Below are 54,652 nucleotides of genomic sequence, written 5' to 3'. Positions count from 1 at the left end.
ACGCCGGGTGTGCGCCCACCTGTACACCGTGCTTGAGGGCCAGGCTGACGGTCTTGCGCATGATGCTCGGATCGCCGGCATGAAAGCCGCAGGCCACGTTGGCGCAATCGATGAACGGCATCACCTCGGCGTCCAGACCCATGGTCCAGTTGCCAAAGCTCTCGCCGATGTCGCAATTCAATAGCAGACGGCTCACGGTGGTTGCTCCTGTAGGCTTTGTTTTTTGTAGTGTGGGATTTTTTACGCAGAACTCGCAACTTGTCCTGATACCCCAACGGCGCTTATCGTGGAATAGCCTGATTTTTGGCGTTTGCCCGGTGCGGCGTCCAACTAATAAAAACCGATCCATGCATAAGAAAAAGTTGATCCCATGAATTTGAAGTTCCTCGAAACCTTCGTCTGGGTGGCCAAGCTCAAGAGCTTCCGCCTGACTGCGGAGAAGCTGTTCACCACCCAGGCCTCGATTTCCAGCCGCATCGCCGTGCTGGAAAGCGAGCTGGGGGTAAAGCTGTTCCTGCGCGACTCCCGGGGCGTCAGCCTGACCCCGGAAGGCTTGAAGGTGCTCGATTACGCCGAGCAGATGATGGTGACCATGCAGGGCCTGAAACAGTCCCTGGAAACCACCAGCAGCAAGGTCGGGCGCATTCGCATCGGTGCGATGGACACGGTGATCCATACCTGGCTCAGCCCGTTGGTGGCGGAACTGATGGATCATTTCCCCCTGGTGGAAATCGAATTGATCGCCGACACCGCGCTTAACCTCAGCGATCAGCTGCAAAAAGGCTTTCTCGACCTGATCCTGCAAACCGACCTGCTGCGCCTGGAAACCGTGCGCAGCCTGGAGCTGGCCAGCCACCCCATGGCCTGGATCGTCGCCAGCCAGTCGATCTACAACCGCGACTACGCCTCCCTCGCCGAACTGGCCCAGGAGCGCATCATCACCTACTCGAAAAACTCCCACCCGCACCAGGACGTCATCAGCCTGATGCAGGCCAACGGCGTGGCCGCGCCACGGATGAACTGCGTGAACTCGGTGTCGGCGATTACCCGGTTGTTGCGCGATGGCTTCGGGATTGGTGCGTTGCCGCCGGTGCTGGTCAGGGAAGAACTGGCGCGGGGCGAATTGGTGATGTTGCCGATGGCGCAGAAACTGCCGAACCTGCAGGTGGTGGTGTCGTGGCGCGTGGGGGTGGAATTGGTGGAGGAGATCGTGGGGTTGTGCCAACAGGTCGTTGCCCGCTATGCCGAGGAAGTCGGCGAAGAGCGGATGGTGCTGAGCAACTGAATAAACCGGTACAAATGTGGGAGGAGGCAAGCCCCTCCCACATTAGACTGAGGTGTGGGTTAGAGACCTTTCAGGTCCCGCTCTTCGATTGGCCGGCTCTGGCGCAAGCGCTTGCCACCCAGCACCACCCAGTCGATCAGGCGGAACAGACACTCCAGGCCAAACGACAGCAGCATCGCCCCGCCCAGGCCCCAGCCCATGGCTTCGGGGGTCAGCAGGATCTGGTAGCTGTAGCCGTTCCAGGTCTCCAGGCGGATATCCGGGTCGGCGGCCACCGCCACTTGCAGGGCACGGATGTACCACGGGCCTTGCATGGCCTGGAATTGCTTGTCCAACGCCACCTGGCGGTCAAGCATGGCACCCAGGCTGTTGGCGTCGCTCTGGAACACCGGGTCGTCGCTGGCGCGGTAATGCGCCACCAAGGCCTTCAAGTCACCGTTGAAGAACTGTCGTGCGGTGGTTTCAAACCCGCTCAGGCCGGTCTGCGCCTCGATCAGGTGGGCTTCGACGCGCTTGGCGTAGTCGTTGATAAACCCCGGCACTTGCACGCCGACCAACAGGCCAATGGCAAACAGCACCAACCGCAGATAGCTGAGCAACATGGTCGATATCCTTACTCGGTAACGCCCTGGCTGACGCATTCACCGCGTCGCCACAGGCTCCATTGGCCCGGTTCGTAGCGGGTCCAGTTTTCGTTGTCGGTCAACGGCTCGGTGGCGATCACCGTCACCACATCGTTGGGGGTGGTTTCGGCCTGAAAATCGACGATCACGTCGACATCCTTCAGGCGCGCCGGACCAAACGGCGCACGCCGGGTGATCTGCGCCAGTTTGGTCGAGCAATAGCAAAACAGCCAGTCACCGTCGCTGAGCAGGCAGTTGAACACACCTTTGCTGCGGTATTCGGCGCAGGCGGCGATCAGGTCCGGCAGCATCTGTTCGATGTCCACCGGCTCGGGGAAGGCCTCGCGCACGCGGTTGAGCAGGTCGCAGAAGGCCGCTTCGCTGTCGGTATCGCCGACTGGCCGATAGAACGTGGCGCGGGGGTGGAAGTCTGCCAACTGGCCGTTGTGGGCGAAACACCAGTTGCGGCCCCACAGTTCGCGCACGAACGGGTGGGTGTTGGCCAGGCTCACCTTGCCGACGTTGGCCTGGCGGATATGGCCGATCACCACTTCACTCTTGATGGGGTAACGCTGCACCAGCAGGGCGACTTCCGACTCACTGCTGGCGGCCGGGTCCTGGAACAGGCGCAGGCCACGACCTTCGTAGAAAGCGATGCCCCAACCGTCGCGGTGGGGGCCCGTACGTCCACCGCGCTGCATCAGCCCGGTAAAGCTGAACACGATATCGGTGGGGACGTTGGCACTCATGCCCAATAATTCACACATGCCAGGGCTCTCGCTGCAGGGCGGACAACGTTAAAGGCGCGGTTCGACCCGCATACCGCTCACCGGTGCAGGACGACGGAACGGCTCATCGTCTTCATCCACAGGCTCGGCGGCCAAGGCGGCGTCGGTGGCGGCCTTGCGCTCACGGCGGGCGTTGGCGGCGCGCTCGATGGGCCAGCGGATCAGCACAAACACGAGGTACACACCAAAGGCGATCAGGGTGTACATGAACAAATCGGAAATCGCCCGCCAGGCGTTATTGCCGACCTTGAGCACCAGGTCCAGGGCCGTGATGGCCACGGCCGGCGCGAACTGAGTCTTGACCGGGTCGACGATGGTCGGGCTCAACAACAGCACGGCCATCAGCAATTGCAGCGGTTCGCGCAGCCAGCGCCAGATCCAGCGGGTCATGCGCCACCACACCAACAGGCAGCCCAAGGCAGCGAAGGCGTAAAGGCCCCAAGCGGTCAGATAGTCGTTCTCGGTCATGGTGTCCATGGCAAGGTAGGCAAACAGGCGGCTATGATAACGGCTTTTGCGTGTCGCGGCTGCAATGCCTGCCACGTTCCGCCAGACAGAGAGTGCTCCATGCCTTCATCGACCGCCCCGATTGCCCGTAAAGCCCCAGGCCAGGACCCGTACGCCTGGCTGCAAGAGCGCGACAGCGTTGAAGTCCTTGATTACCTGAAGGCCGAAAATGCCTTCCAGGAAGCCCAGCTCGCCGACCAGCAGGCCCTGCGCGAAACCCTGTTCGAGGAGATCAAGGGCCGCATCCTCGAAACCGACCTGTCCCTGCCCTCTCCCTGGGGCCCGTATCTGTATTACACGCGCACCACCGCCGGTGACGAATACGCCCGCCACTACCGCTGCCGCCGCCCGGCCGACGACGGCAACCAGGTGGACGACAGCAGCGAAGAGCTGTTGCTGGACCCGAACGTGCTGGCCAACGGCGGCTTCTTTTCCCTCGGCGCATTCAGCATCAGCCCCGATCACCAGCGCCTGGCCTACAGCCTCGATACCAGTGGCGAAGAGATCTATACCCTGTTCGTGAAGGAATTGGCCACCGACAAAGTCAGCGAACTGGCGTTCGAGAACTGCGACGGCAGCATGACCTGGGCCAATGACAGCCTGACCCTGTTCTTCGGCGAGCTGGACGACACCCACCGCCCGCACAAGCTGTATCGCTACCGCCTGGATGGCACGGCGGCGCAGGAAGTGTTCCACGAGCCCGACGGGCGTTTCTTCCTGCACTGCTACCGCTCCAGCTCCGAGCGCCAGTTGCTGCTCTCGCTCGGCAGCAAGACCACCAGCGAGGTCTGGGCGCTGGATGCCGACCAGCCGCACCTGGACTTCACCTGCCTGGCGCCACGGGTCGAGGACCATGAATACGATGTCGACCACGGCCAACTGAATGGCGCGTGGACCTGGTTTATCCGTAGCAACCGTGATGGCATCAACTACGCCCTGTTTGTGGCGACCGACATTGGCGACGTGCCAACCGAGGATGAGTGGCAGAACCTGATCCCCCACAGCGATGACGTGATGCTCGACGGCGTCAGCCTGAACACCGGTGCCATGACCCTGAGCCTGCGCATCGGCGGCCTGCCGGTGATCGAAGTACACCCCCAGGGCTTGCCGCCGTATCGCGTGGAGCTGCCCGATGCCGCCTACAGCCTCTACGTGCAAAACAGCCTGGAATTCGTCAGCGACAAGATCCGCCTGCGCTATGAAGCCCTGAACCGCCCGGCCCAGGTGCGCCAGCTGGAACTGGCCAGCGGCGCGCAACAGGTGCTCAAAGAAACCCCGGTACTCGGCGTGTTCAATGCCGATGACTACGTCAGCCAGCGCCTGTGGGCCACCTCCGCCGATGGCACCCAGGTGCCGATCAGCCTGGTGGTCAAGCGCGACCAGCTCGGCAAGCCAACACCGTTGTACCTGTATGGCTACGGCGCCTATGGCTCAAGCCTCGACCCGTGGTTCTCCCATGCACGCCTGAGCCTGCTGGACCGTGGCGTGGCCTTCGCCATTGCGCATGTGCGCGGCGGTGGCGAACTGGGTGAAGCCTGGTATCGCAATGGCAAGCAGGAACACAAGCAGAACACCTTCAGCGACTTTATCGCGTGTGCCGAACACCTGATCGCCGAGGGCCTGACCACCTCCAGGCAACTGGTCATCAGCGGCGGCAGTGCCGGCGGCCTGTTGATCGGCGCGGTGCTCAACCAGCGTCCGGAGTTGTTCCAGGCGGCGATTGCCGAAGTGCCGTTTGTCGACGTGCTCAACACCATGCTCGACCCGGAATTGCCGCTGACCATCACCGAGTACGACGAGTGGGGCAACCCCGAAGAGCCCGCGGTGTATGAACGCATCAAGGCCTACGCACCGTACGAAAACGTCAGCGCCCAGGCCTACCCGGCCACCCTGGTGATCGCCGGCTACAACGACAGCCGCGTGCAGTACTGGGAAGCGGCCAAGTGGGTGGCCAAGTTGCGCGCAACCAAGACGGACGACAACCTGCTGTTGCTCAAGACCGAACTGGGTGCCGGCCACGGCGGGATGAGCGGTCGCTACCAGGGATTACGTGACGTAGCACTCGAATATGCATTTGTGTTCAAGGCGCTGGGGCTGGTTTAAGGAACTTAGCGGGGCGGTCCTGTCTGAACATTCAGACCGCCTCCTGATTGATGGACCAAGATTGCAGCCATGGCACTCCCGACTTTAATGAATACCGAAATCCGCGACATGCTCATGGACTGCGGCCTGTTCGACCCGTTGTTGCCGGAAGACTTTTACGTCGCCGCCGGCTACTTCAATATCAGCAGCATTGCCGAGGGTGAGGTGATTTTCCTCGAGGGCGATGCCGGCACCTTCATGTGCATCATCCACAGCGGCCAGGTGGCGGTGCAGAAAACCAACCACACCGGCCAGCGCCTGACCATCGCCACCCTGCGCAGCGGCCGGGCGTTTGGGGAGATGGCCGTGCTTGACGGCGAGCGACGCTCCGCCAGTTGCGTGGCCGCCAGCGACTGTGTGTTGTTGAACCTGGGCAAGGACGCCCTGGAAAAGATGCTCAATGAAACGCCGCGTGTGGCGGCGAAGATCATCCGCGCAATCGCCATCGCGTTGTCCAAGCGCCTGCGCATGGCCGATGGGCAATTACTCTCCCAACAGTTTTAACCGCCGGGCGTCTTCGGCTTGCTGTCGTTCTGCTGCAGGCCAGGCACCGTCTGGTCCTTCGGCGGCGTCGGCAATACGATGGGCACCAACGGCGGTGAACCGTTCGTCTTCGGCACGGCCGGCGGGGTGATCTGCGGGTACAGCGTCGGCGTTGGCGTGCCCGGTGCGCCGGGGCTAGGTGCCGGCGCCACCGGTACGGTTTGCAACTCCTGAGCCTGCGCCGCACCCAATGCGAGCGCGCTCAACACAATGACCGTTAGAATGCTGCACTTCATCGATGGCTCCATGGCCTGACCGGAATGTCGTAAGGCTACTCCCAACCGCGCAAGAATGCCCTTCCCAATGAGATTTCCATGAAACGTTTCGTTCTGCTGGACACCACCCCGATCCCCGACAACGGCGGTGCCTTGTGCCTGTTCGAATACGGTGAAGACTTTGTCATCAAGATCCAGGGCGGTGACGGCGGCCAGTTGATGAACACGCGCATGCACGGCTCCGAAGACGCGCTGGCGCAAATCCCTTGCCGCAAGGTCGCGGGGCGCCCGGGCTCACGGGTATTGATCGGTGGGTTGGGCATGGGCTTTACCCTGGCGTCGGCGCTCAAGCACCTGGGCAAGAGCGCCGAAGTGGTGGTGGCGGAACTGGTGCCCGGTGTCGTGGAATGGAACCGGGGGCCACTGGGGGAAAAGTCCGGCCGCCCACTGCTGGACCCGCGCACGGTGATCCGCATGGAAGACGTGGCCAAGGTGCTGCAGGCCGAGCCCCAGGGCTTTGACGCGATCATGCTCGACGTCGACAACGGCCCCGAAGGCCTGACGCAGAAGGCCAACAGCTGGCTCTATTCCGCCGGTGGCCTGGCTGCCTGCGCCAAGGCCTTGCGGCCCAAGGGCGTGCTGGCGGTGTGGTCCGCCAGCGCCGACAAACTGTTCAGCGACAAACTGCGCAAGGCCGGTTTCAAGGCCGAGGAAGTGCAGGTGTTTGCCCATGGCAACAAGGGCACCCGGCATACCATCTGGATAGCGGAGAAGCTCAAGGGCTGAGCACGCTTCCCAAGACGCCCCTCCCACATGTTGATCCCTGTCAGTTGTGGGATTTGCGGTAGTCGATCACGTACGGCACTTTTTTGTCGAAGGTCTTCTCCAGCTCATCGCGGTCCAGCCGGGTCATGCCGCCCAGTTGATGGGCGGTAAAACCGCTGTCCCCCACCTGCGAGCCCGGCGTCAGGCTGACCAAGCGCTTGGCGACCGCTTCGATAGCATCCTTGTAGCCGCCTTTCTTGTTCAGGTTGTACTGGCCCAGATCAATCTGCGTGCGCAGCCAGTTACCCCAATAGAACTCCAGGAACTCCGGGGCGATCTGCCCGTCATTCGGCTTGCCATAGGCGGCCTTGCGGGTGAAGTACACCAGGCTGCGGAAGGTGTCGTCCTGCAGGTTCTTGAAGCCCAGGTGTGCCGGCAGTTGTTCCGGCGGCAGGGCCTGGCCCTGGTTGTCCTTGAGCCAGACCTTGCGGGCCGCTTCCATGCGCTGCCAGAAGCTCGCCATGTTCGGGCTGTTGCTGAAGTCGTCGGTGACCTTGACCCACATCTTCAAGCGCGGGCCGCCGCCGGGCACTTCCCACAAGGTGGTGAAACTGTGGTGACCGTCGGTCAGGTACAGCTGGCCGGCAGGGCCGACCACCACGGTTTTCATGTCCTCGGGATGGGTGCCCACCGGGTCCTTGCAGGTGAAGCTGTCGGGCTGGTGCAGGTCAGCCTTGTCGGGCACCTTGCCGGCCTCACCCTGGCCGTTGGTTTCGCAGTATTCATCGAAGACCTTGGCGGGTTTGTCGGCGAACAGGCCCAGGCTGTAGTAGATCTGGTCGAAGCCCACCACCGCCTGGGTCGGATGCAACTGTTCAAGGGCAACCTCGATCACCTGCCCGGGCTTGGGCGTCGAGAACGCCTGGGCCTGAAGGGTAACGACACACAGCAGCAGTGCAACAGTCCATGAAAGCAGACGCATGTTTTTCAGATCCTTATGAGTAAAGTAAATCGATCCCAGCGGTCATTTGCGGCGCAAGCGGCTAGAATCAACGCTATCCGTGACCACCAAACAGCCAGGAGCCATGATGAGCTCGACCAACCCGCCCTCCCACACCGCCAAGCTGGACCGCATCCTTGCCGATGCCCAGCGCGACCGGGAAATGGGCTACCGCGACAAAGCCCTGAAGATGTACCCCCACGTGTGCGGCCGCTGCGCCCGTGAGTTCGCCGGCAAGCGCTTGAGCGAACTCACCGTACACCACCGTAACCACAATCATGATGACAATCCCCAGGACGGCTCGAACTGGGAGTTGCTGTGCCTGTACTGCCACGACAACGAACACTCGCGCTACACCGACCAGCAGTACTTCGGCGAAGGCTCCACCAGCAGCCCGACGATCGCCAAGGCCACGCATAACCCGTTTGCGGCGTTGGCGGGGTTGATGAAGAAAGACGACTGAAGAGTGTCGTCGCCTGTCCTGGCCTCATCGGGAGCAAGCCCCCTCCCACATTTTGAGTTGTGAACACTTTCAAATGTGGGAGGGGGCTTGCTCCCGATAGCGTTAGCCCAAGCAATACACCGCCTTGAGGCCGTATAATCGCCGCTTTTCTCCAAGGCACCCTTCCCCGTGGCCAATAAACGCTACAGCTGCATCGGTCTGTATAACCCCAAATCCCCCGAAAACGTTGGCTCGGTCATGCGTGCCGCCGGCTGCTACGGCGTGGCCTCGGTGTTCTACACCGGCGTGCGCTACGAGCGCGCCCGGGACTTCATCACCGACACCAAGAAGGTCCACCACGATATTCCGCTGATCGGCATCGATGACCTGAAGAAGATCCTGCCCCTGGGCTGCATCCCGGTCGCCGTGGAGCTGGTGGACGGTGCCCGCCCGCTGCCCGAATACACTCACCCCGACCGCGCGCTGTATATCTTCGGCCCTGAAGACGGGTCGCTGGATAAAGACATCCGCGACTGGTGCGAAGACGTCGTGTACATCCCCACCACCGGCTGCATGAACCTGGCCGCCACCGTCAACGTGGTGCTCTACGACCGCATGGCCAAGGGCAATAACACCCGTTCGGGCCCCAAGTACTGATCTTTTGGGAACATCCGGCGCCTGCGCGCAGTCAGCTGCATACACTTGACCTTGTTGGAGACAGATCATGAGCGACAGCACAACCTTGCGACCTATCATCGAACACACCCCCTTCCAGAATCAGCCCACCCAGAACGTGCACGGCTGGGAACGTATCGGCTCAGTGGCCGGTGGCGTGATGATGGTGGGCAAAGGCCTGCGCCGTGGCGGGATTTTCGGCCTGATTCAGGTGGCGATCGGCGGCGTGGCACTGGCGCGCGGGTTTACCGGGCACAGTGCGCTTAAAGACAAGCTGGAACAGGGCCGCCAGGAAATGAACAGCGTACGCACGAAGATCGAGCGTGCCGGTGCAGAGCTGAAAAACCTGAAGACCAAGGCGGAAGTGGCGGCTGAGAAGGCCGTTAAGACCACTGGTTAGATTCAAATGTGGGAGGGGGCAAGTCCTAATGCCATCATGTAGGAGCGAGCTTGCTCGCGAAAAACTCACAGGCGCCGCGTTCATTCAGGAAGCACGCGTTATCGTTGACGTTTTTCGCGAGCAAGCTCGCTCCTACATGGCATTAGAGCTTGCCCCCTCCCACCTTTTGTTTTGTGTATGGCGAGGGCTCAGCGCAGCAGCTTGCTGTCCAGTACCACCGACGATTCCCCAATGATGCTCTCGGCCAACTGCACAAACTCGGCGGTGGTGATGCTGTTGGCGCGCATCACCGCCTGCGCGAGATCATCCAGGGAGCGCTTGTTGTGAGTCTTTACGCGGATCTCGCGATCCAGCTCCTGCAACACCACCACCGCCCGTGACACCGTCGCACCGCTGACGTGGTCGCCGCGCAGGCTGGTCACGTCCTTGCCGTCCCTGGCCAAGCGCGCCTGTATCGCCTGATAGCGCTCATCGGTCACCCCGCCGGCACGGCGCACCAGTTCAATGGCGTAGTACTCCGCCAGCCCCTCGCTGATCCAGTCGCTGGTGTCGTGGTCGTTGAAGCGGCCAATCGCCTGCACCACTTCACGGATCAACGGGCTGCTGCCGTTCTCGCTGACCAGCGGCGTGCGGCTGTTGAGGTAGATCGAGTCGCGCGACGAGACCGCACCACGGCGCATCGGATCGCTGGCGCCCACCACCAGCAGCTTGGCCGGATGACGTGGGAACGCCGCTTCCACCTGCGGCCAGACAAAGGTCAGCAGTGTCAGCACATCCATCCGCCGCATGGCTTGGCCCTTGGGCGAGGCGATGGTCACTTCGGTCTCGCCCAGGCGCACGCGGCGGCTGCCCAGGGTGCCGGCGAGCATCCAGCCGGTGGGCCGGTCAAACAGGCGCGAGACGTTGTCGATGCGGAACTTGTTCTTGCCGATGCGCGGCCAGGCGGTTTCGATGCTTTTCCAGCCGGCCGGCAGTTCGAACACCAGGCGCGAGACCAGTTCGACGCCGTCCTGCTGGTCGAGGCGTGCGGGCGGCACCAGGTCTTCGCCGCGAAACAGCGCCCAGCTCGGAGTCATCCGAGCTTCGTAAATACCCGGTTTGCGCGCGTGGCTCAGGCGCACCCGATAGGTCAGGCTGGCCTTGTTGGCGCTGGGTTGCCACAGGCCACGGTGGTCATTGACACTCCACTGGCCATCGGCCTTGAAGTCGCTGTAGTCGCCGGCGCGGCCCAGGTCGAAGTTCAGGCTGCGCACCGCCGAACCCTGGGACAGGCTCACCCGCACCTCGGCCTGATCGTCCTGGGGCAGCAGCTTGACGTGATAATCCAGGTCGACTTTCTTCGCGCACCACGCAGGCATGCTCAACGCCAGCAACACCAGGCTTGCCGCCAGCTTGGTTCCCGCCCTCATACACACTCCTTGTTCAGCCCGCGCGGAAGATCAGGTAATCCTCCCAGTCGTCCTCGGGCACGCTGCCTTCGCTGAGCATGCGCCCGGACTGGGAAATGCGTTCGTGGTGCACGGCATCGCGGTCGCCGCAGACCAGGTGGTGCCACAACGGCAGGTCCTTGCGCTCGCTGACCAGGCGGTAGCCGCAGGTGGGCGGCAGCCATTTGAACTGGTCGGCCTGGCCCGGGGTGAGCTGGATGCAGTCGGGTACCGAGGCACGGCGGTTGGGGTAGTCGGTGCACTGGCAGGTTTTCAGGTCCAGCAGCTTGCAGGCGATGCGCGTGTAATAGACGCTGTTATCGTCTTCATCCTCAAGCTTTTGCAGGCAGCACAGGCCACAGCCGTCGCACAACGACTCCCACTCCTCCTGGTCGAGGTGTTCAAGGGTTTTGCGTATCCAGAAAGGTTCGACTTTGGCGGCCATGGCTCTACATCGGTATCGGTAGGTGAAAAGGCCGCCAGTCTAGTGCCCAAGGCCCCTGGGGCCAAGCGCTTACGACTGTCGGTATGACAAGACTTGTCAGTCTAGCGGGGGCGCAGTAGCTTTGAGCGCCGAATTGACGATCAGGAGCTGCCCATGACACGCGTTGCCGATTACCCGATCCATACCCAGTTCACCGAACGCTGGTCGCCCCGTGCCTTTACCGGCGAGAGCATCCCGCAGGAAACCCTGCTGAGCTTCTTCGAAGCCGCACGCTGGGCACCGTCGGCCTACAACTCGCAGCCTTGGCGTTTTCTCTACGCACGCCGTGACACGCCGGACTGGGAGCGCTTCCTGGGCCTGCTGAATGAATTCAACCGTGGTTGGGCACAGCATGCGTCGGCCCTGGTGATCATTGCCTCGAAAACCGACTTCATCGCCCCCGGCGCCACGGAAGAAACCCCGGCACTGTGGCACACCTTCGACACCGGCTCGGCCTGGGGCCACCTGGCGCTGCAAGCCAGCCTCAGCGGCTGGCACACCCACGGCATGGCCGGCTTCGATCAGGAACTGACGCGCAAGGAGCTGAAGATTCCACAGGGTTATGCGCTGCATGCCGCCGTTGCGGTGGGCAAGCTGGGCGACAAATCGACCTTGCCGGAGTACCTGCAAGGCCGTGAAGCGCCAAGCCCGCGCAAGCCGCTGAGCGAGCTGGTGTCAGAAGGTGATTTCAGCCTCTGAAACTGACGCAATCTCAAAATGTGGGAGGGGGCTTGCCCCCGATAGCGGTGGTTCAGTCAATAGATACAGTGACTGACACTCTGCTATCGGGAGCAAGCCCCCTCCCACACTTTCTCCCCGCGCCGCCTCAGTAACCGCGCTCGAAATCCACTTCCCCGCGCAAGGCTTGCTTGGCCTTGTACGCGCGCAGGTTTTCCAGGAACAGCTCCACCATCATCGGCGGCGAGGTCGGCGCGGAGCTGTGCCCGGTCAACAGCAGGCCCCAGGCGGTCCAGAACGGGTGGCGCTGCGGCAACGGTTCCTGGCGGCACACGTCGATCACCGCGCCGGCCAGGTGCCCTTCTTTCAGGGCCTCGACCAGATCGGCATCCACCACCGCCACACCGCGCCCGACGTTGATGAACAAACCGGTCGGCTTGAACTGCTTGAACAGCGCTGCGTCGTACAGGTCATGGGTGTTCGGTGTGTTGGGCAGCAGGTTGATCACGTAGTCCACCTCCCCCACCAACCGGCCCAGTTGGTCGAGCCCGGCCACTTCGATAAACGGCGCTTGTTCCCGCGCAGTGCTGGCGATGCCGTACAGCTTGACGCCGAACGGCACGAGAAACTCGGCGACACGCTGGCCGATGTCACCGGTACCCACGATCAACGCCTTGCGCCCCGCCAGGCTCTGGCCGGTGCGGCTGTCCCACTTGCGCTCGACCTGGCTGACCAGTCGCGCCAGTACTTCGCGCTCGTGGCCCAGCATGTAGGTGAGGACAAATTCGGCCATGACCTGGCCAAAAATACCGACGGCGCGGGTCAGGCGATAGTCGCGGGGCAAGCCTTCGGCCAGCAGCGGCGTAATGCCGGCCCAGGTCGATTGCAGCCACTGCGGCTGGTGTCCCTGGCGCAACAGCGTCGCCAACAGGTCCGGCTGGCCCAGCCATACCGGGCAATCGGCGGCCAGGCGCGACAGCTCGGCCGAGTCGCCGCTGGTGAGCACCTCCAGGTCCGGCGCCGCGTCATTGAGCAATTGGGCGTAGAGCGGGTGATCCTGTTCAGCAATCAGAACACGCATGGTTCAAACCTTTCAAAAACAGTGCAGACGGCCGCCCGCTTCCCTACGGCCACCGCCCACTAATACGATTCCATTGAAACCTGTGCCCCGGGCGAGGCACTGCCCGATCACATCGGGTCGTTGCGACGCAGCAGCTCTTCGGGCAGGTGCTCGATGTACTCGTCCTCGGCCGGCGGCATTTGCAGGTGATAGCCCTGCTTGTCGAGGTTTTCCAGCACCACGATGATGTCTTCGCGGGACAACTTGCGCTCCGGCGTCAGCACCATGTCGAAGGCGTGGTGCGGTTTGCCGAACGCCGCCATCAAGGGCTCCGGCACGCGCTCCAGGGCGTCGCTTTTGAGCACGTAGAGGTACATGCCGTCTTTTTTCAGGCTGCGATAGATCGAGCAAATACGTTTCAAGGCTGTTCTCCGGCAGGGGCCAGGCTGTCGAGCAGCGCCTGGCCCATCAACTCGCGGCGCCAGCCACGCAGCGAGTCTGGCAATTGGTAAGGCCCATCGGGGTAGCCACTTTTAACCAGGGCTTCGAGGGTTTTCTTGCGCAGCATCAGTTCCGGCGCCATCTCCAGGCGCTCGGCGAATGTCTGGCCGAGGGCGCGCAGTTGCTTGATCAACGTGGCGGCGTCCACCGGCAGCGGTTCGGCCACGGCCGGCGGCCACTGGTCCATGGACACGCTGCCGGCACGCTTGATCAGGTCCAACAGGAACTGGCCATCCTGGCGCACGGTACGCGGGTGCATGTCTTCGATCTTGCCCAGGGCGGCGAGGTTGTCCGGCTGGGACTTGGCCAGGGGCCACAGCGAGTGTTCGCGAATGATGCGGTTGCGCGGCAGGTCGCGGGCGCGGGCCTGCTGCTCGCGCCAGGCGCAGAGTTCACGCAATACGGCAAGCTGGGCACGGGAGAGTTTCCACGCCAGCTTGGCGTCACGGTAGACCTCGTACGGGTCGACTTCGCGGCGCAGGTTGGCAACCAGTTCGGCACCGTCTTCCAGGACCCAGGCGTATTTATCATCCGACAAGCGCGGGCGCAGGCGAATGTAGACCTCGGCCAGGTGCACGGCGTCTTCGGCGGCGTAGCTCACCTGGGTCTCGGACAATGGCCGCTGCAGCCAGTCCGAACGGGTCTCGCCCTTGGGCAACTCGATATCGAGCACGGCTTGCACCAGGCGCGAGTAGCCCATGGAGAAGCCGAGGTTCAGGTAGGCGGCGGCCAATTGGGTATCGAACAACGGCACCGGCAGGCTGCCGGTCAGGCGCAGCAACACCTCAAGGTCTTCGCTGCAGGCGTGCACCACCTTGATCACCGCCGGGTTCTCCAGCAACGCGGCCAGGGGTTGCCAGTTGTCGATGGTCAGGGGATCGATCAGGTAAGCGCGTACGCCATCACCGATCTGGATCAGCCCGGCAATGGGATAAAAGGTGTCGACCCGCATGAATTCGGTGTCGAGGGCGACGAATGGCAACTGCTGCCATTCGGCGCAATGCTGGCCGAGGCTATCGTTGTCGCAGATCCAGTGAATATCGATGGCCACACGGCTCTCCCTTGAAGAATGGCGCGCAGTATATATCGCGAACGGGGCTAGCGAGCATCCGCAGTGCACAGGCAACCATGAAAACTCAGACAGGAGATGAAGAATAGTCCGACAAGTGGGAGTTATCCTTTCTTACGAAGAACGTAGACCCGCCACAGGCTGGAGCCCGGCATGAATTCCTGCTGACTCAAGACCTTGAACCCGGCCTGGCGAAATTCCTCTTCCACGGCGGTACGCGAGGGTACCGACACAATCACCGTGTCGCGGCTGACCCGGTGAAACTCGCGCAGCAACGCCATGCGCCCCTCGCTGCTGGGCACATGACGAAACAACTCCAGGCAGAAAATGCAATCCACCGCATTCGCCGACAAACCGATGGAAAATGCCGAGCCCTGAAAGGTCTTGACGCGCTTGAGCAATGACGGCGGATGGTGGCTACGGGCGTGGTCGAGCATGTCCTGGGAATTGTCCGAGGCCAGGATCACGCGGTTGACGTGCTCGGCCAACACCGGCCAGAAGCGCCCCGAGCCGCAGGCCAGGTCCAGGATAAGCCCCGGCTCGCCAGCGACCTTGAGCGCCTGGCGCACCAACCACTCGTCGCGCCATGACGCCAGGCGCTGGCGCAGACCGGGCGGGCGCGTGTCACCGCAGACCCTGGCGTGCTCAAGGCCACAGCGTTCGGCGTATTCGATCTCGATGGAAGAAGGAGGTTGTGGCGACATCGCAGGCTCATGTGACTGAAACGGTAGTGAACGACCTTGATTCGCAGCTTAACCCTTGCAACGTGAAAAAAAGGTCGAAGCCCTCACCAGCGTAAAAACCATCACGCCTGATGCAGATACCAACGCCAGTCCTGCTCGCCCACCTCGCCCATGAACTGGCGGTATTCAGCATGTTTCACCGCCAGGTACACGCCCAGGAACTCGCTGCCGAACGCCTCCCGCGCCCAGCTTGAAGCCTCCAGTGCGCGCAGGGTGGTGAGCCAATCGGTGGGCAGCAATTCCTTGGCCTGGGCGTAGCCGTTGCCTTCCACCGGGGCACCGGGGTCGAGTTGTTCGCGAAGGCCACGGTGGATGCCCGCCAGGATCGCGGCCGCCGCCAGGTAAGGGTTGGCATCGGCGCCGCAAATGCGGTGTTCGATATGCCGGGAATGGGCCGGACCACCCGGCACCCGCAGGCTGACGGTGCGGTTGTCCACGCCCCAGGTGGCGGCCAGCGGCGCATAGCTGTTGGTTTGGAAACGGCGATAGGAGTTGGCGCTGGGGCAGAACATCAGCAGTGAATCGAGCAGGGTGCTGAGCATGCCCCCCACTGCGTGGCGCAGCAGTGGCGTGCCGTCGGCGGCTTCACTGGCGAACAGGTTGTTGCCCTCGGCGTCGGCCAGGCTGACGTGCATGTGCATGCCGGTGCCCGCCAGGTCATCGAACGGCTTGGCCATGAAGCACGCAGCCATGCCGTGTTTGTGCGCCACGCCCTTGACCAGGCGCTTGTAGCGCACCGCTTCGTCCATGGCTTGCAGGGCGTCGGCGCGGTGTTCCAGGGTGATTTCCACCTGGCCCGGGGCGTATTCGGAGATCGCCGTGCGCGCCGGAATGCCTTGCAGTTTGCAGGCGCTGTAAAGGTCGGCGAGGAACGGTTCGATCTGCTCCAGCTCACGCAGGCCGTAGACCTGGGTTGCGCGTGGGCGCCCGCCGTCCACGTCCCGTGCGGGTTGCGGGCGGCCATTGCCGTCGGGCTTCTGGTCGAGCAGGTAGAACTCCAGCTCCGCCGCCATTACCGGGTAATAACCGTCGGCGTTCAGGCCCTCGATCACCTTGGCCAGCAAATGCCGGGGGTCGGCCACGGTGGCGGGCAGGCCTTCGGTGGGGTGCATGCTGACCTGCACCGCAGCGGTCGGGATCAGCCGCCACGGCATGCGCTGCAAACTGCCGCTGATCGGGTAGGCGCGGCAGTCGATATCGCCCACTTCCCACACCAGCCCGGAATTTTCCACATCGTCGCCATTGATGGTCAGGCCGAGGATGGTGCTGGGCAGCGGCCGCCCGCTTTCATACACCGCCAGCAATTCGTCGCGGTGCAGCAACTTGCCGCGCGGCACGCCGTTGTTGTCGAGGATAAACAGCTCGAACATCTCGATGTCCGGATGCTGTTCAAGGAAGGCGTGGGCTTCGTGCAGGCTGGCAAAAACACTCATGGGGGGTTCTCGTACGTTTGTTTCAGGCAGGCGCGCACAAGGGTGCGTCATCCGTGGGGTAAATCAGCGTAGGAGAAGGGGGTCTGGCGGGCGCGCGTGGCGGCAGTGGAACAGGGCCCAGAAGGCGAGCTCGGAGGGCAGTGTCGCAGGGTGAGTGTCGGAAGAGCCGCCCATGGGTGGATCACAATGATAGAGATGCGCCCAGCGTCACACGCCCGCATAGGTGTTTAAATTCAGGGTTGATGGAGTTTGGTTGCGACTTGGCTAAACATTCAACGCCCCTTGCTACCTGGCCTTGCTGCTGGAAATAATGACCGCCCCCGAGCATGCCCCAAGGACTCGATCGCATGAAAACAACGATAACCCTGTGCGTACTGGTAAGCCTGGCCACCTCCGCCCTGGCCGACACCGCCCCCTCGCGCCTTGACCAGGTGCTTGAGCGCGGCACCCTCAGCGTCTGCACCACCGGCGACTACAAGCCCTACACCTCGTTGCGCGCCGATGGCGGCTATGAAGGCATCGACATTGCCATGGCCGAGTCCCTGGCCAAGAGCCTTAATGCCAGGATCCAGTGGGTGCCCACCACCTGGAAAACCCTGATGCCGGACTTCCTCGCCCAGCGCTGCGACATTGCCGTGGGCGGGATTTCGGTGTCCCTGGAACGCCAGAAAAAAGCCTTCTTCAGCCAGTCCCTCGGGGTCGACGGCAAGATTCCGCTGGTGCGTTGCGCCGACGTCAAGCGTTACCAGACCGTGGAGCAGATCAACCAGCCCCAGGTGCGCGTGATCGAACCGGCGGGCGGCACCAACGAAGTCTTCGCTCGCGCCCATCTGGGCCAGGCGCAAATCCGCCTGCACGACAACGTGACCATCTTCGACGAACTGCTGGCCGGCAAGGCCGACGTGATGATCACCGACGCCAGCGAGGCGCGTTACCAGCAGAAGCAAAAGCCCGGGTTGTGCGCGGTCAACCCGGAGCGGCAGATGCAGTACAGCGAAAAAGCCTTCCTGCTGCCCCGCGATGATGTGGCGTGGAAGAGCTATGTCGACCAGTGGTTGCACCTGAGCGTGGCCACCGGCGTCTACGACGGCATCGTCAGCCAATGGTTGGCGGCGCCCTGAGCCATGGCCGTCTACGCTGTGGTCACATCAATAAGAACGAGGGACGGAACATGAAGGGATTGCTCCGCGCCACCTGGCTGCTGCTGTTGTGTTTCAGCCAGGTGCACGCCGACACGCCGGGTGAGGACGCCCAGGCCGCCAAGGCCTTGCTGGGAAAAGCCCTGGCCTACTACCAGACCAACGGTGACAAGGCCTTTGCGGCGTTCAGCCGCCAGGGCGAGTTCATCGACCACGACCGCTATGTGTTCGTGGTCGATACCCAGGGCGTGCTGCTGGCCAGTGGCGGGCCCTCCTCCGCCCTGATCGGCCGCGATGTGTCCGAGGTACTCGGGCCGGAGTTGCGCCAGTCATTCAAGGACGCGCTCAAGGTGCCGGAAGGCCAGGGTATCCAACAGGCCGACTACCGCTGGCAGAACTGGAACGACGGCAAGGTCGAGCACAAGCATGTGTTTTACCAGCGCGTCGGCCAGCGCATCCTCGCTGTGGGTTATTACCTGCCGCGCGCCACCCCGGAACAGGCCCGGGCCCTGCGCAACAAGGCGGTGAACGCGTTGGTGAAGGATGAAGCCGGCACGCTCAAGGCCATCAACTCATTGCAGGGCGGTTTCCTGCAGGATGACCTCTATGTGTTTGTGGTGGACTTGAACACCCAGCGCTACGTGGCCCATGGCACCAACCTGCGCCTGATCAACACCGATTTCAGCAAGATCAAGGACCCCGACGGCAAGCCGGTGGGCGAGCCGATCCTCAAGCTGATGGCCGAGCAGGACCAGGGAGAATACAAATACCGTTGGAAGAACCCGGTGACGGGCAAGGTCGAGAACAAGCATGCGTATATCCGCAAGAGCGGGCATTTCATGGTTGCGGTGGGTTACTACAGCCCCTGATCTGAACTGGAATGCATTCAAATGTGGGAGGGCCGGTGCGACGATTCGACTTGCCCCCGATGGCAGTGTGTCAGTCGAAGATGTTCCAACTGAACCACCGCCATCAGGGCATGGGTATCTACACAATTTTCAGAGACAAGCCCGCTCGCCACAAGGAGATTTGTCAGGGGCTGAAAAGTTGTGTAGATACCCATGGCCTCCGGGGCAAGCCCCCTCCCACATTAGGTCTCTATTGTGTCAGTCAGCGAGTTTTGTCTTCCCGCCCGCGCAGCACGCGATTGGGCATCGCGATCGCCGCCGCCAACCCCAGCAGCGACACCCCAGCACTCATCAGCAGCAAATGCCGGAACGTCACCCCCAGCTCCCCGCGCAGGGCATCCTGCGCCGGGCCTGGCGCGGCGTTCAGGCCGTCAAGCAGCACGTTGCCGGAACCGCCTTCGGCCACCAGCGCACCGCTGGCCAGATGGGCGAAGCTGGAGTCCTGCAACAACGCCAGCAGCAACGCCGACATGCACGCCACCCCCACCGCGCCGCCCAGGGAGCGGAACAGGTTGGTGGTGCTGGTAGCAACGCCGATGTCCCGTTGCTCCACCGAGTTCTGCGCCCCCACCAGGGAGGTGGGAAACTGCATGCCGGCGGCGATCCCGCACAGCAACATGAATACGCCGGTCAGCAGCATATCCTGGGGCGCACTGTAGGCCATGCCCAGGATCGCCAGCGGGCTTAACAGCGCGCCGCTGAGAATCATCGGTTTGTAACGCCCTGTCACCGAGGTCATGCGCCCGGCGCAATAGGCGCCGATGGGCAGGCCCATCGCCAGGGGCAGCAAATGCAAGGCGGCGCTGTCGGCACCGCCGCCGGTCACTGTCTGAAAGCGCAGGGGCATCAGCACCGTCAGGGAGATCGCCTGGAAGCTGGTAAAGAAAATCGTGCACCAGCACAGCACCGCGCTGCGGTTGGCAAACAGGTGCATCGGCAGCAAGGGCTCGCGGGCGCGGCGCTCGTGCCAGACGAACAGGGTCAATGCCACCAGGGCACAGGCCAGCAGCCCCAACACCTGGCTGTCACGCCAATGATGGCCCTGGCCGATTTCGGTGATGCCCAACAGCAAGGCGGTGAGGCCGATGATCATCAGCACCGTGCCGAGGTAATCGATGATCGGCTTGCGTTGCGGCGCCGGCAGCCCCACCAGGGTGCGATGGGCCACGTACCAGGCACCGGCGCCCAGCGGCAGGTTGATCAGGAACACCCAGCGCCAGGATAAATACTCGGTCATGTAGCCGCCCAACACCGGCCCGGCCACGCTGGCCACTGCGTACATGCTGCTGAAATAGCCCTGATAGCGCCCGCGCTCACGGGGCGGGATGATGTCGCCGATGATCGCCTGGCTCACCGAGATCATTCCGCCGGCGCCGATGCCCTGCAGCACCCGCGCCAGCACCAGTTGCTCCATGCTCTGGGCCATGCCGCAGAACAACGAAGCGACGGTGAACAGGCCCATGCCGATCAGCATCATCGGCCGCCGCCCGTAGAGGTCGCCGAGCTTGCCGTAGATCGGCACCGCCACCGTCATCGCCACCATATAACCGGAGATGACCCAGGCCAGCAGGTTGACGTCGTGGAATTGCGCGGAGATGGCGGGCATGGACACGGCGACAATGGTCTGGTCCAGGGCACCGAGGAAGATCGCCATCATCAACGAGGCGAGAATACTGCGCACCGCGGGGAGCGGTGGCGCGGGCTGATTGAGCTGAGTCACGGCAGAACCTTCGAGCAGGGCCCGCGGGAAAAGGCAGCCCGCGGGAATGCTCGATACGATAGCAGGCTATTCGATAGGCTCGTAAGGAAGTCCGACGTAATTTTCCGCGATGGTCTGGCGCCCGGCTTCGGAGTGGATGAAGTACTCCAGCTCGCTCTGGGCAATGCGCTGGCTGAATCCGTCGGACTCAGGGAATTGATGCAACATCGAGGTCATCCACCAGGAAAACCGTTCGGCCTTCCACACCCGGCGCAGGCAGATGGCGGAATAACGTTCGAGCAAGTCCACGCGCCCCTCGCCATACACCTTGAGCAAAATCCGGAACAGGGTGCTCACGTCGCTGGCCGCCAGGTTCAAGCCCTTGGCCCCGGTGGGCGGCACGATATGGGCCGCATCGCCGAGCAGGAACAGGCGCCCGTACTGCATCGGTTCCACCACAAAACTGCGCAGGGGCGCGATGCTTTTTTCGATGGAGGGGCCGGTGACCAGTTGTTCAGCCAAAGCGTTGGGCAGCCGGGTTTTCAGTTCCGCCCAGAAGCGTTCGTCCGACCATTCGCCTACCGGCTCCTCGGCCGGCACTTGCAGGTAATAGCGGCTGCGCGTCGGTGAACGCATGCTGCACAGCGCAAAGCCCCGTGAATGCTTGGCGTACACCAGTTCCGCGTGCACCGGCGGGGTGTCGGCAAGGATGCCCAGCCAACCGAAGGGGTAGACACGCTCGAACACCTTCAGCGATTCAGCCGGGATCGACTGGCGCGCCACACCGTGGAACCCATCACAACCGGCGATGTAGTCGCACTCCAGGCGAAACGCCTGGCCCTGATGCTCGAACGTCAGCCAGGGTCGATCACTTTTAAGATCATGGGGCTGCACGTCGCGCGCTTCATACAGCGTGGTGGCGCCAGCGGCGGCGCGGGCGGCCATGAGGTCGCGGGTGACTTCGGTCTGGCCGTAGATCATCACCGATTGGCCGCCGGTCAGCGCCTTGAGGTCGATGTGGGTCAGTTGACCGTCCAGCGCCAGCTCGAAGCCATCATGTACCAGGCCTTCGGCATCCATGCGCTGGCTCACGCCCGCCTCGCGCAGCAGGTTGACCATGCCTTGTTCCAGCACCCCGGCGCGGATACGGCCTTGTACGTAGTCGGCACTCTGGCGCTCCAGGATCAGGGTCTGGATACCGGCGTTGTGCAACAGCTGGCCGAGCAAGAGTCCGGAGGGACCGGCGCCGATAATGGCGACTTGGGTTTTCAGGGTTTTCATTATTTTTATCGCCCGCAAGTTCCACCCGAACGGATCGAGTGAAAGAGTTGTCATTGATCTTGTGGCTGACAGTTTTCACTTGAGTGCGCAGTATAAGAAGGTGAAAACTGCGACAAAACCTGCGCTTTTTGCCAATTTGGGCGATTACCGCACCACTGTCCTGAGTATCGGATTGAAACCATGACCAACACCGCGATTCCGGTCTTCAAGCTTTACGGAGAAAGCCAGCAATGGCCGACCCCCGATTTGTTGCACTGCGAAACCATTTCCCGGCGCAGTCGGGAATACCAGTGGGAAATCCAGCCCCACCGGCACGCGGATCTGTGCCAACTGCTGTACGTGCACAAAGGCCAGGCCGAGTTGGAAATCGAAGGCCAGCGCACCACCCTCAACGAAGCCACGCTGCAGGTATTGCCGCCGTTGTGCGTGCATGGGTTTCGCTTTGCCGAAGATGTGGAAGGCTATGTAGTCACCCTGGCGGCACCGCTGGTCAGCCACTTGCAAGCCCAACTGGGCGCAACGGCAGGCGGTTTGCAGACCCTGGGCAGCTACCCGGCGGGCAAGGACAGTGATTACCTCAACAGCCAGTTCGCCCGCCTGCAGGACGAATACGCCGACGACCAACCGGCCCGGGACATGCTGATGCACGCGCTGGTCAGTGTGCTGCTGGTGTGGATCAGCCGCCAGGCCATCCAGCGTCGCCACCCGCGCGCGCCAAGGGGCCGCGAGTATTTCCGGCGCTTTACGCAATTGGTTGAACAGCACTATCGGGAACACCCGAAGATTGAGGATCTGGCCCACAAACTGGGTATCTCGGTCTCACACCTGAATGGGACGTGTCGGGAACTGGGCGGGCAGCCTGCCTTGCAGATCATGCATGACCGTCAATTACTCGAGGCCAAGCGCCTGCTGACCTACACCAGCATGACCATCAACGAAATGTCGGAAGTACTGGGTTTCTCCGACCCGACCAACTTCTCTCGGCTGTTCCGCCGACGGGTCGGGTTCTCACCCAAGGCGTTTCGCGAGCAACTCAAGGTCGAACAGCCGCCTACCTGAGTGCACTGAAACTGCCGGTGTGGGGAACGCATTGGTCCTGATGGCAGCTGATCGCAAAGGTCGGCTGCATCCGGGTCTGCTCCACGCGGTAGGCGGCGGTGCCATACAGGCCGGTCGCCAAGGCGCAGAGGAAGAAAATCATCAGGTATTTGCGGGTTTTAATGCTCATGGCACAGACCTCTGAGCGGATATACAGGGTGCTGTTTAAAGCATAGGTCAACCAGGGCGAGTTGCCATTATTGGGCGACATTCAACAGGGTTATGTCGCCCTAAAGACACCTATCCCACACCGGCTCCTCGGGGAACCTCACCACCAGGAAATCCAGCAGGCTGCGCAGCGCCGAAGGCATGTGTTTGCGTGACGCATAGACCGCGTAGATGTTCATCTGCCGGGGTTCGGCCTCGGGTAGCAGACGTACCAGTTCACCACGGCGGATGTGATCGCCGGCCTGGTAGCTGGGCAGCATCGCCACACCCGCGCCGGCCAGCGTCACGCGTAACAACGTACTGGCTTCGTTAGCGGTGATATTGCCGTGCACCGGCACCGAGACGTGCTCGCCGTGCTCCTCGAAATGCCACAGGCTTTTGCCGAAGTACGAATGGGTCAGGCAGTTGTGCCGGGCCAGGTCCTCGACTTTCTGCGGCGCCGGGTGCTCCAACAGGTAGGCCGGGGTTGCGCACACCACGGAGCGACAGACTGTCAGGCGCCGGGCGATCAGGTTGGGGTCCAGGTCGTTGCTGGTGCGGATGGCCAGGTCGATGCGCTCGTCCACCAGGTTCACCGTGCGGTCGAGCATTTGCAGGTCAATGGTCACCAGGGGATAGCGCTTGACGTACTCGGCAATGGCCTCGGCCAATTGCGCCTGGCCGAACGAGGTGCTGACACTCAGGCGCAACAGGCCACGGGGCGCCTTATCGGGCTCACTGACGGCGGCCTGCATATCACCGCACAACTCCAGGAGTTGCCGACAGCGTGGCAGGGTTTCGCCACCGGCCGCCGTGAGGCTGAGCTTGCGGGTGGTGCGGTGCAACAGGCGCGCGCCGACCCAGTCTTCCAGCTCGGCCAGGTAACGCGACACCACCGGGCGCGACAGGTCCAGATGGTCGGCGGCGGCGGACTGACTGCCCAGGTCCACCACCGTGACAAACACGCGCATTGCTTGAAGACGATCCATGATTTGCCCGATTTCAGAAACAAACTATGTCCCAGCATCGCATTTTTAGTTCGGTTTAGTGCAACTAAGCTCTGTGCATCCTTTGAATCCACTGCTGGAGCTGCCCGATGTTCTCAACCCTCAAGCGCTTGACCTTCACCGCTGCCTTGGCGTTTGCCGGCCATGCAGCGGCGGCCGACCTGACCCTGGATGTCTACAACCCGGGCGAGGCGGCGATCTTCCCGGTCAGCTCGGTGCTGGTCAGCGGTGCCAAAGACGCGATCCTGGTGGACGCGCAATTCGGCAAGGGCCAGGCCGAGCAACTGGTGCAGAAGATCCGCGCCAGCGGCAAACACCTGACCACCATCTACATCAGCCATGGCGACCCGGATTACTACTTCGGCCTCGACACCCTGACGGCCGCGTTCCCCGACGCCAAGGTGCTGGCGCCGCAACCGGTGGTCGACCATATCAACGCCACCGTGGCCGGCAAACTTGAGTTCTGGGGCCCGAAAATGGGTGCCGACAAACCGGGCAAAACCATCGTGCCCCAGGTGCTGCAAGGCCACAGCCTGACCCTTGAAGGGCAGCAGCTGGAGGTGATCGGCCTGGATGGCCCGCAGCCGGACCGCAGCTTCGTGTGGATCCCGTCGATCAAGGCCGTGGTCGGGGGCGTGGTGGTCGCGCAAAACATTCACCTGTGGATGGCCGACACTCAAAGCGCGCAATCCCATAAAGACTGGCTTGCGACCCTGCAACGCATCGAACAGTTGAAGCCACGCACGGTGATTCCTGGCCACTACCTGGGCACGCCGTCACCGCAAGCCGTGGCCTTTACTGCCGACTACATCAAGGCCTTCGACGTAGAAACCGCCAAGGCCAAGGACGCCGCCGCCCTGATCGCGGCCATGAAAAAGCGCTACCCCACCCTCGCCGACGAAAGCTCGCTGGAACTGAGCGCCAAAGTCGCCAAGGGCGAAATGAAGTGGTGAATGCCTTTAAACCCTGACCGTACTGGAGAACATCATGAGCAAGATCGCAATCATTGGGGCCACCGGCCGTGCCGGCAGCCAATTGCTGGAAGAAGCCCTGCGTCGTGGGCATAGCGTGGTGGCTATCGCGCGTAACACCGACAAGCTGGCTGTACGCCCCGGCGTCACCGTCAAGCAGGTTGATGCACTGGATGCCAATGCCCTGGAACAAGCCATCAGCGGCAGCGATGTGGTGATCAGCGCGGCACATTTCGCCACCCTGCCCGCCAGCGCCGTGATCGGCCCGGTAAAAAAAGCCGGGGTGAAACGCCTGCTGGTGGTGGGCGGCGCCGGTTCGTTGCTGCTGCCCGGTGGCGGGCGTGTAATCGACAGCGAGGGCTTCCCGGCGGAATACAAAGCCGAAGCCAGTGCAGGGGCCGCGTTTCTCGACGTGCTGCGTCAGGAAAAGGACCTGGATTGGACGTTCCTGTCGCCGTCGGCCTTGTTCGATGGCACCCAGCGCACCGGTAAATTCCGCCTGGGCCAGGATGACTTGCTGGTGAGCAGTGACGGTAGCAGCTCGATCAGCTTTGCCGACTACGCCATCGCCATGCTCGATGAAGTGGAAACACCGAAGCACTCGCGCCAGCGCTTCACCGTCGGTTACTGACCTCCCTCCCACTCCCGTAGCAGCTGCCGAGCGCAAGCGAGGCTGCGTCAGCGGTGTACCTGACACACCGCAACGCAGCCTCGCTTGCGCTCGGCAGCTGCTACGGGATTTTCGCGGAGGTTGCCTGATCAACCAGCCAGTTCATCAGCGCTTCAAGCCCTGCCGACGGCACCGTCCCCGGCGGATACACCAGGTAGTACCCCTTCCCCGTCGGTACCCGCAGTTCAAACGGCATCGCCAAGCGCCCCGCCTTGAGATCCTCGCCCATCAACGCACTGTCGCCCATCGCCACCCCGGAGCCCTGGGAGGCCACGTTCATCGCCAAGTCCAACGTCTCGAAATGATGCCCCTGGCTCACGTTGCTCAACCGCGTATCCGCCGCCTGGAGCCAGCGCGCCCAATCGCGCTCATCCCGCGTGGGGTGCAACAGCACCTGTTGCTGCAAGTCCGCCGGGGTGTGCAAACCGGCGAGCAGCGCCGGTGCGCAGACCGGGGTGAGTTGCTCATCGAACAAATGCCGCGCCTCGGCCGATTGCTCGGCGATGGGTGCATAGATCACCGCCGCGTCGAATTGCTCGCGACGAAAATCCACGCTGTAGGCCACGGTGGTGGTGAGTTCCACCGGAACGTCCGGGCGCTCCCGCTGCCATTGCATCAGGCGCGGCAACAACCAGCGCATTACGCAGGTGGAGGCCTTGATTTGCAGGGTATGGCGGCGATTGCCGATCTGCTCCACCGCGTCACCGAGCAGGCCAAACACCTGCTGCACCCGTTGCGACCACTCGCGACCTTCTTCGGTCAGGCTCAACCCCCGTGCCTTGCGCTGGAACAAGGCGTAGCCCAAATGGCTCTCCAGCCCGGCGATCTGCCGGCTCACCGCACCTTGTGTGATATGCAGTTGCTCGGCGGCGCGGGTGAAGTTGCAGCACTGGGCCGTGACCCAGAAGGTATGCAGAGCGGGCAGGGGCGGAAGGCGTTTCATAAGGGCGCAGCCATGACGTGAGGACATGGCTAGTATGACTTTTTATCGATTGTTGCCGCTACGGGCCAGCCGTTCCAATACCGCCACGAATCCATAACAAGAGCGACACCTATGGCGACCTGTGGCGAAGTATTGGTCAACCTCCTGGAAAGCTACGGCGTGGACCAGGTGTTTGGTATTCCCGGCGTGCACACCGTGGAGCTGTATCGCGGCCTGGCCCGCTCGAGCATCCGCCACGTCACCCCGCGCCACGAACAGGGCGCCGGCTTTATGGCCGACGGCTACGCGCGCACCCGTGGCAAACCGGGCGTGTGTTTCATCATCACCGGCCCGGGCATGACCAATATCACCACCGCCATGGGCCAGGCCTACGCCGACTCGATCCCGATGCTGGTGATTTCCAGCGTGCAATCGCGCAGCCAGTTGGGCGGCGGGCGCGGCAAGTTGCATGAGCTGCCGAACCAGGGCGCGATGATGGCCGGCGTGGCGGCGTTCTCCCATACCTTGATGTCGGCAGCGGAGTTGCCCGCCGTGCTGGCGCGGGCGTTTGCGTTGTTCCAGGCCGGCAGGCCGCGCCCGGTGCATATCGAGATTCCATTGGATGTGCTGGTGGAAAACGCCGATGCACTGCTCGGCAGTCAACCGGTCAGCATCGCCCGTGCCGGTGCGGCACCGGCGGCGGTCAAGCAGATGAGCCAGTTGCTCGCCGCCGCCAAACGCCCGCTGATCCTGGCCGGTGGCGGCGCGATTGAGGCGGCCGCCGAATTGACCCGCCTGGCCGAAGCCCTCGGCGCGCCGGTGGCCCTGACCATCAATGCGAAGGGCATGCTGCCTTCCGAGCATCCGCTGCTGATCGGCTCGACTCAGTCCCTGGTCGCTACCCGCGCGCTGGTGGCCGAGGCCGATGTGGTGCTGGCCATCGGCACCGAGCTGGCCGAGACCGACTACGACGTGACCTTCGCCGGTGGCTTCGAGATACCCGGCGCGCTGCTACGCATTGATATCGACCCCGACCAGACCGTGCGCAACTACCCGCCGCATCTCGCCTTGGTGGCCGACGCAAGGATCGCCGCCGATGCCTTGCTGGCCGACTTGAACCGCACGCCGCTGGGCCCCCGCCACATCGACTGGGGCGCTCAGCGCGTCGCCCGGTTGTGGGCCGAACTGGCCCCCACCTGGGACGCCGCCACCCGCGCGCAAACCCTGTTCCTCAATTCGGTGCTGGAGGCGCTGCCGGGCGCCGTGCTGGTGGGCGATTCGACCCAACCGGTGTACAGCGGCAACCTGACCCTGAACCTCGATCACCCGCGCCGCTGGTTCAATTCCTCCACCGGCTACGGCACCTTGGGCTACGCCCTGCCGGCCGCCATCGGCGCCTGGTTGGGCCGTGGCGATGGGCAACCGGTGGTGTGTTTGATTGGTGACGGCGGGCTGCAATTCACCCTGCCGGAACTGGCCAGCGCAGTGGAAGCGCGCACGCCGATCATCGTGCTGCTGTGGAATAACCAGGGATATGAAGAGATCAAGAAATACATGCTCAACCGCGCCATCGAACCGGTCGGCGTAGACATCTACACCCCGGATTTTATCGGCGTGGCCAAGGCCCTCGGCAGTGCTGCCGACAGCGCTCACAGCGTTGCACAGCTGCGCAACGCCTTGCGCGCCGCCGCCGATCGCCCGGGGCCGACGCTGATTGAGATCGACCAGGACCTATGGATGCAGGAGCCAGCGGTATGAGCGCAGTAATGAACGGTGTGTATATCGACGGCGCATGGCGTGCCGGCCATGACGTGCTGGAGGTGATCAACCCGGCCACCGAGGCGACCCTGGCCCGTGTCAGCGTCGGCGATGGGCAGGCCGTGACCGAGGCCGTGGATGCAGCCAGCGCGGCCTTTATCGACTGGTCGAAAAGTAGCGGCCGTGATCGCGCCAGCCTGCTGCGCAAAATCGCCCAAGGCGTCAGCGCGCAGCGCGAACAGTTGATGCACCTGCAATCGAGCAACAACGGCAAGCCGCTGTTTGAAGCCGGCATCGATGTGGACGACGTGATCGCCACGTTCGAGTACTACGCCGGTATCGCCGACGACATGGACGCCGGAAAGGATCGTCCGGTGGCGCTGCCCAGCGATGACTTCAGCGCGCGCCTGCGCCGTGAGCCGTGCGGCGTGGTGGGGTTGATCGTGCCGTGGAATTTCCCGATGGTCACCACCGCCTGGAAACTCGCCCCGGCCCTCGCCGCCGGTTGCTGCATAGTGCTCAAGCCCTCGGAAGTCACGCCCTTGGCGGAGTTGCAGCTGGCGCAAATCATCGCTGACGCGGGCTGCCCGGCGGGGGTGTTCAACCTGGTCTGCGGCACCGGCTTGGCCGTTGGTGCACCGCTGGCGGCAGACCGTCGCGTGGCGAAGATTTCCTTCACCGGCAGCAACGCCGTGGGGGTGCAGGTGATGCAACGTGCAGCGGAAACCATCAAGGGCGTGAGCCTGGAATTAGGCGGTAAATCTTCGCTGCTGGTACTGGCGGATGCCGACCTCGACCTGGCGGTGGAGCTGGCGTGTGGCGGTGGTTTTTTCAACGCCGGGCAAATGTGTTCCGCCACCAGCCGCGTGCTGGTGGCCGACAGCCTGGCGGATGAATTCCTGCAGCGTTTGCAGGCACGGGCTGAAGGCATTCGCGTCGCCGACCCATTTGCCGATGACGTGGAAATGGGCGCGTTGATCAACCGCGTGCAGTATCAGGGGGTGCTGGGGCATATCCAACGGGGCGTCGAGGCTGGCGCGCGATTGGTGTGTGGCGGCGAACGCCCGGCGAACCTGGCGAAGGGCTACTTCATTCGCCCAACCGTGTTTACCGACGTGCCATTGGACAGTGCATTGTGGAACGAAGAAATCTTCGGCCCGGTGCTGTGTGTACGACCTTTTGCCACTGAGGAAGAGGCCATTGCCCTGGCCAACGACAGCGATTTCGGCCTGGTGGCCAGCGTGGTCAGCCGTAGCGTCGAGACCACCGAGCGCGTGGCGAATGCCTTGCAGGCCGGGTTGGTGTGGATCAACGCCCCGCAGGTGATCTTCCCGCAGACGGCGTGGGGTGGTTATAAGCAGAGCAGTATCGGCCGTGAGCTGGGGCCGTGGGGCCTGGCGGCATTTCAGGAGATCAAACATGTGATCCGGTCTATCTGACGACGCAGAACAAATATGGGAGGGAGCTTGCACCTAATGCCAGTCAGTTAAGGAGGAACACTGTAACTGTGGTGAGCGGGCTTGCCCGCTCTCACACTTTGACTTGCGGTGTTTCAGTTAACCGCAATTTTTAGATAGCCCCTGCGACTTTCTCATTTGCCCCCCTCCCCCATGCGTGGCCTGATTCGCCCTTGTTCATTCAAGGCAGGCCCATGGAAAACGTTCAGGCAAAACCCACCACCGCCGTGTGGCTGATGATCAGCGTCGTGCTGGTCGCCCTTAACCTGCGGCCGTCGATGGCCGCCGTGGGGCCGTTGTTGTCGTCGATTCGCGGCGAGGTGCCGTTGAGTTTCAGCAGCGCGGCGTTGCTGACCATGTTGCCGGTCATGGCCATGGGCCTGGCGATGTTCTTTGGCATGGGCCTGGCCAAGCGCGTTGGCGAGCACCGCAGCATTGTGCTGTCACTGCTGGTGATTGGCGTGGCGACGTTGTCGCGGCTGTTCCTGGATTCGGCTCTGGAATTGATCGTCAGCGCGATTGCCGCCGGTGTGGGCATCGCCATGATCCAGGCGTTGATGCCGGCGCTGATCAAGTCGCGGTTCAGCGACAACGTGTCGTTGTTCATGGGCCTCTACGTCACCGCTATCATGGGCGGCGCGGCGCTGGCGGCAGCGTTCTCCCCCTTCGTGCAGGTGCAGACCGGCAGCTGGCGCATCGGCCTGGCGATCTGGGCGTTTCTGGCGCTGCTGGCCCTGGTGTTCTGGTACGCCCAGCGCTCGGTGTTGCCACCGTTGCCCCAAGCCGCCGCCGGCCCTCAGGAATCGTTTTTCGGCAACGGCCGCGCCTGGTTGCTGGCGATCTTTTTCGGCCTCGGTACGGCGTCCTACACCTGCGTGCTGGCGTGGCTGGCGCCGTACTACGTGGAGCAAGGCTGGAGCGAACAGAATGCCGGTTTGTTGCTGGGTTTCCTGACCGCGATGGAGGTGGTGTCCGGCCTGGTCACGCCGGCCATCGCCAACCGCCGCCGGGATAAACGCGGGGTGGTGGCGGTGTTGCTGGGGCTGATCATCCTCGGGTTCTGCGGCCTGATCCTCAGCCCGCAATACCTCAGTTTGCTGTGGCCGTGCCTGCTGGGGCTGGGTATCGGCGGGTTGTTCCCGATGAGCCTGATCCTGTCCCTCGACCACCTCGACAACCCGCGTCGCGCGGGGAGCCTTACCGCATTCGTGCAGGGCATCGGCTACCTGATTGCCGGCCTGTCGCCGCTGATCGCCGGGATGATCCGTGACCAGCTGGGCAGCTTCGAATGGGCCTGGTGGTCGTTGACGGCGGTGGTCGTGGTGATGCTGCTGATCGTCACGCGCTTCAACCCAAGGCATTACGCACAACATATTCGCTGACGTCGTGTTGCAAACAGTATTTGTCCCACGCAAAACATTGAAACGCCCTACAGAGCTTTCTATTGGCACGGCCGTTCCGTTAAGCTTTCGCGCTGTCTTGTACTGACTTCGGTACATGGGGTTTACGGACGAAACCGATGTTAAACAGTAACTTGCTCAGAAAACTCGATATGCAGGACTTGATGGTGTTTATCGCCGTCTATGACCAGAGCAGCGTTACCGACGTGTCAGAAACGCTGTTCGTCAGCCAGTCCACCGTGAGCTACAGCCTGAAGAAACTGCGGACCAGTTTTGAAGACGAGCTGTTTATCAACACGCGGGCGGGCATGCGGCCTACGTACAAGGCCACCACCATGTACGCCCATGTGCAGAAGATCCTCGAAAGCATCAACCTGTGCCATGCCGGTGGCCAGGCCTTCGACCCGACCCAGAAGGCCGTGACCTTCAATGTCTGCGCGCCGGAGTACTTCGAACAACTGATCCTGCCGCGCCTGTTGAAGCATTTCGACCGCGCCGACCTGCCGGTGATCGTCAATGTGCAGAAACTGGAAGCCGACATCCCCGCCGACGACCTGCGCGAGGGCCGTCTGGATCTGGTGATCTGCTTCGGACCGCACTTTCACCGCGCCCATAAAGACTTCAAGACCCAGATGCTGCTGGAGGACGATCTGGTGTGCGTCTTCGATAAACGCTCGGCACCGCGCGAGCCGGCATTCAGCCTGCAATCGTTCGTCGAGCGGCGCCACGTGTTCCCCACGCCATGGACCTCCGACACCAACATGATCGACGGCTGGCTGGCGCGCCAGGCCCACAAGCGCCAGGTGATCGCCCGCGCCAACAGCTACAGCGCGGCGCTGAAGATGATCACCGGCACCGACTTCATCGTCACCCTGCCGCGCCGCGTGCAGAAACTGCTGGCACCGGCGACGGTGTTCGGCCACTGCGAGGCCCCCAACGGATTGCCGGGGTTCACCCTGGATATGCAGTGGAATGAAAGCAGTGAACAGGACAGTGCCAATACCTGGTTTCGTGAACAGGTGGTGAAGGTGTGTGCGGATCAGGGATTACTCTAACTTCTGTGGCGAGGATTAGCCGATGGCGACTTTGCTGTAGGAGTCGCGATCCATGTCGACCAGCTGGACGCTGAGCTGAACCTGTAGATCCGCCGGCCAGTCGCCCAGATCCTGCAACGCTGCCAGCAGGCTTTGCGACAATTGTTGCTTGACCTGCGGCGACCGCCCGCTGAGCAGTGACAGCTTCACCGCGATGAAACCGCGTGGGTTGAGGGAGGTGCCCACCTGAAAACTCTCGAGCTTCACAGCGCGGCTTTTGATATCGAACTCGGAACCGAACTGCCCGGACGCCATCAGCACATTGTTGAGCCGCAACAGGGTTTTCTCGACGGCCAGGCTTGTCAGGTTGGCGGTGTATTCCAAGTGCAGGTGTGGCATGGATGACTCCGAGTCATTCGTAGGAAAGTCTGTAGATATAGCACGGATAAAAGCCTCAGGCCTTGTTCGCCTGACCTCGATCGCTCATGAACGCTTCCAGCCGCGAACGCACCCAGCGTTCGGCCGGGTCGGTGTCCACATGACTGAGCCAGACCATGGACAAATCCAGGGTCGGCGTCTCGAACGGAAACGGCTCGCAGAACAGGTTGCCCGACACCGCCATGGCCTCGGCCGTGTAGTCCGGCAGGCTGGCAATCAAGTCGGTCCCGGCCAGCAGCGCGGGCAATGCGCTGTATTGCGGCACCGACAACACCACATGGCGCTTGCGGCCGATTTCCGCCAGCCACTCATCGGCAAACCCGGACACGTTGGCGGTGTGGGACACCAGCACATGGGGGCGCGAGCAATATTCATCGAGGGTCAGCGGGGTGTCCGAGGCATCGGCGCGCAGCAGTCGCGGACGAATGTGGCGCAGCAACTTGCGCTTGGCATTCGCCGGCAGGCCACGGGTCTGGGTGATGCCGACGGTAATATCGCCGGACGCCAGCAGATCGGGAATCCGCCAATAGTCCACGTGCTGCACCACGAACACCACCTGCGGCGCTTCCTGGCGCAAGGCGCGCAGCAACGGTGGCAACAGGCCGAACTCGACGTCGTCGGACAGTCCGATGCGAAAGGTCATGGTGCTGACGGACGGGTCGAAATCGTGGGTCAGGCTCAAGGCCGACGACAGTGAGTCCAGGGCGGGCGACAGGTGCTGGATGATTTCCTCGGCGCGCGCGGTAGGTTCCATGCGATGGCCGACGCGAATGAACAGCGGGTCGTTGAACAAGGTACGCAGACGGTTGAGGGCCGAACTGATGGTCGGCTGGCCGAGAAACAGCTTCTCGGCCACTCGCGTCACATTGCGCTCGAGCATCAGTGCTTCGAAGACCACCATCAGGTTGATGTCGGCCTTGCGTAATTCATTGCGATTCATCGGCGCCTGCCCCTAGCCCAAGACAAGCCGCAGTTTAGAAAGCCGGGCCGGCCGCGTCTATGTGCACACTGTTCATCACGCGGCTTTGGGACTATAAACAGCGCTCGAACGTCGCAGGAACACTACCGTGCTGGTCATTTTTGGCCTGCCCATTCTGGTGGCCGGGTTCTGCCTCTGGCTTATCCGCTTTGTCACCCGCCCCACCGTCCGCACCTTATTGCGGGTGTTTGTCGGCCTGTGCCTGGCGGCAGTGGTGGCGTACCTGATGCTGGCTTCGGGTTTTCCTGTTTCGTTGCTGGTTTCATAGCCCCCTCTTTGAACTGGATGCTATTGCCTTGATAAACATCCGCAACATCGCACTACCGCTGTTACTGGCCGGATGTACCGCCATGACGCCCAACAAGGCACCGCTCGAAGGCCCGCGAGCACAGCTCAAAAGTGAGTTGAGCACCCACGCCAGCTACAACGAATGGCTGTCTGTCAGCGTTTCGACGGATCATGAATGCCTGCAAGGCAGGGTGGGAACGCCGAGTAAGGAAACCGCACTGTTTGCGGTGCACAGCAGTACTTCGCGCCCCGACGGTTACGTGGACATCGCCGCCGACCAACCGCTGCACTTGATCGTGTCGGGCCTGGCAAGCGCCGGCCGGCGCTGTGTGATTGAGTTCAACACCCAGTTCGCCGCCCAAGAGCGCTACTTGCTCAAAGGCGGGATTGCCGACGCCGACAGTGGGTGGTGTCGCGTTAAGGTGATCAATGCCGATACCGGCGCCGCGCTGGCGGAATTCGAAACCCCGACCCAGGTAACACCCGCCCCCACGGAGAGCCCTTCGTGGAGGCAGTTCATGGCCCGTCAAGGGTGCTTTTTAGCCCCGGCCGAACATTGATCAGGGCTTGAGCGGACGCTCCTGATCCCGCTCGGACAGCTCAGTGCCGTCGTCCGGGTGCTTCCAGGTCTGGGGTTTTTCCTCTTCATGTCGCCGGGGTTGCTCATGCTCCGGCTCATCTTGGCGCTTCGGTTCATTGCCCATAGCCATCTCCCTTCCGTAAGAATGGGTCATACCTTCCAGCATAGAACAGAGCGGGATCTTTGAAAGGCGCGCAAATTCATAACCAACAGACATTAATCAATCCATATTTTTCACTTTTCATTTCTAAATGTGTCAGCCACTATCCTCGGTCTTACGCGAAACAAGCACTTAAAAGAACGCTGGAGACACAAAACCATGACTAGCCCTTCCCGGCCCGATTCTGCCCGTTCGAAAGTAGGTGCGGTATTCCGCGTTACTTCGGGCAACTTCCTTGAACAGTTCGACTTCTTTCTGTTCGGCTTCTACGCCACCTACATTGCTGCCGCGTTCTTCCCTGCCGCCAATGAATTTGCCTCATTAATGATGACCTTCGCCGTGTTCGGCGCGGGCTTCCTGATGCGCCCACTGGGCGCCATCATCCTCGGCGCTTATATCGATGACGTCGGTCGCCGCAAAGGGTTGATCGTGACCTTGTCGATCATGGCCAGCGGCACGCTGTTGATCGTGCTGGTGCCGGGTTATCACACCATTGGCCTGTGGGCGCCGCTGCTGGTGCTGCTGGGTCGCCTGTTGCAAGGTTTCTCGGCCGGCGCGGAGCTGGGCGGTGTGTCGGTATACCTGTCTGAAATGGCCACCCCAGGCCGCAAGGGGTTCTACACCAGCTGGCAATCCGGCAGCCAACAGATCTCCATCGTGGTCGCCGCCGCCCTGGGCTATGGCTTGAACGTGTGGATGGAACCAGCGGTGGTTGCCGACTGGGGCTGGCGCATTCCGTTCGCCATTGGTTGCGTGATCATCCCGTTCATCTTTGTGCTGCGCCGTAACCTGCAGGAAACCGAAGAATTCGCCAACCGCAAGCATCGCCCGACCATGCGCGAGGTGCTGGCCACACTGGTGAAAAACTGGACCGTGGTCATCGGCGGCATGCTGATGGTGGCCATGACCACCACCGCGTTCTACCTGATCACCGTGTACGCGCCGACCTTCGGCAAGACCGTGCTGCAACTGAGCACCTCCGACGCGCTGCTGGTGACCTTGCTGGTGGCGGTGTCGAACTTTGTCTGGCTGCCGATCGGCGGCACCCTGAGCGACCGCTTCGGCCGCAAGCCGGTGCTGATCGCCATGACCGCGTTGACGGTGCTCACGGCTTATCCGGCACTGTCCTACGTGGTGAATGCACCGAGCTTCGCCCATATGCTGGAGACGCTGCTGTGGTTCTCGTTCCTGTACGGCATGTACAACGGCGCGATGATCCCGGCGCTCACGGAAATCATGCCGGTGGAAGTGCGCGTGGCGGGCTTCTCCCTGGCCTACAGCCTGGCGACCGCGATCTTCGGTGGGTTTACCCCGGCGATCTCCACCTGGTTCATCCACATCACCGAAGACAAGGCCTCGCCGGCCTACTGGATGATGTTCGCTGCGTTGTGCGCGCTGTGTTCGACCCTGGCGCTGTATCGTCGCGCCAACGCACGCGGGCAGGTGATGCAGGGGGCGGCGTGATGGGGCCTTTGTTCAAGACCCTGACGGCCCTGGCCCTCGGCGCACTGGCGCTGACGGCCCAGGCCGAGGAACTCAAGGTGATGACCTCCGGTGGCTTCACCGCCGCCTATAAACTGCTGGGCCCGCAATACGCGCAGTACAGCGGCGACACCCTCGATACCGTCCTCGGCCCCTCCATGGGCAAGGCGCCGGAAGCGATTCCCAACCGTCTGGCCCGTGGCGAACATGCCGACGTGGTGATCATGGTCGGCTATGCCCTGGATGACTTGATCAAACAAGGCAAGGTCGACCCGGCGTCCCGCGTGGAACTGGCGGATTCGCGCATCGGCCTGGTGGTGAAGGCAGGTGCGACCAAACCCGCGATCGGCACCGATGCCGAACTCAAGGCCGTACTGAGCAAGGCCAAGTCCGTGGCGTATTCGGACAGCGCCAGCGGTGTGTATGTCGAGAAAGAGCTGTTCAAGAAGCTCGGCATGCCCGCCAAAGGCACCATGATCGAACGCCTGCCGGTGGCCGAACAGGTCGCCAAGGGCGATTACGAAGTGGGCTTGCAGCAGGTGGCGGAGTTATTGCCGGTGGCGGGTGTGACGTACGTCGGCAAGATCCCGGAAGACGTGCAATCGGTGACGCGCTTTGCGGCGGGCATTCCGGTCAATGCCGAACACCCTGCGCAGGCCAGGGCGCTGTTGCAATTCCTCGCGTCGCCCCAGGCACAACCGGTGGTGCAATCCACCGGCCTGGACTCGGTGGCACGCTGATCTAAACAGCGTCTCCCGCACCCACCACTCCAATTCCAGCGCCGCCGGCGGCAAAGTCCGCCCGCGGCGCTTGTTCATTCAAGCCCCCATCGCAATGGTGACGTTGCCCATGCGCGTGGACGCGACGTTGCTGGTGCCCATCGTGAATAGCGGGATGTAGAGCAATATCGTACAAGCGCCAGTGGGAAGCTATGGAGTAGCACTGCCAGAAAAACTGCCGCTGAGGCTTAGCCTGTTTCCGAGAGGCCAGTCAGTTGCTTCTTGTTTTTCCTGACGTAAAGACACGGTTGCTCGGGTTCCCTAGAATCCCGCGTTCGACTCTATGACTAAGGACCCAGGCATGGCCGAACCGATCGTAAAAAGCACACCGCTGACCTGGTATGTGGAGCATTTCGCCGTCTTCAGCGGGGCTTTCACCTTTCTCGCTATCGCGGGGCTGTTGATATTTATCTACCGGCGCTCTGGATCGCTGCTGTTTCTACGGGATTGGATATGGCGGTTTTTTGGTGGCAAAACGCGCTTCGAAACAGACCGTTTTGAACGCATGCGCAAGGACTTGCGCGAGCTGGAATATTATCGCTATGAATTCAACATCCCCGCCAATACGCTGCGCGAGGCCGACTTGGCTGAGGATTGGATGTACAGCAATGACTTCACCCCACGCGACTTCGGTCGCGTGAAGCGCTACATCGAGTGGAGCGACTTCACAGCACTGAGCTTCATCACCAAGCGGTTCGCACAGTGGCGTATCAACTGCTTTTTCTTTCTTGCCATCGCGCTTCTGGCGGGCGTAGCCATTGCGGTTCCGCTGATTGAATCCAAGTATCTGATGGTGTCCCTCAAAAACGCCCCGGATGCCCCCTCGTTCTATTTATCGGAAGATAACGTGAAGTTCGGTATCTGGTCTGACACCGTCCTCAAGGTCGAGCACTGTCGCTCGTCCGAGTCGCTCCAGGCGTTCCTGCGCCCAGGATTACCGGAAGATAAACTCGACATCATTTGCTCATTCTTCCTCGACAAGACCTACAACAAATACGTACGAGAAGGCCTGGGCCAACAACGCGGGCTGCTGTTCTCGCTGGTGCTCGTGTCGATGGCATGGATGATTTACCTGGTGATCCTGATCGCGCGAATGGAAGTCGCCCGCAAACTCTATAAACAATGGCAGGCCAACCAGCCTTGAAAAAACAAGTGCCTGCTAGCCGCCCCTTTTCGACTGAGAGTTCAATGAGCAAGGCATCTGACAGAAAAACGCTTCACCGCGCGCTGAAATGGGCGGCCTGCCTGGTGGGCCTGCCTTGCCTCGCCGCGCTGGGTTTCTTCACCTGGCAAAGCTTCTACCCGGTGAGCGCCGCTGCCGGCTGGAGCGTTCAGGTCGTACACCGCGACGTGCCAAAAGCCGCCTCGCTGATGCCGTTGCCGGACGGCGCGCTGATGGTCAGCCTGGAGCTCGACGACGCCAAGGGCAGCATCGTGCGCATTCATCCGGACGGAACACGCGAAGTGGTGGTGGGCAACCTGTCCAAACCCGACGGTATGTTCGCCACCCGTGGCGGCTGGGTGTTCAGCCAAGAAGCACTCGACTCCCCCGTCAGCTTCCTCAAGGACGGTACCGTCACCGAATTGTTCAGGGGCGAAAACGTGCAAGGCCTGTGGGACGACGGTGACTACCTCTATGCCATGGAGGACCGTCGCGACGAGGGGCGCATCCTGCGTTATCGCTGGAGCGACCAGACCTTAAGCGTCGTTCGCAAAGGCCTCGACGAGGGCGAATCGATCATCCGCTGCACCGATGGCCGCATGCTCTACACGAAGAAGAAAGAAGGCATGGTCCGTGAGCTGACCGAAGACGGCAGCGACCCGGTGGTACTGGCCAAGCTGAACCAGCCGACCTTTTTGATGTGCGATGAGCGCGGGTTATGGATCAACGAAGACGCCACCCACCGCGCGCGGTTGTTGCTGATCGATAAACAGGGGCGCCAGCAGACGATTTTGTCGTTCTTGAAGGCGCCACAGTCGATTGTGCCGACCGGGCATGGGACTTATCTGCTGGCCGAAGGTGGGCGTGATCGCGTGCTGGAGCTGACCCCGCCCCAGCCCGTTATCGCGCAGGAATAAGCGCGCTGCACTACAGCTGAAACCGCGCAACCGCCTCGTTCAGCGAGACCGCCAATTGCGCCAGTTCGCGGCTTGATCCATTGATCTGCCCGGCGCCGGAAGAGGATTGCGCAGACAGGTCGCGAATATTGACGATGTTGCGATCGACTTCCTTGGCCACCTGGGCCTGCTCCTCGGCGGCGCTGGCGATGACCAGGTTGCGCTGGTGGATCTGGTCGATGGAGTCGGTGATCTGGCTCAATGCACCGCCCGCCCCCTCAGCCAGGGCCAGGGTGTCGGTGGCACGCTGGGTACTCGACTGCATCGAGCTCAACGCCTCGTTGGACCCCGTGCGCATCGCGGTCACCATCTGGTCGATTTCCAGGGTCGATTGCTGGGTACGGTGGGCCAGTGCACGGACTTCGTCAGCCACCACCGCAAAGCCACGCCCGGACTCCCCAGCCCGCGCCGCCTCGATCGCAGCGTTGAGTGCCAGCAGGTTGGTCTGCTCGGCGATGGAGCGGATCACATCGAGCACCTTGCCGATATCCCGCGATTGCTCGGCGAGGTGCTGCACCAGGGTCGAGGTTTCGCCGATGTTGGTGCTCAGGGCTTGAATGGCGCTGACCGTTTCACCCACACGGTGCTGGCCTTCGCGCGCGGTTTCATTGGAAAGGCGAGTGGACTCGGAGGTGGACACCGCATTGCGCGCTACCTCATCCGCCGCCGAGGTCATCTCGTTGACGGCGGTGGCGGCCTGCTCGATTTCAGCGGTCTGCTTTTGCAGGCTGCGGCTGCTCTGGTCGGTGACGCCGTTGAGGTCGGTGGCCGATGACGCCATCTGCCCGGCCGACTGGCGAATCAGTTGCAAGGTCCCGCGCAGGTTGGCCTGCATGGTCTTGAGTGCCACAAGCAGGCGCGTCACTTCGTCGTCGCCGCTCACGTCCACCGTTTGGGTCAGGTCACCCTGGGCAACGTTCTCGGCAGCCCGTACGGCATGACTGAGCGGGCCGACAATGCTGCGCGTGAGCAACCAGGCCAGCAGCACGGTGCTCAACCCGGCCACGATCACAAAGCCGAACACCATGGTGCGCGAACGGCCGTACTGCGACTCGGCCGCCTGGCCTTGCTGGTTGATCTGGGCGTTGTAGTAGTCGGCCAGGGCATTGAGTTGGGCCCCGGAGCCATCGACCACGGTTTTCATATCCACCAGCAACAGCTTGTTGAGTTCAGCGCCCTGCTGCTTGTCGGCGAGGATGAACGACTGCGCCAGCCCTTGCTGGTATTGGCGCAGCGAGACCTGGAACTGATCATAGAGCGTGCGTACTTCGGGGGTGTCGATCACTGCATCGAGGTCGGCCAGCCGTTTGCTCAGGTCCTGGCTGCGAGTGTCCATCTGGCTCCGGTATTGCGGGATGCTCGCCGGGTTCGGGTCCAGGGCCATGCGCAAAGAGATCGTACGAATGCGCAGCATGATTTCACGAATGTCCGCCACCAGCCGCATCTTCGGCACCAGCCCGCTTTCCACCTGCACCGCGCTGGCGCGGATGCTTGCCATGTTCGACAGTGCAAAAAAACCCAGCAGGGCCACGAGCAAAGCAATCAGGGCAAAACCCAGACCCGCACGGCGGGCGATGGACAGGCTGCGAAGGGACATTAGGGGGGACTCTCTTATTGGGGATACGATGTCGTACGAGAGTGTTTCGGCCGTTTGGATAAAGACTTGAGGGACGTACACCCAGGAAATGGGAAGTTATAAATATCAGTGAGTTATTTGCAGCGTCGCCGAGCATGATGCCCACGAGAATACTGGGAACACATCAAAGATGACGAAACGGAGTAACCCATGAACATCCGACCTATCCACACCGAACAGGATTACAAGGACGCGCTCAAGTCTGTCTCCGCGCTGTTCGACAACGAACCAGAACCCGGCGCCGCGGAAGGTGATTACTTTGACGTAATGATCACGCTGATCGAGGCCTATGAAGCCAAACACGTTCCCAATCGATGCCATTCGCTTCAGAATGGAACAGTCTGGCCTGTCAGCGGCTGATCTTATTCCCGCCATTGGTCGCCAGAATCGTGTTTATGAAGTGCTGAATGGAAAACGAGCGCTGACCTTGCCAATGATTTGGAAGCTGCATGAGATGTTTGGAATTCCAGCAGAAAGCCTGATCAAGCCAGTAAGGCATGCTTGAAGATGGAATACGGTTGGTTGTGCCTGCTGGAAACAACCACTGCGGCCCTTTTTGCTGCTAGGAACGAGTAGCTTGCCCCCAAATCTCAGAAACGAAAAAGCCCCGTAGCTGAATAAGCTACGGGGCTTTTTCTATGTAATGGCGGAGAGATAGGGATTCGAACCCTAGGTACCGGTGAAGGTACAACGGATTTCGAATCCGTCCCATTCGGCCACTCTGGCATCTCTCCAACGGCGCGCATCATAACAGCCTGTTTCGTGGAAGCAAAGCGCAGAAGCGATTTTTTTCCGTGCTATCAGATGCTTGCGTCGATTAAAGCGGTACGCCGAGACGTTTGGCGACTTCTTCGTAGGCTTCGATCACATCACCGAGGCCTTGGCGGAAGCGGTCCTTGTCCATCTTCTTCTTGGTGTCCTTGTCCCACAGGCGGCAACCGTCCGGGCTGAATTCGTCGCCCAGGACGATGGAGCCATCGTGGAACACGCCGAATTCCAGCTTGAAGTCCACCAACAGCAGGCCTGCGTCGTCGAACAGCTTGCTCAGCACGTCGTTGACCTTGAGGGACAACTCCTTCATGCGTGCCAGTTGCTCGGCGGTGCCCCAGCCGAATGCCACCACGTGGGATTCGTTGATGAACGGGTCGCCCTTGGCGTCGTCCTTCAGGAACAGTTCGAACGTGTAAGGATTGAGCTTGAGGCCCTCTTCCACGCCCAGACGCTTGACCAGGCTGCCGGCGGCGTAGTTACGCACGACGCATTCCACCGGGATCATGTCCAGCTTCTTCACCAGGCACTCGTTGTCGCCCAGCAGTTGGTCGAATTGGGTCGGAATACCGGCCGCTTCGAGTTTCTGCATGATGAAGGCGTTGAACTTGTTGTTCACCATGCCCTTGCGATCAAGTTGTTCGATGCGCTTGCCGTCGAACGCCGAGGTGTCGTTGCGAAACAGCAGGATCAGGCGGTTGGCGTCGTCGGTCTTGTAAACCGACTTGGCTTTGCCGCGGTAGAGTTCTTCACGTTTTTCCATGATGGGCTCCGCTTTGAGTGAGGTGGGCTAGGCGATATGTCGCCAGTCGAGCCCTGAATCTTGATCGGCCAGTTGCAGCCAGTCCGGGTCGCACCCGAGGGTGTCGACAAAACATTGCCGGGCAAGCGTCGGCAGGTTGTTCTTGCTGCTCAAGTGGGCCAGGACCAGGTGTTGCAGGTCTTGCCAGCCCAACTCATACACCAGGTACGCCGCCTGATGGTTGTTCAAATGTCCCAGTTCGCCGCCGACCCGTTGCTTGAGAAAGTACGGATAGTGACCGCGAGCCAACAGGTCCCGGCAGTGGTTGGACTCGATCATCAAGGCATCGAGGTTCCGGTATCCGTCCAGTACCTTGGCGCAGTAGGAGCCCAGGTCGGTGAGCACGCCGAAACGCCGCTCTCCGTCACTGAATACATACTGCGTCGGTTCCTGGGCGTCGTGCGCCACGGCAATCACATCGATGCTCAGGGCACCGATTTGCAGCTGCTCGCCACCGGCCAGGAAACCTGCGGGTTCTATAGGTTTGCGCATCCCGCGCAGTGTGCCGCGACTGAGGTACACCGGAAGATTGTAGCGCCGAGACAGCAAACCCACGCCATGCACGTGGTCGGCATGTTCGTGGGTCACCAGAATCGCGCTCAGCTGCGAGGGGTGAACCCCCAGGCGCAGCAGGCGCCGCTCGGTTTCCTTTAACGAGAAACCACAATCCACCAGCACGTACGTGTCGTCATGGGCGACCAGCGTGCCGTTCCCTTGGCTACCGCTGCCGAGAACGGCAAAACGCATCGGATCAGCCCAGGTTGTCCTGAATCACGCCCAACACTTTGCGCGCCGTTTCAGCCGGCGCGACGGTGTTGATGTTCTTCTCGACGGTGACCTGCACAGTCTCGCCAACCTTGCTCAAACGCACCTGATAACGCTCGGCGCGGGTCTCGATTTCTTCCTTGGTCGGCTTGCTGCCGAACAGTTTGCCGAAGAAACCAGGCTCTTCGTCTTTGCGCTCGGCCTTTTCAGCCACGTTGATGTAGTACAGGCCCAGGCTGCGGTTGATGTCTTCAACACGCCAAGGGCCTTGCTCCAACGCGCGGCCGACGCTGGCCCAGGCGCGATCCAGGTCTTCACCCAGGTTCAGCACCACGTTGCCGCTGCCGTCCTCGGTGAGGCTGACGCGGCTCGGGGTGTCGTAATCACGGGCGGCGAGCAGGGAAACGGAACCGCCCTTCTCGGAGATACGGCTCATGCTGGCCAGCATCTCGTCGACCAATGCCGAGTCGACACCGGTGTTGACCGAGCGGTTGGTGAAGTCGACGTTGGCGGTGCTGCCGGCAGGACGCTCGGCGCTGACCACGTAGACTTCACTGGTGTTGCGCTGCACGCCCGGCTCGATGCGCACACGCACACGGGCTTCGCTGTCGGCGGCGACACCGCCGGCCTGCAGGCGCTTGGCCATAGTGGCGGACAGCTCGCTGCCTTGCTGCCATGCCGTGGTGAATTCACCGGTCTGCGGGCGCTGCTCGTCGATGCGGAAACCGTTGTCCTGGAAGAACTGCACCGCTACCGGCCAGACTTCGGCAGGTGGACGCTGCGCCACGATCCAACGCGAATCACCGCTCTTCTGCAGGCTGTAGTCGCTGGCATCCGCCACGGCCGAGATCGGCTGTGGACGTGGCACGACGTATTCACCCTTGGTGGTGTCGTCGGCAACGTTGCGTGGAATCGGCAGCAACGGGTCAAGGCGCTTGGCGACGTTGACGTCCGGCGGCAGTTGCATCGGTTTGGTTGCTTGTGCTTCCAGGTAATCGCTGCCGCGGTCACGGAAGTAGCCTTCCGGGCCCCAGATCCAACCGCAGCCACTGGTGCTGGAGATAATCAAGGCAAGTGCGGAAAGTCCGGCCAATCGCTTCATGCGTAGTGCTTCCTCAATTAAACCAGGACGCCGGACTGGCGCAGGGCCTGTCGCAGCGGTTCGTGACAGGCTTCGCTGAGGCGGGTGAGCGGCAGACGGATACCGTCCGGCATCAGGCCCATCTCGAACAGCGCCCACTTCACGGGAATAGGGTTGGATTCGATAAACAGTGTCTTGTTGAGCGGCATCAGCTTCTCGTGGATCGCACGGGCGGTCACGGCGTCGCCAGCGATGGCGGCGGCACACAGGTCGCTCATGGCGCGCGGGGCCACGTTGGCGGTCACGGAGATATTGCCCTTGCCGCCCAGCAGGATCAGCTCGACAGCCGTGGCGTCGTCACCGGAATACAGCAGGAAGTCGCTGCTCACCCCGGCCAGGATGTCCTTGGCGCGCTGCAGGTCGCCGGTGGCTTCCTTGATGCCGATGATGTTCGGCACGGTAGAGAGGCGGATCACGGTCTCGGCCTTCATGTCGCACGCGGTACGACCCGGCACGTTATAGAGGATCTGCGGAATGTCGACGGCTTCGGCAATGGTGCGGAAGTGCTGGTACAGGCCTTCCTGGGTCGGCTTGTTGTAGTACGGGGTCACCAGCAGGCAAGCGTCGGCGCCGGCTTTCTTGGCGTTTCGGGTCAGCTCGATGGCTTCGCGCGTCGAGTTGGCGCCCGTGCCGGCGATCACGGCAATACGCCCCGCGACACGCTTGACCACGAATTCGATCACTTGGATGTGTTCTTCCACATCGAGGGTGGCCGATTCACCTGTGGTGCCGACCGCCACGATGGCGTTGGTGCCTTCTTGCAGGTGGAAGTCCACCAGTTTGCCCAGGCTGTCCCAGTCGAGATGACCTTGTGCATCCATGGGTGTGACCAGTGCCACCATACTGCCCGCAATCATGCAACCGCTCCTGCCGGAAAAAGAGAGCCGTAATGGTACTGGCGCCAAGATGCTTGTACAAGCGAAGTACCGCCTGAGGATGCGTTCTGGCGCAACTAAACGACGGGCAATGCCATCATTGGGCCAAAGCACGGGTTGAGGCTGGGCAAAATCAGGCGGATCACGCAATGAAAACGCCACCTCCTATCCCTTGGCGACGCTTTTCGCTACCCTTCATGCTTTGATCGATACAGCCCTCACAGTATCGACCGCTCATCGTTTTAGGAAGGCTGCATGTCCACCCCCACAGTTCGCGAACAATTCCTTGTTATCAGTGCCCTCGGCGCCAACCCCATGGAGCTGACCAACGTCCTGTGCCGCGCCAGCCATGAAAACCGCTGTGCCGTGGTGACCTCCCGCCTGACCCGCCATGGCGAGTGCAGTGCGCTGGTCCTGCAGATTTCCGGCACCTGGGATGCCCTGGCGCGCCTGGAGACCGGCCTGCCGGGCCTGGCCAAGAAGCACGACTTCACCGTCAACGTGGTGCGCAGCGCCGCCCTGGAAAATCGCCCGCAGGCGCTTCCTTATGTGGCGTATGTCAGCTCGGCCTACCGCTCGGACATCGTCAATGAGCTGTGCCAGTTCTTCATCGACCATAACGTCGAACTGGAGAACCTGACCTGCGACACCTACCAGGCCCCGCAAACCGGCGGCACCATGCTCAACGCCACCTTCACCGTGACCCTGCCGGCCGGCGTGCAGATCAGTTGGCTGCGCGACCAGTTCCTGGATTTCGCCGATGCCCTGAACCTCGACGCGCTGATCGAGCCGTGGCGCCCACAGAACCCAATGTAAGGAAGTCATCATGGCGGTAGTCATCGATAAACCGGTCGCCGATTTCGAAGCCCAGGCCACCAGCGGCCAGACCTTCAGCCTTGCCGCCCTCAAGGGCAAGCAAGTGGTGATCTACTTCTACCCGAAGGACAGCACCCCGGGCTGCACCACCGAAGGCCAGGGTTTCCGTGACCAGTACGCAGCATTCAAGGCCGCCAACACCGAAGTGTTTGGCGTGTCGCGCGACAGCCTGAAGTCCCATGAGAACTTCAAGGGCAAGCAGGAATTCCCGTTCGAGCTGATCAGCGACAAGGATGAGGCGGTCTGCCAACTGTTCGACGTCATCAAGCTGAAGAAGCTGTACGGCAAGGAATACCTGGGTGTGGATCGCAGCACCTTCCTGATCGACAAGGACGGTGTGCTGCGCCAGGAATGGCGCGGCGTGAAAGTGCCGGGCCATGTGGACGCCGTTCTGGCCGCAGCCCAGGCATTGAACAAGGCCTGATCTGTAGCGCGGATCACTGCAGCGATGAAGCAGTGATTCGCGCCTACCCTTACAACAAAGGTGCCACCACCGGCTCCTGCCGCGGCCACGCATCCAGCACGGCCTTGAACAGCGTCGCCAGGGGAATCGCAAAGAACACCCCCCAGAATCCCCACAGTCCACCAAACAACAGCACTGCACAGATGATCGCCACCGGGTGCAGGTTGACCGCCTCCGAGAACAGCAGCGGCACCAGCACGTTGCCATCCAGGGTCTGGATGATGCCGTAGACCGCCATCAAGTAGATGAACTGGTCGCTCCAGCCCCACTGGAACAAGGCGATCAAGGTCACCGGCACCGTCACCACCACGGCACCGACATACGGCACCACCACCGAAATCCCCACCAGCAGTGCCAGCAAGGCGGCGTAGTTGAGGTCCAGTGCGATAAACGCAATGTAGGTAACGCCCCCGCAGATAATGATCTCGATGACCTTGCCACGAATGTAGTTGGCGATCTGTCGGTTCATTTCTTCGGCCACCCGGGTGATCAGCGCTCGTTCGCGCGGCAGATAGCCGCTCACCCAACGCCCGATCATGGCGCGGTCCTTGAGGAAGAAGAACACCAGGATCGGTACGAGCACCAGGTAGATCATGATGTTGACCAGCAGCGGCAGGCTGGACAGGGAAAAGGTCAGCGCCCATTGCCCGAACTTTCCGATTTCGCCCCGTGCCACTTCTATCGCCTGCAGCACTTGCTCGTCCGACACCAGATGCGGGTAGCGCTCCGGCAGCAGCAGCAACAGCGACTGCCACTTGGCGAGCATGCCCGGCAACTCGTTGAACAACGTGATCAGTTGGTGCCACAGCAGCGGTAACACCACGACAATAAACACCACCAGCAGCCCCATGAACAAGGCAAATACCAGGCCCACAGCTGCGCCGCCCGGCAAGCGTAAACGCTCCAGGGTGGTGACCAGGCCCTGCATCAGGTAAGCCAGCACCATCCCCGCCAGTACCGGCGCCAGCATGCCTCCCAAGGTGAGTACGGCCGTAAAGGCCAGAAACAGCAGGACCGCCAGCACCACGGCTTCTTCATCGGAGAAGTAGCGCTGGATCCAGTCTCGTAACACTTTGAACATCAATCAACCTCGGGTGGTAGGGGCAAACGGTTCAGGCCTTGCGCAACCAGTAACGGTACACACCGGCGGCGTCTTCTTCATGCAGCAGGGTATGGCCGGCCAGCTTGGCGAAGGTACGAAAATCACGCTGGGAACCTGCGTCGGTGGCGATCACCTTGAGCACAGCGCCACTGGCCAATCGATTGAGTTCCAGCTTGGCCTTGAGCAGAGGCAACGGGCAATTGAGGCCGCTGGCATCGAGTTCGGCATCAAAGGCTACAGCGTCGGTCATGGTTTTACTCCGGGCACGCATTCGGGGTGCTTAGAATATCTGGTCCGAAGCTCAGTGTCCGGCTACAGTAAGCTCTTTGTCGAAAGGCTCTGTGCATGACTTTTTTGCGCCCTACCCTGCTGACGCTGGCTTGCCTGCTGGCCTCCCCAGGCTTCGCTGACGACCTGCCGTCACTTGGCGACGCCAGTTCTGCCATTGTCTCGCCGCAACAGGAATATCAGCTGGGCCGCGCCTGGCTGGCCTACCTACGGGGCCAGGTCTCGCAGTTGAACGACCCGCAGCTCAAGGATTACGTCGAAACCAGCGTGTACAAGCTGGTGGAAACCAGCCAGGTGAATGACCGGCGCCTGGAATTCATCCTGATCAACAGCCCGCAACTGAACGCCTTCGCCGCACCCGGCGGTATCGTCGGCGTGAACGGCGGCCTGTTTCTCAATGCCCAGACCGAAGGGGAATACGCGTCGGTGCTGGCCCACGAACTGGCTCACTTGTCCCAGCGTCACTTCGCCCGTGGTGTCGAGGCGCAGCAGCGCATGCAGATCCCGATGATGGCCGCCCTCCTCGGCGGCATCATTGCGGCCGCCGCCGGTGCCGGGGATGCCGGGATCGCCGCAATCGCCGGCACACAGGCCGCGGCCATCCAGGAACAACGACGATTCTCTCGCCAGAATGAACAGGAGGCGGACCGTATCGGCATCGTCAACCTGGAGAAAGCCGGCTACGACCCGCGCTCCATGCCAACCATGTTCGAACGCCTGATGCGTCAGTATCGCTTCGACGCCAAGCCGCCGGAATTCCTGCTGACTCACCCGGTGACCGAATCGCGTATCGCCGACACCCGCAACCGCGCGGAACAAGCCAAGGCCGGCGGCAAGGAAGACAGCCTGCGCTACCAATTGATTCGCGCGCGGGTACAGTTGCAATACGAAGACACCTCCGGACTCGCCGCCAAGCGCTTCCAGGCGCAACTGGACGAAAATCCTAAAAACGACGTGGCGCGCTATGGCCTGGCCATCGCCCAGATCAAAGCCTCCCAGTTCAAGCAGGCACGGGAAAGCCTGCAACCCTTGCTGGCCAAGGCGCCCAACGACATCACCTACAACCTGGCGCAAATCCAGTTGGACATCGACAACAACCACCTGCCCGATGCCCAGCAACGCACGGATCGGATGCTGACCCAATACCCCGGCAACTACCCGCTGAATCAGATTCGGGTAGATCTGCTGCTTAAACAGAATCGCACCGCCGATGCGGAAAAGGCCCTGGATGGCTTGCTCAAGTCTCGCCCGGACGATCCGGATGTGTGGTACCAGGTCGCCGAGACCCGTGGCTTGTCGGGCAATATCATCGGCCTGCATCAGGCTCGCGCCGAATACTTTGCTTTGGTGGGCGACTTCCAGCAGGCGATTCAGCAGTTGGACTTTGCCAAACGTCGCGCCGGCAGCAATTTCCCGTTGTCGTCACGTATCGATGCACGTCAGCGTGAGTTGATCGAACAGGAGCGCCTGGTTAAAGGCATGATGGGCTAAACCCATCGCCCACAAAAAAGCCCCGCCCTCGTAAAACGAAGGCGGGGCTTTTTATTGGCCGGGTGGGTTACTCGGCCAGCTTGAAGGTAATGAAGCTGGCACGCCCCTGACGAAGCACGCGCATCGATACCGAGCGGTTCTTCGGCAACGCCTTGGCGATGTCGGTGAACTGCTTGGTAGTCTCAATCGCCTGATTGTTCAGGTGAGTGATCACGTCGCCAGGCTGCAGGCCGATCAACGCTGCCGGGCCGTCCTGCACTTCCTTGATCACCACGCCGCTCTTGAGATCGAAGGCTTTCTTCTGCTCGTCAGTCAGCTCGGCCACCGCAATGCCCAGGCGATTGCTGCTGCGCTCGGCGCCCGGCTTGGTGTTACCCAGGGCATCCAGGGTCGCGCCCTCTTCAGGGATCGCACCCACGGTCAGCTCGACATTCTGGCGCTTGCCATCACGAATCACTTCCAGCTTGGCCTTGCTGCCGGCCTTGAGTGCGCCAACCAGATGCGGCAGGTCGGCCGACATAACGATCGGTTGACCGTTCATGCTCAGGATCACGTCGCCCACTTGCAGACCGCCTTTGGCAGCCGGGCCGTCATCCTGGATTTGCGCGACCAGGGCGCCCGCCGGCTTGTCGAGGCCGAAGGATTCAGCCAGGTCCTTGTTCACTTCCTGGATGACCACACCCAACCAGCCACGGCTGACCTTGCCACCACTTTTCAGCTGATTGGAAACATCCATGGCCACGTCGATAGGAATGGCGAACGACACCCCCATGAAGCCACCGGAACGGGTGTAGATCTGCGAGTTGATCCCCACCACTTCGCCCGCCAGGTTGAACAACGGGCCACCGGAGTTGCCCGGGTTGATCGGCACGTCGGTCTGGATAAACGGCACATAGTTCTCGTTCGGCAGGCTGCGACCAATGGCACTGACGATACCCTGGGTAACGGTATGGTCAAAACCAAACGGCGAGCCTATGGCTACCACCCACTGCCCCGCCTTCAGGTCCTGGGACTTGCCCAGCTTCAGCACCGGCAGGTCCTTGCCCTCGATCTTCAGCAAGGCCACGTCGGAACGCGGATCGGTGCCGACCAATTTGGCTTTCAGCTCACTGCGATCAGCCAGGCGCACAAGGATCTCGTCGGCGTCGGCAATCACATGGTTATTGGTGAGGATGTAGCCATCTGGCGAGATGATGAAGCCCGACCCCAGGGACTGCGCTTCACGCTGGCCACCACCGCCACCACGGGGCGCACGCGGTTGTGGCATGCCACGCTCGAAGAACTCGCGCAGCATCGGCGGCAGGCCTTCCAGGTCAGGCATCTGCTGGTTGGAGACTTTGCGATCCGGCAGCTTCTGGGTGGTACTGATGTTCACCACGGCAGGCGAGGCTTGCTCAACCAATTGGGTGAAGTCAGGCAACTCGACCGCTTGCGCGGGCACGGCCTGACCCAGCACCAATACCGTGGCGACTATGGATAGGTAAGACTTCAAACGTGGTATCGACATACAGCTCCCGTTACGACGAGCAGGGTTGAGCGACAGGGTTCAAGAAACGCCGAAAACTGCGAACGACATCTTTGTTCCGCGAACTAAACAAGGCCAGGGCCAACAAGCCCTGACCTATAAAAAACATGGGAGATTTTTGCAAGTGAAAATGCTGATCCAGACATTTCATGCTCTCGGCAGCCAACCTGGCATGGACGTACTGTGAAAGATCTGGATGAACATAGGATTAACGACTCACGGCTTGGGGGTGGCCTTTTTTTCACCGCGCACCGACAGTGCGATGCGTTCGGCGGTGCCAATAGGTATTTCGCCGACCACAGTCACCATCATTTCGCCATCCACCGTATTCAAGCGACGAGATACAGCAACCGTAGGGCCTAATTGGGTGCGAGTCTCGGTCACGCTCACATCGCTGATCGGTTCGAGAAACACCGAGAAGCGCGCCAGTCCATCTTCATACATCAGGCTGTCGACCGTGGCCTTGGTATGGGGATCCTTGCGGGCACTGCTATTGGTCAGCTGAAAGCCTGGCGGCAACCACTCCAAGTGCCACGCCTCGGTGGCCTCTACGGCCGCTGCCTTGGTATCGCCGACGGCGATGGAGGTGCATTCGCCGCTAGGCTGCAAGTCGCGATCATTAGGCGTGGTGGAGGTGTCCAATCGAGTGAACTGAAAGCGCTCCAGCAACTGCCCTTGATCATTCAGCAACAAGGACTTGAGCGGCAGCGCAGTTTCACGATCAAGGTGCAGCTCAAAACCGTAGCGGTATTGATCACGGGGTGTAATCGACACAATCACTGCATTACGACCGGCCACGCGAGACTTTCCGATAACGGCCAGTTCGTAGAATTGATTGAGTCTTTGCGGATCGAGGGCGCGCGAGGGCGCATCACGCGAATTGCCCAGGCCGGCGACAAGAGTGCCGCTGACGCACTGAGTGCGGCCATCTACGCGAACGACTTCCTGGGCAGAACCATCAAGCTGCAAGAGCCGCTCACGGACCTGGCCATTCTGGGCGCGATGCCAGATGTCGTGGGTAGAAAAACTGCCATTACGTTCGTAGACAAACGTACCTTGGAAACTTTGCTGCTGCTCTGCACGCCCAAGTCGAGTCAGCCAGTCTTGGGCTTCGTCGGCATGGGCGGGGAGTGCAAACCAACCACTGAGCAATAACGTAAGGAGCGGTATGGCGCGCATAGGGCTCCTTAACGGATCAGCGGTTTTCCAGGCTTGCAGCGCGAGCGTATGGCAGAGCGCTTTCAGTGCCTTTCAAGGCGGATTCCTGTGCGTGTTGGCGCAGGTAGCCTGGAAGACGCTGGTCCTGCCAGCCGGATTGCCCTTGCAGCACACCGTTGGCCATAGGGCCGGTGGTGTCGGAGCTTTCCTTGTAGCCGGCCAGTACCGCTGGGCCTTTGACTTGCGGACCGGCCATGACCGGTTGCTGAGTCTGCTGGGCCAGTTCGGCCCCGGCGATTTCGTCCTGGTTGTACAGGCGAACACCGGCCAGCACTGCAACAGTCACCGAGGCAGCCACTGCCAGGCGACCCAGGCTGCGCCAAGGGCCACGAGCAGCTTTTGCCGGAACGGCTTCATCAGCCAGCGCGGCAGAAACGGCCGCAGCAATATCCAGACGAGGGATTAGAAGATCCTTGTGCATCACCGCCCGAGCGACTTGGTAACGAGACCAGGTATCACGGGTTTCGGCATCATCAAATGCGTTGAGCACTCGACGAAGTTCCAGTTCATCCGCTTCGTTATCCATCACTGCGGACAGCGATTCCTGCAGGGCATCACGACTCATGGCGGTTCCTCTCTTGGCTGTCGCCGCTGTCTTTAGTTTTCCTGCAACAACGGTTGCAAGGCTTTATCGATGGCTTCCCGGGCCCGGAAAATCCGTGACCTTACAGTCCCCACCGGACACTGCATGACGCTCGCAATGTCTTCGTAACTCAGACCATCGAATTCACGTAAAGTTAACGCCGTACGCAAATCTTCTGGCAGTTGCTGAATTGTGCGATGAACGGTGCCTTCGATCTCGTCGCGCAGCAATGCACGCTCCGGCGACTCGAGATCTTTGAGGCCGTGATCACCATCGTAAAATTCTGCATCTTCTGAACTTACATCACTATCCGGTGGGCGGCGTCCGCGAGACACCAGATAGTTCTTCGCCGTGTTGATGGCGATGCGGTAGAGCCACGTGTAAAACGCACTATCACCGCGGAAATTGCCCAGTGCACGGTACGCCTTGATAAAGGCTTCCTGTGCAACGTCCTGCGCTTCATGGGTGTCGTGCACAAACCGCACGATCAACCCGAGAATTTTGTGCTGGTATTTCAGCACTAGCAGATCAAATGCTCGCTTGTCACCGCGTTGAACGCGCTCGACCAGCTGCTGATCCTCTTCCTGGGTTAGCATGAACACTCCTCGTTGTACTTGAAGGAGGCTTGCATAACTAAACGATCAGGCTTGCAAACATAGACTCGGACTTTTCGCAAAAGTTCTCCCCCTTCAAGCAAGTTTCCGGCACGCACTGATTTGGCACACACGAAAAACGCAGCGCGGGCAACGCCGGCTGCGCGAATAATCTTGTCGTCGGTTTTCTGACGCGTCCAATGCTCCCGACGGGCCAATAAACTCAACGTTTCCCAGCTTTCGGGCAACCTGCTATTGAGTCGAGGCTTATGCAAAAAGTTCCCACCTCAATAACCTGCCGATTTTACCCGAGCCGTGCACCGTAATCTCACATTGCCACGAATGCCCGGCTATTGTGCCGCTCCCCCCCTCTATATACTAGTGGCCCGTGTGACCCTTTGATTCGCCGATCCAGGCGTCCTGTTTGCGCCAGCCCTGTGGATCGCTTTTTGCGGAATCCTTCAAATGAGCCAACAGTTTCAACACGATGTCCTGGTGATCGGTAGCGGCGCGGCCGGCTTGAGCCTTGCGCTGACCCTTCCCAGCCACCTGCGAATTGCCGTCCTGAGCAAAGGCGACCTGGCCAACGGTTCGACATTCTGGGCCCAGGGCGGTGTCGCCGCGGTGCTGGACGACACCGATACGGTGCAATCCCACGTTGAAGACACCCTCAACGCCGGCGGTGGCCTGTGCAACGAAGACGCGGTGCGCTTCACCGTCGAGCATAGCCGCGAGGCAATCCAATGGCTGATCGACCAGGGCGTGCCCTTCACCCGCGACGAACACGCAAGCAGCGATGACGGCGGCTTCGAGTTCCATCTGACCCGCGAAGGCGGCCACAGCCATCGGCGTATCATCCACGCCGCCGATGCCACCGGTGCCGCGATCTTCAGGACCTTGCTCGACCAGGCCCGCCAACGCCCCAACATCGAACTGCTGGAACAACGCGTCGCTGTCGACCTGATCACCGAAAAGCGCCTGGGCCTGCCGGGCGAACGCTGCCTCGGCGCCTATGTGCTCAACCGCGCCAGCGGCGAGGTGGATACTTATGGTGCGCGCTTCACCATCCTCGCCTCAGGCGGCGCCGCCAAGGTCTACCTCTATACCAGCAACCCCGACGGCGCCTGCGGCGACGGCATTGCCATGGCATGGCGCTCGGGCTGCCGGGTGGCCAACCTGGAATTCAACCAGTTCCACCCCACCTGCCTGTATCACCCACAGGCCAAGAGCTTCCTGATCACCGAAGCCCTGCGCGGCGAAGGTGCACACCTCAAGCTGCCGAACGGTGAGCGCTTCATGCAGCGTTTCGACCCGCGCGCCGAGCTGGCTCCACGGGATATTGTCGCCCGCGCCATCGACCATGAAATGAAGCGCCTGGGCATCGACTGCGTCTACCTGGACATCAGCCACAAGCCCGAAGCGTTCATCAAG

Annotated in this window: 59 protein-coding genes, 1 tRNA gene and 2 pseudogenes (2 of these 62 cut by a window edge); 28 read left to right on the top strand and 34 right to left on the bottom strand. The window is 61.6% G+C overall.

Annotated elements, in window-relative coordinates; all coding sequences use genetic code 11:
- A protein-coding gene (locus F6S08_RS08800; RefSeq protein ID WP_065928173.1) for a 5-oxoprolinase subunit PxpA crosses the window boundary here: on the bottom strand, window positions 1-196 show its 5' portion. The gene continues 545 nt to the left of window position 1, outside the view; the window shows 196 of its 741 coding nt (coding positions 1-196); it begins with the start codon at window positions 194-196; the stop codon falls past the left edge of the window.
- Window positions 197-370: 174 nt separating this feature from the next.
- Here F6S08_RS08800 and F6S08_RS08795 point away from each other — a divergent pair, with 174 nt between their 5' ends.
- Entirely contained in the window at window positions 371-1,285 is a 915-nt protein-coding gene (locus tag F6S08_RS08795) for a LysR family transcriptional regulator (protein ID WP_065928174.1), read from the top strand.
- Window positions 1,286-1,344: 59 nt separating this feature from the next.
- On the opposite strand, the gene F6S08_RS08790 is transcribed toward F6S08_RS08795, so the two are convergent.
- Genes F6S08_RS08790 through F6S08_RS08780 form a run of 3 tightly spaced genes read right to left on the bottom strand, consistent with a single transcriptional unit; the run spans window position 1,345 to window position 3,239 of the window.
- Window positions 1,345-1,887, bottom strand: a complete 543-nt coding sequence (locus F6S08_RS08790; protein ID WP_027604263.1) for a DUF2937 family protein — start codon at window positions 1,885-1,887, stop codon at window positions 1,345-1,347.
- An 11-nt stretch (window positions 1,888-1,898) separates the two neighbouring features.
- Window positions 1,899-2,675, bottom strand: a complete 777-nt coding sequence (locus F6S08_RS08785; protein WP_065928175.1) for a class II glutamine amidotransferase — start codon at window positions 2,673-2,675, stop codon at window positions 1,899-1,901.
- Window positions 2,676-2,705: 30 nt separating this feature from the next.
- Window positions 2,706-3,239, bottom strand: a complete 534-nt coding sequence (locus F6S08_RS08780; protein ID WP_027604265.1) for a hypothetical protein — start codon at window positions 3,237-3,239, stop codon at window positions 2,706-2,708.
- Window positions 3,240-3,263: 24 nt separating this feature from the next.
- On the opposite strand from F6S08_RS08780, the gene F6S08_RS08775 reads away from it, so the two are divergent.
- Together F6S08_RS08775 and F6S08_RS08770 are read left to right on the top strand one after the other, a co-directional pair.
- Window positions 3,264-5,306 (top strand): S9 family peptidase, encoded by a 2,043-nt coding sequence (locus F6S08_RS08775; RefSeq protein WP_065928178.1) that lies wholly within the window; start codon window positions 3,264-3,266, stop codon window positions 5,304-5,306.
- Window positions 5,307-5,375: 69 nt separating this feature from the next.
- Window positions 5,376-5,849 (top strand): cyclic nucleotide-binding domain-containing protein, encoded by a 474-nt coding sequence (locus F6S08_RS08770; protein WP_027604267.1) that lies wholly within the window; start codon window positions 5,376-5,378, stop codon window positions 5,847-5,849.
- Here F6S08_RS08770 and F6S08_RS08765 read toward each other — a convergent pair.
- Window positions 5,846-6,124, bottom strand: coding sequence for a hypothetical protein (locus F6S08_RS08765; RefSeq protein WP_027604268.1), 279 nt, complete (start codon window positions 6,122-6,124; stop codon window positions 5,846-5,848). The genes F6S08_RS08770 and F6S08_RS08765 overlap by 4 nt on opposite strands.
- Before the next feature lie 78 nt (window positions 6,125-6,202).
- Between F6S08_RS08765 and F6S08_RS08760 the strand changes: the two genes are divergently transcribed.
- Window positions 6,203-6,889, top strand: coding sequence for a spermidine synthase (locus F6S08_RS08760; protein ID WP_065928179.1), 687 nt, complete (start codon window positions 6,203-6,205; stop codon window positions 6,887-6,889).
- A gap of 40 nt (window positions 6,890-6,929) precedes the next feature.
- Here F6S08_RS08760 and F6S08_RS08755 read toward each other — a convergent pair whose 3' ends face one another.
- The gene (locus F6S08_RS08755) at window positions 6,930-7,850 is read right to left on the bottom strand and encodes a ParB/Srx family N-terminal domain-containing protein (RefSeq protein ID WP_315871527.1); all 921 of its coding nucleotides are present in this window, start codon (window positions 7,848-7,850) and stop codon (window positions 6,930-6,932) included.
- 106 nt (window positions 7,851-7,956) lie between these two features.
- Here F6S08_RS08755 and F6S08_RS08750 point away from each other — a divergent pair, with 106 nt between their 5' ends.
- The 3 genes from F6S08_RS08750 to F6S08_RS08740 all read left to right on the top strand — a co-directional run bounded on the left by F6S08_RS08750 (window position 7,957) and on the right by F6S08_RS08740 (window position 9,385).
- A complete protein-coding gene (locus tag F6S08_RS08750; RefSeq protein WP_003210675.1) occupies window positions 7,957-8,331 on the top strand; it encodes a YajD family HNH nuclease in 375 nt (124 codons plus the stop codon).
- 168 nt (window positions 8,332-8,499) lie between these two features.
- Window positions 8,500-8,967: an RNA methyltransferase gene (locus tag F6S08_RS08745; RefSeq protein WP_065928181.1), complete on the top strand. Its 468-nt coding sequence runs from the start codon at window positions 8,500-8,502 to the stop codon at window positions 8,965-8,967.
- Window positions 8,968-9,034: 67 nt separating this feature from the next.
- The gene (locus tag F6S08_RS08740; protein WP_027604272.1) at window positions 9,035-9,385 is read left to right on the top strand and encodes a DUF2892 domain-containing protein; all 351 of its coding nucleotides are present in this window, start codon (window positions 9,035-9,037) and stop codon (window positions 9,383-9,385) included.
- A 188-nt stretch (window positions 9,386-9,573) separates the two neighbouring features.
- Here the strand turns inward: F6S08_RS08740 and F6S08_RS08735 are convergent, their stop codons facing one another.
- Entirely contained in the window at window positions 9,574-10,794 is a 1,221-nt protein-coding gene (locus tag F6S08_RS08735; protein ID WP_065928182.1) for a hypothetical protein, read from the bottom strand.
- Window positions 10,795-10,807: 13 nt separating this feature from the next.
- The gene (locus tag F6S08_RS08730; protein WP_003172524.1) at window positions 10,808-11,257 is read right to left on the bottom strand and encodes a YcgN family cysteine cluster protein; all 450 of its coding nucleotides are present in this window, start codon (window positions 11,255-11,257) and stop codon (window positions 10,808-10,810) included.
- Between the two features lie 153 nt (window positions 11,258-11,410).
- On the opposite strand from F6S08_RS08730, the gene F6S08_RS08725 reads away from it, so the two are divergent.
- Window positions 11,411-11,995, top strand: a complete 585-nt coding sequence (locus tag F6S08_RS08725; RefSeq protein ID WP_027604274.1) for a nitroreductase family protein — start codon at window positions 11,411-11,413, stop codon at window positions 11,993-11,995.
- 127 nt (window positions 11,996-12,122) lie between these two features.
- Here F6S08_RS08725 and F6S08_RS08720 read toward each other — a convergent pair whose 3' ends face one another.
- From F6S08_RS08720 to F6S08_RS08700, 5 genes are all read right to left on the bottom strand, one after another.
- The gene (locus tag F6S08_RS08720; protein ID WP_027604275.1) at window positions 12,123-13,055 is read right to left on the bottom strand and encodes a D-2-hydroxyacid dehydrogenase; all 933 of its coding nucleotides are present in this window, start codon (window positions 13,053-13,055) and stop codon (window positions 12,123-12,125) included.
- A gap of 107 nt (window positions 13,056-13,162) precedes the next feature.
- Window positions 13,163-13,456: a YcgL domain-containing protein gene (locus F6S08_RS08715; RefSeq protein WP_027604276.1), complete on the bottom strand. Its 294-nt coding sequence runs from the start codon at window positions 13,454-13,456 to the stop codon at window positions 13,163-13,165.
- On the bottom strand, window positions 13,453-14,586 hold the full coding sequence (gene rnd, locus F6S08_RS08710; RefSeq protein WP_027604277.1) for a ribonuclease D: 1,134 nt from the start codon (window positions 14,584-14,586) through the stop codon (window positions 13,453-13,455). The genes F6S08_RS08715 and rnd overlap by 4 nt, the downstream gene beginning before the upstream one ends.
- 122 nt (window positions 14,587-14,708) lie before the next feature.
- Window positions 14,709-15,308, bottom strand: coding sequence for a class I SAM-dependent methyltransferase (locus F6S08_RS08705; protein WP_027604278.1), 600 nt, complete (start codon window positions 15,306-15,308; stop codon window positions 14,709-14,711).
- A 101-nt stretch (window positions 15,309-15,409) separates the two neighbouring features.
- Window positions 15,410-16,780: a glutamine synthetase family protein gene (locus F6S08_RS08700; RefSeq protein ID WP_315871526.1), complete on the bottom strand. Its 1,371-nt coding sequence runs from the start codon at window positions 16,778-16,780 to the stop codon at window positions 15,410-15,412.
- A gap of 347 nt (window positions 16,781-17,127) precedes the next feature.
- On the opposite strand from F6S08_RS08700, the gene F6S08_RS08695 reads away from it, so the two are divergent.
- Both F6S08_RS08695 and F6S08_RS08690 read left to right on the top strand, forming a co-directional pair.
- Window positions 17,128-17,901 carry a transporter substrate-binding domain-containing protein gene (locus F6S08_RS08695; RefSeq protein ID WP_065928186.1) on the top strand — a complete coding sequence of 258 codons (774 nt, stop codon included), beginning with the start codon at window positions 17,128-17,130 and terminating at the stop codon, window positions 17,899-17,901.
- A gap of 50 nt (window positions 17,902-17,951) precedes the next feature.
- Window positions 17,952-18,788 carry a cache domain-containing protein gene (locus tag F6S08_RS08690; protein ID WP_065928187.1) on the top strand — a complete coding sequence of 279 codons (837 nt, stop codon included), beginning with the start codon at window positions 17,952-17,954 and terminating at the stop codon, window positions 18,786-18,788.
- 241 nt (window positions 18,789-19,029) lie between these two features.
- On the opposite strand, the gene F6S08_RS08685 is transcribed toward F6S08_RS08690, so the two are convergent.
- Window positions 19,030-20,547: an MDR family MFS transporter gene (locus F6S08_RS08685; protein ID WP_315871525.1), complete on the bottom strand. Its 1,518-nt coding sequence runs from the start codon at window positions 20,545-20,547 to the stop codon at window positions 19,030-19,032.
- A 66-nt stretch (window positions 20,548-20,613) separates the two neighbouring features.
- On the bottom strand, window positions 20,614-21,798 hold the full coding sequence (pobA, locus tag F6S08_RS08680) for a 4-hydroxybenzoate 3-monooxygenase (RefSeq protein ID WP_174562733.1): 1,185 nt from the start codon (window positions 21,796-21,798) through the stop codon (window positions 20,614-20,616).
- 189 nt (window positions 21,799-21,987) lie between these two features.
- On the opposite strand from pobA, the gene F6S08_RS08675 reads away from it, so the two are divergent.
- A complete protein-coding gene (locus tag F6S08_RS08675) occupies window positions 21,988-22,866 on the top strand; it encodes a helix-turn-helix domain-containing protein (RefSeq protein ID WP_315871524.1) in 879 nt (292 codons plus the stop codon).
- On the opposite strand, the gene F6S08_RS08670 is transcribed toward F6S08_RS08675, so the two are convergent.
- Both F6S08_RS08670 and F6S08_RS08665 read right to left on the bottom strand, forming a co-directional pair.
- Entirely contained in the window at window positions 22,859-23,035 is a 177-nt protein-coding gene (locus F6S08_RS08670) for a hypothetical protein (protein ID WP_162844255.1), read from the bottom strand. The two genes, F6S08_RS08675 and F6S08_RS08670, sit on opposite strands and share 8 nt — an antisense overlap.
- 100 nt (window positions 23,036-23,135) lie before the next feature.
- Window positions 23,136-24,041, bottom strand: a complete 906-nt coding sequence (locus tag F6S08_RS08665) for a LysR family transcriptional regulator (RefSeq protein ID WP_065928191.1) — start codon at window positions 24,039-24,041, stop codon at window positions 23,136-23,138.
- A 107-nt stretch (window positions 24,042-24,148) separates the two neighbouring features.
- Here F6S08_RS08665 and F6S08_RS08660 point away from each other — a divergent pair, with 107 nt between their 5' ends.
- Together F6S08_RS08660 and F6S08_RS08655 are read left to right on the top strand one after the other, a co-directional pair.
- Window positions 24,149-25,012 (top strand): MBL fold metallo-hydrolase, encoded by an 864-nt coding sequence (locus F6S08_RS08660; protein WP_065928192.1) that lies wholly within the window; start codon window positions 24,149-24,151, stop codon window positions 25,010-25,012.
- A gap of 34 nt (window positions 25,013-25,046) precedes the next feature.
- Complete coding sequence (locus F6S08_RS08655; RefSeq protein ID WP_065947380.1) at window positions 25,047-25,661, top strand: NAD(P)-dependent oxidoreductase; 615 nt, start codon at window positions 25,047-25,049, stop codon at window positions 25,659-25,661.
- A gap of 100 nt (window positions 25,662-25,761) precedes the next feature.
- On the opposite strand, the gene F6S08_RS08650 is transcribed toward F6S08_RS08655, so the two are convergent.
- On the bottom strand, window positions 25,762-26,643 hold the full coding sequence (locus F6S08_RS08650) for a LysR substrate-binding domain-containing protein (RefSeq protein ID WP_315871523.1): 882 nt from the start codon (window positions 26,641-26,643) through the stop codon (window positions 25,762-25,764).
- Window positions 26,644-26,754: 111 nt separating this feature from the next.
- Between F6S08_RS08650 and F6S08_RS08645 the strand changes: the two genes are divergently transcribed.
- From F6S08_RS08645 to F6S08_RS08630, 4 genes are all read left to right on the top strand, one after another.
- On the top strand, window positions 26,755-28,380 hold the full coding sequence (locus F6S08_RS08645; RefSeq protein ID WP_315871522.1) for a 5-guanidino-2-oxopentanoate decarboxylase: 1,626 nt from the start codon (window positions 26,755-26,757) through the stop codon (window positions 28,378-28,380).
- Complete coding sequence (locus tag F6S08_RS08640) at window positions 28,377-29,819, top strand: aldehyde dehydrogenase family protein (RefSeq protein ID WP_315871521.1); 1,443 nt, start codon at window positions 28,377-28,379, stop codon at window positions 29,817-29,819. Before F6S08_RS08645 ends, F6S08_RS08640 begins: the two co-directional genes overlap by 4 nt.
- Before the next feature lie 212 nt (window positions 29,820-30,031).
- The gene (locus F6S08_RS08635; protein ID WP_315871520.1) at window positions 30,032-31,219 is read left to right on the top strand and encodes a cyanate transporter; all 1,188 of its coding nucleotides are present in this window, start codon (window positions 30,032-30,034) and stop codon (window positions 31,217-31,219) included.
- Between the two features lie 137 nt (window positions 31,220-31,356).
- Window positions 31,357-32,292 carry a LysR family transcriptional regulator gene (locus tag F6S08_RS08630; protein WP_027604292.1) on the top strand — a complete coding sequence of 312 codons (936 nt, stop codon included), beginning with the start codon at window positions 31,357-31,359 and terminating at the stop codon, window positions 32,290-32,292.
- A 15-nt stretch (window positions 32,293-32,307) separates the two neighbouring features.
- Here F6S08_RS08630 and F6S08_RS08625 read toward each other — a convergent pair whose 3' ends face one another.
- Complete coding sequence (locus F6S08_RS08625; RefSeq protein WP_065928199.1) at window positions 32,308-32,670, bottom strand: 5-carboxymethyl-2-hydroxymuconate Delta-isomerase; 363 nt, start codon at window positions 32,668-32,670, stop codon at window positions 32,308-32,310.
- A 55-nt stretch (window positions 32,671-32,725) separates the two neighbouring features.
- A complete protein-coding gene (locus F6S08_RS08620) occupies window positions 32,726-33,649 on the bottom strand; it encodes a LysR substrate-binding domain-containing protein (protein WP_065928200.1) in 924 nt (307 codons plus the stop codon).
- A gap of 127 nt (window positions 33,650-33,776) precedes the next feature.
- On the opposite strand from F6S08_RS08620, the gene F6S08_RS08615 reads away from it, so the two are divergent.
- Complete coding sequence (locus F6S08_RS08615; RefSeq protein WP_065928201.1) at window positions 33,777-33,956, top strand: hypothetical protein; 180 nt, start codon at window positions 33,777-33,779, stop codon at window positions 33,954-33,956.
- 82 nt (window positions 33,957-34,038) lie between these two features.
- Window positions 34,039-34,536 carry a hypothetical protein gene (locus F6S08_RS08610; protein WP_315871519.1) on the top strand — a complete coding sequence of 166 codons (498 nt, stop codon included), beginning with the start codon at window positions 34,039-34,041 and terminating at the stop codon, window positions 34,534-34,536.
- On the opposite strand, the gene F6S08_RS08605 is transcribed toward F6S08_RS08610, so the two are convergent.
- Entirely contained in the window at window positions 34,537-34,680 is a 144-nt protein-coding gene (locus F6S08_RS08605; protein WP_162844254.1) for a hypothetical protein, read from the bottom strand.
- A 195-nt stretch (window positions 34,681-34,875) separates the two neighbouring features.
- Between F6S08_RS08605 and F6S08_RS08600 the strand changes: the two genes are divergently transcribed.
- The 4 genes from F6S08_RS08600 (at window position 34,876) to F6S08_RS08585 (ending at window position 39,056) form a co-directional block, all read left to right on the top strand.
- On the top strand, window positions 34,876-36,180 hold the full coding sequence (locus F6S08_RS08600) for an MFS transporter (protein ID WP_065928204.1): 1,305 nt from the start codon (window positions 34,876-34,878) through the stop codon (window positions 36,178-36,180).
- On the top strand, window positions 36,180-36,938 hold the full coding sequence (locus F6S08_RS08595) for a substrate-binding domain-containing protein (RefSeq protein ID WP_065928205.1): 759 nt from the start codon (window positions 36,180-36,182) through the stop codon (window positions 36,936-36,938). The genes F6S08_RS08600 and F6S08_RS08595 overlap by 1 nt, the downstream gene beginning before the upstream one ends.
- A 340-nt stretch (window positions 36,939-37,278) precedes the next feature.
- Window positions 37,279-38,121, top strand: coding sequence for a DUF6216 family protein (locus F6S08_RS08590; RefSeq protein ID WP_065928206.1), 843 nt, complete (start codon window positions 37,279-37,281; stop codon window positions 38,119-38,121).
- A 44-nt stretch (window positions 38,122-38,165) separates the two neighbouring features.
- Entirely contained in the window at window positions 38,166-39,056 is an 891-nt protein-coding gene (locus tag F6S08_RS08585) for a hypothetical protein (RefSeq protein ID WP_242001044.1), read from the top strand.
- A 10-nt stretch (window positions 39,057-39,066) separates the two neighbouring features.
- Here the strand turns inward: F6S08_RS08585 and F6S08_RS31365 are convergent, their stop codons facing one another.
- Both F6S08_RS31365 and F6S08_RS31360 read right to left on the bottom strand, forming a co-directional pair.
- Window positions 39,067-39,876, bottom strand: coding sequence for a methyl-accepting chemotaxis protein (locus F6S08_RS31365; protein ID WP_370737666.1), 810 nt, complete (start codon window positions 39,874-39,876; stop codon window positions 39,067-39,069).
- Window positions 39,877-39,924: 48 nt separating this feature from the next.
- Window positions 39,925-40,692, bottom strand: a pseudogene (locus tag F6S08_RS31360) (MCP four helix bundle domain-containing protein); the annotation flags it as partial.
- A gap of 189 nt (window positions 40,693-40,881) precedes the next feature.
- On the opposite strand from F6S08_RS31360, the pseudogene F6S08_RS08575 reads away from it, so the two are divergent.
- A pseudogene (locus F6S08_RS08575) lies at window positions 40,882-41,236 on the top strand (type II toxin-antitoxin system HigA family antitoxin).
- Between the two features lie 139 nt (window positions 41,237-41,375).
- On the opposite strand, the gene F6S08_RS08570 reads toward F6S08_RS08575, so the two are convergent.
- The 5 genes from F6S08_RS08570 to dapA all read right to left on the bottom strand — a co-directional run bounded on the left by F6S08_RS08570 (window position 41,376) and on the right by dapA (window position 45,064).
- A tRNA-Ser gene (locus F6S08_RS08570) sits at window positions 41,376-41,465 on the bottom strand.
- Window positions 41,466-41,548: 83 nt separating this feature from the next.
- Window positions 41,549-42,262: a phosphoribosylaminoimidazolesuccinocarboxamide synthase gene (gene purC, locus F6S08_RS08565; protein WP_065928209.1), complete on the bottom strand. Its 714-nt coding sequence runs from the start codon at window positions 42,260-42,262 to the stop codon at window positions 41,549-41,551.
- A 27-nt stretch (window positions 42,263-42,289) separates the two neighbouring features.
- Window positions 42,290-43,048: an MBL fold metallo-hydrolase gene (locus F6S08_RS08560; RefSeq protein ID WP_027604310.1), complete on the bottom strand. Its 759-nt coding sequence runs from the start codon at window positions 43,046-43,048 to the stop codon at window positions 42,290-42,292.
- Window positions 43,049-43,052: 4 nt separating this feature from the next.
- Entirely contained in the window at window positions 43,053-44,168 is a 1,116-nt protein-coding gene (bamC, locus tag F6S08_RS08555; RefSeq protein WP_027604311.1) for an outer membrane protein assembly factor BamC, read from the bottom strand.
- Between the two features lie 17 nt (window positions 44,169-44,185).
- Window positions 44,186-45,064 (bottom strand): 4-hydroxy-tetrahydrodipicolinate synthase, encoded by an 879-nt coding sequence (gene dapA, locus F6S08_RS08550; RefSeq protein WP_065928210.1) that lies wholly within the window; start codon window positions 45,062-45,064, stop codon window positions 44,186-44,188.
- A 273-nt stretch (window positions 45,065-45,337) separates the two neighbouring features.
- On the opposite strand from dapA, the gene F6S08_RS08545 reads away from it, so the two are divergent.
- Together F6S08_RS08545 and F6S08_RS08540 are read left to right on the top strand one after the other, a co-directional pair.
- On the top strand, window positions 45,338-45,898 hold the full coding sequence (locus tag F6S08_RS08545; RefSeq protein ID WP_003172487.1) for a glycine cleavage system protein R: 561 nt from the start codon (window positions 45,338-45,340) through the stop codon (window positions 45,896-45,898).
- A gap of 10 nt (window positions 45,899-45,908) precedes the next feature.
- Window positions 45,909-46,382, top strand: a complete 474-nt coding sequence (locus F6S08_RS08540; RefSeq protein WP_137211432.1) for a peroxiredoxin — start codon at window positions 45,909-45,911, stop codon at window positions 46,380-46,382.
- A 49-nt stretch (window positions 46,383-46,431) separates the two neighbouring features.
- Here F6S08_RS08540 and F6S08_RS08535 read toward each other — a convergent pair whose 3' ends face one another.
- The gene (locus F6S08_RS08535; protein WP_032888556.1) at window positions 46,432-47,502 is read right to left on the bottom strand and encodes an AI-2E family transporter; all 1,071 of its coding nucleotides are present in this window, start codon (window positions 47,500-47,502) and stop codon (window positions 46,432-46,434) included.
- A gap of 31 nt (window positions 47,503-47,533) precedes the next feature.
- Window positions 47,534-47,773: a sulfurtransferase TusA family protein gene (locus F6S08_RS08530; RefSeq protein ID WP_010212198.1), complete on the bottom strand. Its 240-nt coding sequence runs from the start codon at window positions 47,771-47,773 to the stop codon at window positions 47,534-47,536.
- Between the two features lie 95 nt (window positions 47,774-47,868).
- Between F6S08_RS08530 and F6S08_RS08525 the strand changes: the two genes are divergently transcribed.
- Window positions 47,869-49,302, top strand: coding sequence for a M48 family metalloprotease (locus F6S08_RS08525; RefSeq protein ID WP_027604315.1), 1,434 nt, complete (start codon window positions 47,869-47,871; stop codon window positions 49,300-49,302).
- A 67-nt stretch (window positions 49,303-49,369) separates the two neighbouring features.
- Here F6S08_RS08525 and F6S08_RS08520 read toward each other — a convergent pair whose 3' ends face one another.
- From F6S08_RS08520 to rpoE, 4 genes are all read right to left on the bottom strand, one after another.
- Window positions 49,370-50,809 (bottom strand): DegQ family serine endoprotease, encoded by a 1,440-nt coding sequence (locus F6S08_RS08520; protein ID WP_027604316.1) that lies wholly within the window; start codon window positions 50,807-50,809, stop codon window positions 49,370-49,372.
- Between the two features lie 234 nt (window positions 50,810-51,043).
- A complete protein-coding gene (locus F6S08_RS08515; protein ID WP_065928213.1) occupies window positions 51,044-52,006 on the bottom strand; it encodes a MucB/RseB C-terminal domain-containing protein in 963 nt (320 codons plus the stop codon).
- 16 nt (window positions 52,007-52,022) lie between these two features.
- Entirely contained in the window at window positions 52,023-52,610 is a 588-nt protein-coding gene (locus F6S08_RS08510; protein WP_003172479.1) for a sigma-E factor negative regulatory protein, read from the bottom strand.
- A gap of 32 nt (window positions 52,611-52,642) precedes the next feature.
- Complete coding sequence (gene rpoE, locus F6S08_RS08505; RefSeq protein ID WP_003172477.1) at window positions 52,643-53,224, bottom strand: RNA polymerase sigma factor RpoE; 582 nt, start codon at window positions 53,222-53,224, stop codon at window positions 52,643-52,645.
- A gap of 462 nt (window positions 53,225-53,686) precedes the next feature.
- On the opposite strand from rpoE, the gene nadB reads away from it, so the two are divergent.
- Window positions 53,687-54,652, top strand: partial view of an L-aspartate oxidase gene (nadB, locus tag F6S08_RS08500; RefSeq protein WP_315871518.1) — the 5' portion only. 651 nt of this gene lie beyond the right edge of the window; 966 of the gene's 1,617 nt are visible here — the first part of the coding sequence; its start codon is at window positions 53,687-53,689; the stop codon falls past the right edge of the window.

Origin of the sequence: Pseudomonas sp. JV449 (genome assembly GCF_032424295.1) — a bacterium.
Classification (GTDB): Bacteria; Pseudomonadota; Gammaproteobacteria; order Pseudomonadales; family Pseudomonadaceae; genus Aquipseudomonas; species Aquipseudomonas marginalis.
Note: the sequence above shows the minus strand (reverse complement) of the source record. Positions and strands in the feature narration are given on the sequence as shown.

Coding starts and splice junctions, on each gene's coding strand:
- F6S08_RS08520 (WP_027604316.1), bottom strand. CDS start 50,809: ATGTCGATACCACGTTTGAAGTCTTACCTATCCATAGTCGCCACGGTA.
- F6S08_RS08585 (WP_242001044.1), top strand. CDS start 38,166: ATGAGCAAGGCATCTGACAGAAAAACGCTTCACCGCGCGCTGAAATGG.
- F6S08_RS08510 (WP_003172479.1), bottom strand. CDS start 52,610: ATGAGTCGTGATGCCCTGCAGGAATCGCTGTCCGCAGTGATGGATAAC.
- F6S08_RS08625 (WP_065928199.1), bottom strand. CDS start 32,670: ATGCCACACCTGCACTTGGAATACACCGCCAACCTGACAAGCCTGGCC.
- F6S08_RS08560 (WP_027604310.1), bottom strand. CDS start 43,048: ATGCGTTTTGCCGTTCTCGGCAGCGGTAGCCAAGGGAACGGCACGCTG.
- F6S08_RS08525 (WP_027604315.1), top strand. CDS start 47,869: ATGACTTTTTTGCGCCCTACCCTGCTGACGCTGGCTTGCCTGCTGGCC.
- F6S08_RS08630 (WP_027604292.1), top strand. CDS start 31,357: ATGTTAAACAGTAACTTGCTCAGAAAACTCGATATGCAGGACTTGATG.
- F6S08_RS08660 (WP_065928192.1), top strand. CDS start 24,149: ATGTTCTCAACCCTCAAGCGCTTGACCTTCACCGCTGCCTTGGCGTTT.
- F6S08_RS08645 (WP_315871522.1), top strand. CDS start 26,755: ATGGCGACCTGTGGCGAAGTATTGGTCAACCTCCTGGAAAGCTACGGC.
- F6S08_RS08535 (WP_032888556.1), bottom strand. CDS start 47,502: ATGTTCAAAGTGTTACGAGACTGGATCCAGCGCTACTTCTCCGATGAA.
- F6S08_RS08675 (WP_315871524.1), top strand. CDS start 21,988: ATGACCAACACCGCGATTCCGGTCTTCAAGCTTTACGGAGAAAGCCAG.
- F6S08_RS08695 (WP_065928186.1), top strand. CDS start 17,128: ATGAAAACAACGATAACCCTGTGCGTACTGGTAAGCCTGGCCACCTCC.
- F6S08_RS08765 (WP_027604268.1), bottom strand. CDS start 6,124: ATGAAGTGCAGCATTCTAACGGTCATTGTGTTGAGCGCGCTCGCATTG.
- F6S08_RS08515 (WP_065928213.1), bottom strand. CDS start 52,006: ATGCGCGCCATACCGCTCCTTACGTTATTGCTCAGTGGTTGGTTTGCA.
- F6S08_RS08670 (WP_162844255.1), bottom strand. CDS start 23,035: ATGAGCATTAAAACCCGCAAATACCTGATGATTTTCTTCCTCTGCGCC.
- F6S08_RS08690 (WP_065928187.1), top strand. CDS start 17,952: ATGAAGGGATTGCTCCGCGCCACCTGGCTGCTGCTGTTGTGTTTCAGC.
- F6S08_RS08740 (WP_027604272.1), top strand. CDS start 9,035: ATGAGCGACAGCACAACCTTGCGACCTATCATCGAACACACCCCCTTC.
- F6S08_RS08775 (WP_065928178.1), top strand. CDS start 3,264: ATGCCTTCATCGACCGCCCCGATTGCCCGTAAAGCCCCAGGCCAGGAC.
- F6S08_RS08545 (WP_003172487.1), top strand. CDS start 45,338: ATGTCCACCCCCACAGTTCGCGAACAATTCCTTGTTATCAGTGCCCTC.
- F6S08_RS08760 (WP_065928179.1), top strand. CDS start 6,203: ATGAAACGTTTCGTTCTGCTGGACACCACCCCGATCCCCGACAACGGC.
- F6S08_RS08530 (WP_010212198.1), bottom strand. CDS start 47,773: ATGACCGACGCTGTAGCCTTTGATGCCGAACTCGATGCCAGCGGCCTC.
- F6S08_RS08700 (WP_315871526.1), bottom strand. CDS start 16,780: ATGAGTGTTTTTGCCAGCCTGCACGAAGCCCACGCCTTCCTTGAACAG.
- F6S08_RS08650 (WP_315871523.1), bottom strand. CDS start 26,643: ATGAAACGCCTTCCGCCCCTGCCCGCTCTGCATACCTTCTGGGTCACG.
- F6S08_RS08655 (WP_065947380.1), top strand. CDS start 25,047: ATGAGCAAGATCGCAATCATTGGGGCCACCGGCCGTGCCGGCAGCCAA.
- F6S08_RS08540 (WP_137211432.1), top strand. CDS start 45,909: ATGGCGGTAGTCATCGATAAACCGGTCGCCGATTTCGAAGCCCAGGCC.
- F6S08_RS08750 (WP_003210675.1), top strand. CDS start 7,957: ATGAGCTCGACCAACCCGCCCTCCCACACCGCCAAGCTGGACCGCATC.
- F6S08_RS08795 (WP_065928174.1), top strand. CDS start 371: ATGAATTTGAAGTTCCTCGAAACCTTCGTCTGGGTGGCCAAGCTCAAG.
- F6S08_RS08790 (WP_027604263.1), bottom strand. CDS start 1,887: ATGTTGCTCAGCTATCTGCGGTTGGTGCTGTTTGCCATTGGCCTGTTG.
- F6S08_RS08785 (WP_065928175.1), bottom strand. CDS start 2,675: ATGTGTGAATTATTGGGCATGAGTGCCAACGTCCCCACCGATATCGTG.
- F6S08_RS08705 (WP_027604278.1), bottom strand. CDS start 15,308: ATGTCGCCACAACCTCCTTCTTCCATCGAGATCGAATACGCCGAACGC.
- F6S08_RS08725 (WP_027604274.1), top strand. CDS start 11,411: ATGACACGCGTTGCCGATTACCCGATCCATACCCAGTTCACCGAACGC.
- F6S08_RS08665 (WP_065928191.1), bottom strand. CDS start 24,041: ATGGATCGTCTTCAAGCAATGCGCGTGTTTGTCACGGTGGTGGACCTG.
- F6S08_RS08720 (WP_027604275.1), bottom strand. CDS start 13,055: ATGCGTGTTCTGATTGCTGAACAGGATCACCCGCTCTACGCCCAATTG.
- F6S08_RS08595 (WP_065928205.1), top strand. CDS start 36,180: ATGGGGCCTTTGTTCAAGACCCTGACGGCCCTGGCCCTCGGCGCACTG.
- F6S08_RS08590 (WP_065928206.1), top strand. CDS start 37,279: ATGGCCGAACCGATCGTAAAAAGCACACCGCTGACCTGGTATGTGGAG.
- purC (WP_065928209.1), bottom strand. CDS start 42,262: ATGGAAAAACGTGAAGAACTCTACCGCGGCAAAGCCAAGTCGGTTTAC.
- bamC (WP_027604311.1), bottom strand. CDS start 44,168: ATGAAGCGATTGGCCGGACTTTCCGCACTTGCCTTGATTATCTCCAGC.
- F6S08_RS08605 (WP_162844254.1), bottom strand. CDS start 34,680: ATGGGCAATGAACCGAAGCGCCAAGATGAGCCGGAGCATGAGCAACCC.
- rpoE (WP_003172477.1), bottom strand. CDS start 53,224: ATGCTAACCCAGGAAGAGGATCAGCAGCTGGTCGAGCGCGTTCAACGC.
- F6S08_RS08640 (WP_315871521.1), top strand. CDS start 28,377: ATGAGCGCAGTAATGAACGGTGTGTATATCGACGGCGCATGGCGTGCC.
- F6S08_RS08730 (WP_003172524.1), bottom strand. CDS start 11,257: ATGGCCGCCAAAGTCGAACCTTTCTGGATACGCAAAACCCTTGAACAC.
- F6S08_RS08635 (WP_315871520.1), top strand. CDS start 30,032: ATGGAAAACGTTCAGGCAAAACCCACCACCGCCGTGTGGCTGATGATC.
- F6S08_RS08755 (WP_315871527.1), bottom strand. CDS start 7,850: ATGCGTCTGCTTTCATGGACTGTTGCACTGCTGCTGTGTGTCGTTACC.
- F6S08_RS08600 (WP_065928204.1), top strand. CDS start 34,876: ATGACTAGCCCTTCCCGGCCCGATTCTGCCCGTTCGAAAGTAGGTGCG.
- F6S08_RS31365 (WP_370737666.1), bottom strand. CDS start 39,876: ATGGCGTCATCGGCCACCGACCTCAACGGCGTCACCGACCAGAGCAGC.
- F6S08_RS08610 (WP_315871519.1), top strand. CDS start 34,039: ATGACGCCCAACAAGGCACCGCTCGAAGGCCCGCGAGCACAGCTCAAA.
- dapA (WP_065928210.1), bottom strand. CDS start 45,064: ATGATTGCGGGCAGTATGGTGGCACTGGTCACACCCATGGATGCACAA.
- F6S08_RS08620 (WP_065928200.1), bottom strand. CDS start 33,649: ATGAATCGCAATGAATTACGCAAGGCCGACATCAACCTGATGGTGGTC.
- F6S08_RS08770 (WP_027604267.1), top strand. CDS start 5,376: ATGGCACTCCCGACTTTAATGAATACCGAAATCCGCGACATGCTCATG.
- F6S08_RS08735 (WP_065928182.1), bottom strand. CDS start 10,794: ATGAGGGCGGGAACCAAGCTGGCGGCAAGCCTGGTGTTGCTGGCGTTG.